Genomic DNA, 49,363 nt, shown 5'->3' on the forward strand with positions numbered 1-49,363 from the left:
CGAAGCGAACGAGTAATACCTATGGCGTCGGATAGTATGTATGGGCGCGTTCCGCCTCAAAACGAAGAGGCTGAACGTGCTGTTTTGGGAGCTATTCTTCTCAATGAGAAAGTACTGGTCGAAATAACCGATTTCTTGGGAAAGGATGATTTTTATCGGGTAGCTCACCAGAACCTGTTCGCCGCCATCGTTGCCTTTCGACAGGAGAGTTCAGAATCCCTTGACCTGATTACCCTCAGTTCCTATCTGAAGCGTAAGGATCAGGTTGAGGAGTGTGGTGGACTCTCCTATATTTCCACCCTCACCAGCGACGTTCCCACCATGACGAACGCTGCATATTACGCCAAGATTCTCAAAGCACTCAGCCAGCGAAGAAAGCTTCTGCTGTATGCTTCTCAACTCAAAGACAACGCCTATGATGAGTCGCAGGATATCCAAAAAGTCATTGACGAAGGGGAACAAGCGCTCTCCAAGCTGAGCAATGACACTGCAGGAAGCGATAATTATTTCAGTATCAAGGATTTGGTTACCAATGCCATTTCTGAGATTGAATTAAGAAGTACCTCTGGTATTAAGAATGGCTTTGAATCAGGGTATGCGCCCTTGGATTCCATCACCGGGGGTTTCAAGAAACAGGAATTCATCATTGTAGGAGCCAGACCTTCCATCGGTAAGACGGCCTTTGCCCTTTCCTTGACGCTGAACATGATCGTGAAGAAGAAATATCGGGTAGGCTTCTTTTCCTTGGAAATGAGTGCCGCCAGTCTGATGGAGCGTCTTCTTACCGGACACAGCAGGGTCGACTTCACCCACATTAGGAAAGCTACGCTTAAAAACAGTGAAATGAGCGCCATCATCGATGCGTCAAGTTCGTTGTACGATTCGGAATTGTATATTCAGGATACGCCGAATATGAAGCTGATGGAACTCAGGGCTCAGGCCCGAAGGATGAAACTTGAGCATGACATCCAGATCATATTCATAGACTATATCGGTTTGATTGATGCTGAAGCGGATGCCCGTGTGCCCCGTCATGAACAGATCTCGATCATCAGCCGTTCCCTGAAGCAACTTGCCCGTGAATTGGATGTTCCGGTGGTCTGTCTTTCCCAGGTCGGTCGACAGGCCGATGGGGTGGAACCGAAGTTGTCTGATCTTCGGGACAGTGGATCGATTGAACAGGACGCCGATGTCGTCATCCTGTTGCATCGTGATGTGACGAAGAACCGCACCGACGATGAAGAACAGCGTGAGAAGAACAACATCCAGGAAACGAAGATCATCATGGCGAAGAACCGAAATGGGGAAACGGGAATGTTCTCCCTTGCGTTCGTCAGCAACATCGTTCGATTTGAGGAAATGGAATTCAGCCATAAGTATGTGGCTGGAAACAATCCTAACGCCTGATCAAGAGAAAATGCCTGATATCGACCCAGCTCAGGGCGATGAAGAGTACTACGACACAGGCGATGCCGATCAATTGAAGTACATAGTATGTCTTGGGTCTGATCTGACGTTTGGTGATCCATTCACCCAACGCAATGGCCACCTGTCCTCCGTCGAAAGCGGGTAGGGGCACCAGATTTGCAATCGCAAGGGAAATGGATACCACTCCCATAAGATAGAGCAATGCGTATGCAGCGCTTTCTGGTGCATCCTCAAACCCCAGGGTGGTGATATCCCCGATCAACAATGCAGAACGTGCCATGCCGGTCACATTGCTGCGGATATCAGGTTGTGAACGAGAGAAGATGGCAGTGAGGGTAGCAAGGGTTTCTTTGATGATACGTCCGGTCTTTTGCCAGCCTGCAGCCAAACTGAATGGTTTCCCGGGGAGTTGTCGTGTCCTGGATTGGATGGCAAACCCAAATTCAGGTTGTCCTTGCTCATCAAGATACGGGCGAAAAACCACCACGTGGGTGCCATCCGCACGTTGAACAGTCAAGGATACCCTATCTGTTTTCGACTGGAGTGCCGAAAGGAGTTCCAGCTGGTTGGTAACCGATACGGAGCCAACCTTGATGATCCTGTCCCCTTCAGCCAAACCGTTATGTGCTTCCACCGAGGCGGGACGGACATTCCCCACAATCGTTGGCTGCAACACCGTCAAACCAAAGCGATACGCACCTTCCGACATTTTCTCCGCCCTGACCGTGAAGGTCAGCATCTTTTGATTTCTCTGGATCGTAATGTCTGCTTCACCCTGGGTCCGTTCCAAGAGTGCCTGTACCTGCTGCCAGTCTTCGATTGATATGCCGTCGATTTGTACAATCGTATCGCCTGAGCGTATCCCTGCTTCGTAGGCAGGGCTTGTCTGATTCCCGAAAAGCAGTGGATAGTCATTGACGGTAGCGACCATGGCGGAGTCGGAAAGGGTGGCAACTGGGAGGCTGGCTAACAGGGCATAGACAAGGATGGCAAATATAAGATTGGCGAGCGGACCTGCAAGGTAGGTGACCATTCTGCGGATTGGATGAACGGAAAAAAGCGAACCTTCCTCGGTATGGGTGAAGGTTCGTTGGTTGTGGATCAACGCTTGGCTCAGGTCGTCGGAACCCTTGAGACGGCAATATCCGCCCAAAGGAAGCCAGCTGATCCGATATTCGGTACCCTTGTACCTGCAAGACCAGAGTTTCGGTCCGATTCCGAAGGAAAAAACCTCCACCTCGATGCCCTGGAGGTTTGCCGCCACCAAATGACCCGCCTCATGTATTCCCACCACCAACGAGATGCTGACCAGACCAATGAGATATTTCAGCAGGATGGCGGCTACGGCATTCATAGCATGCTTCTTGCAAGGACCCTTGCCTGATGGTCGAGTTCAATGATTCTTGAAAAGCCTGTGATTTGGGCAGTCCAATCTCCATCAAGAACACGCTGCACGATTTCTATCATACGCACATAGGAGATGCGGTGTGAGAGGAAGGCTTCGACCGCCACTTCGTCTGCAGCGTTGAATGCCAAAGCACTGCTACCTCCGCGTTTAAGTATGGAGAACGCCAATTGCAGGAGGGGAAATCGAGTAAAGTCGGGTTTTTCGAATTGCAGGGTAAGCGATGAGAAATCCAAGGGACGAACCAAGGATGCAAATCCGGGTTGCAGCGCATTGATGATCGGAAGCGTCATGTCAGGTGTTCCCAGCTGAGCATACACAGCTCCATCGATGGTCCTGACCATCGAGTGAACGATTGATTGGGGATGGATTACCACCTCGATATGCTCAGCATCGAAGCCGAAAAGATGAGACGCCTCGATGACTTCCAAAGCCTTGTTGGCCAATGTGGCGCTGTCGATGGTAATTTTTCTGCCCATGTTCCAGGTAGGGTGTGCCAAAGCCTGTTCGACGGTAATCTCAGAGAAGCGGGATGCTTCCAGCGTCCTGAAGGGACCTCCGCTGGCGGTGATGATCAGCGAGTCGAGTGTAGCTCGGTCTCTGCCCTCAAGCAATGCAGATAATGCGGAATGTTCACTGTCGACGGGAATGATGGACCGCTTCATATGTTTAGCAACATCGAACAAATATGAGCCTGCGCATACGACACTTTCCTTGTTGGCAAGGGCAAGATCGAAACCGGACTGAAGCACAGCCAAAGAAGCTTCCAAACCTTGGAAGCCTGCAATGGCATTCAGGACGATATCAGCATCGAGGGAGGCAAGCATTTGCTTGAGACCCGAAGACAAGGAATATGTCCTGATCCCATCGACATCCTGCAACTTTGAGGATGTGAGACAGATCGCCTCAACACCGAATTCCATCCCCAGGGAAATCAATGCTCCACTATTGGTATGGGAAGAAAGCCCCACTACTTTCAACGGAAGCTGTCTACTTCTGATCGCCTGCAGCGCAGTGGTTCCTATGCTCCCGCTGCAGCCCAGGATGATTATCCTTTTCATGGTATTCCTAGAACAGGGAGAGCAACACCCAGAAAACTGGGGCTCCTGCCAACATGGAGTCTATGGAATCGAGTAATCCACCGCGACCGGGAACCAATGTTCCGCTGTCTTTTACCTGAGCGGATCGTTTGAATGCACTTTCGATCAAATCACCGATATTGGCTGCAACCGAAGTACCGAAACCAAGCAGGGCTGCCTGCCAGATATTGATGATTGCATCCACGCCGGGTACGAACATGCAGAATGCCACGGAAAGCAGTACGGTGCTCAGGATTCCTCCGAGAAACCCGGCTATGCTTTTATTCGGGCTTACCTTGACGATGCCTTTGTTGGTTCTTCCCAGCCACATACCGAAAATGAATGCAAATACATCATTGCTGAAGATCAAGAGGAAGAACAGCAAGAGGGTCTGTGTAGGCAGGGGAAGTGCGACCAGCCGTTGGATGAAGGTGAACAACAAGCCTGGATACAGGAGCAGCAGAGCCTCTCCTGCGATCCGGGTCAACGAATTGGAGAAGCCATCCCTTGACCCATATACCAATTCAGTGGAGAAAAATGCCAAGGCCATGAAGACGATGACCAAGTCCACCAAAGGGAGTTCAGGGAAACATGCAATTTCCATCCACTGGGCGAATGGCAACAACCCCACGAATACAACCGGAAGATGCGGTTTGACTCCCAGGGCCTTTCCATACAAATCCTTTACTTCTTTTGCCCCATAAATAGTGGTGAATACTGCAACCAAGGAAAGTGCAAAATAGGAATGAGCAGGAAGGAAGACTATGATGCAGAAGAGAGAGGGAAGGGTGATCACGGTCGTAAGGACCCTTTTCGTCATCGATGTCATTGAACCCCCCCGAATTTCCTTACCCTTTGGCGATACTCTTCACAAATCTGTTGGACGTCTGATGCATCCCAGTCAGGCCAGAGTTTTTCGTAAAAGGCAAGTTCAGCATAAGCGCTGTCCCACAAGAGAAAATTGCTTAAACGTTTCTCGTTCGCGCTTCTGACTATCATATCCACGCAGGGTATTTGAGGCAAGGGCATTGCTGAACAAAGCGCATCCTCTGAGATGCTCTTGCCGGGGTTTTGGGCGATGAAGTCATTCACCGCACGGCAAATTTCATCTCTTCCCCCATAATTGATCGCAAGAATTGCCGTAATGGTTGTATTGTTTCTGGTTGCGTCAACGGTTTGCTCAATGGCCTGCTGCACTTGCACCGGGAGTGCATCGATCTTCCCGCGTACCAAAATGCGAATACCGTATTTCTGATAGAATGCCAGTTCCCCATGGAGTTTGGATACCAACAAGTGCATCAAGTATGATACTTCCTGTTCGCTTCGTTTCCAATTCTCCGTAGAGAAGACGTAGAAGGTGATATACCCGATGCCCTGATCAGCCGCTTCCCGGATAACCCGTTTGAGGGCCTTCAGGCCCTCCAGGTGTCCGGCGGTTCTTGGCAGTGAACGCTTCTGCGCCCAACGGCCGTTCCCATCCATGATGATGCCGAGGTGAGTCGGGACAACGGGTGTATCTGCCATCCTAGATCTCCATGATTTCCTTCTCCTTTTCATCAGAAAGGGAGTTGATCTGGGCGATGTAGGAATCAGTCATTTTTTGGATCTTTGCTTCAGCATCCTTCAGCTCATCTTCACTGATGTCGCCGTTTTTCTGCAACTTCTTCAATTCATCCATAGCGTCGCGGCGAATGTTGCGCATGGCAACCCTGCTTTGTTCAGCATTTGCCTTTGCACTCTTCACCAGCTGTTTGCGCCGTTCCTCGTTCAATGGGGGAAAGTTCAGGCGGATGAGTTTGCCGTCGTTGTTCGGGTTCAATCCGAGATCACTTTTCAGGATGGCCTTTTCGATGGCGCTCAATACGGTTTTATCCCAAGGCTGGATGACGATCATCCTGGCTTCAGGGACACTAACCGTCGCTACTTGGTTGATCGGGGTTTCCGCACCATAGTATTCGACTCTGATCTTGTCCAGAAGGGAAGCTGAGGCTCTGCCGGTTCTCAGCGAGGCAAAGTCCTTGGAAAGACTCTCAAGGCTTTTCTGCATCTTGCTTTCACACGTATCAAGTACCTGTTGCATACATTTCTCCAATAAAACTACCGCTCACAGAAGTGAGCGGTGTGTATGAATCGATTGCGATTAGTTGCTGCAGGAAGCAGCGCCTGCACGCAGGAACGCATAATTGACGATCTCGAGCTTGGCTCCGACGGACTTTCCGATTTCCGCAGCCTTCTTCTCGACACTCATCGAGTCATCCTTTACGAACGGCTGCTTCAAGAAGCAGATTTCCGAAAGGTGCTTGTTGAGTTTTCCCTTCACAATTCCTTCCACAACCTTTGCGGGTTTCCCAAGATTGGCAGCCTGCACATTGAAAATCTCAGTCTGCTCCTTGATATAATCGGCATCGACAAAGGAGGTATCGAGATAGGAGGGCGTGAAGGCGGCGACGTGCAAAGCGCAATCGTTGGTGAATTCCTTGACGGTCTCCAGTGAGAAGATCTCGGGTTTGTCGGACTTGAACATTACCAGAACGGCAAGCGCTCCGTTGCCATGGATATAGCTGGAAGCATACTCATCGGCGGCGATGTCGAATACGACCAACTGCTTGAGGGACATGTTTTCCTTGATGATGGCGATCAGGTCATTGACCATTCCAACCAATTCATCATTGCTTTCGCGATATCCCTTCTCCAGGGCGACCGTGCAGATCGATTCGCCGAGGGCGATGAACTGCTCGTTGCTGGAAACAAAGTCAGTCTCACAGGTAAGTTCAACGAGTACAGCCTTGTCTTTCTGCACCTTCACAAACACCCGACCATTATCAGTTGCCCGATCCTGGCGTTTTGCGATGGCAGCAAGTCCCATCTCCTTGAGAATCTTCTCAGCGGCAGCGAAATCGCCGTCAGCCTGAGTGAGTGCTTTCTTGCAATCCATCATGCCTGCGCCGGTGATGTCACGCAGTTTTTTTACTACATCAGCGGTAATTGCCATGCTTATACTCCTTAGTCCTTGTACAGGGTCTCTTCGTCGACAAGAAGGTCTTCTTCTTCGGACTCTTCTTCAGCCTTCTTCTCATCCTTATCTTCGAACTTCGAGAAATCAGCGCCTTCATCGGTGGAGAAGACGATTTCTTCATCTTCCTCATCTTTCTTTTCGGGCTCTTCGGTCACGTCATCCTCGGAACCCAGGGTTTCGATGATCTGGATGCCCGCTTCGTTGTCCGCATCGACGACTGCGTTTGCAATAATCTCAACAAACAGACTGATGGCGCGGATGGCATCATCATTTCCCGGGATGGGGTAGGTAATATCGGAGGGATCGCAGTTGGTATCGACGACGGCGATGACAGGAATACCAAGGCGCTTGGCCTCGGCGACGGCAATGGCTTCTTTCTTGGTATCAATGATGAACAGAGCTCCAGGGAGATCCTTCATGTCCTTGATTCCACCAAGGTTTTTCTCAAGCTTGGTCTTCTGTTTGGTCAACAGGGATACTTCTTTCTTGGTCAGGGAATCGAATGTCCCATCGATTTCCATCTTCTCAATCTTCTTGAGCGTGGCGATGGACTTCTTGATGGTGGTGAAATTGGTCAGCATACCGCCAAGCCAACGGTTGTTGATGTACGGCATACCACAACGCTTCGCTTCAGCTTCGATGGCCTGCTGGGCTTGCTTCTTGGTACCGACGAACAATACCGTTTTTCCCTGTTTGACGACAGCACGTACTGCATCATAGGCTTCGACGATGCAAGCAGAGGTCTTCTGCAGGTCGATGATGTGAATTCCATTTCGCTGGCTGAAAATGAAACGGGCCATCTTGGGATTCCACCGCTTGGTCTGGTGGCCGAAATGCACGCCTGACTCAAGCAGGCTCTTCATGGTTACTACGGACATAATCCTCCTGTCTGACGACACTCCCATCCTGCTGGATGGATTATGGTGCGTCACCCTTCTACTATTACTCACCCTTTGGGTGGAGATTCCGATCGATTGCTCCGATCGGTAGCACATAGTATTTCAGAAAATGCAAAACGTGGCAAGTATACACACGCTCTTTCCCTGCTTAGGTAAAAAGCAAATCAGGCAGGAACAGGGAGAATGCGGGGACATAGGTAATGATCAGAAGGCATACCACCATGACGGCGAACATTCCGAGCATCGCCTTGCTGGTTTTCTCGATGCTTGTTTTCCCTACTGCACACCCCACAAACAAGGCGCTTCCCACTGGTGGGGTGCACAGTCCTACGGCCAGATTGAAGATGAGCATGATGCCGAAATGGATGGGGCTCATGCCGATGACCTCGTTGGTTACGATCGGAAGCAGGATCGGGGTCATGATCATGATCAGGGGAGCCATGTCCATGAAACAACCCAGCAACAGCAGCAAAAGGTTGATGATCATCAGCAAAATGTATTTGTTGTCGGTGATGGAAACCAGCGTACGAGTAATCAAATCCGGAATTCTCAGGTCGGTCATCATATAGCTGAAAGCCTTGGCGGTGGCGATTAGAGTCAGGACGATGGACAAGGTTTTCAACGTGTTCTTCAAGATACGGCCGAAATCACGCAACCGTGCGGAACGGAACACGAAGTAGGTCAGCAAAAAGGTATACAAACAGGCAATCGCAGCACTTTCGGTTGCCGTGAAGATGCCGACGGCCACACCGCCCATGATGATGACGATCGTCATCATCGGAAGAATCGCATTCAGCAGAATTTGTACGCACTTGCCGAATTCACAGGTGAAATAGGGGGTCTTGATGATGAGGAAGGTCTCCTTGCGTTTTGCGTACACCCAGCCTCCTTCCCGGTTTTTGTGGAATTGGATCCACCGTACCGGATCGTCTGATCCGATGCGCATGCCGCCGGGAAAATGGTAGTGGTTGCGCAAGGCGAAGCAGTACAGCAACAGGCTCAATCCCAAAAATACGCCGGGGATGGCCCCGCCGATGAACATCCTGGCAATGGAGACACCACCGCCTGCGGCCAGTGCGTAGATGACCATATTGTGGCTGGGAGGAATGAGCACTCCTTGACAGGACGTGACCACCGTCAACCCCACGGAGAATTCCGGGCTGTAACCCTGCTTTATCATCAAGGGTACCACGACAGAACCCAAGGAAGAAACATCCGCGACGGCCGACCCGCTGATCCCACCGAAAAACATTGAGTCGACGCAATTCACGTAGGCCAGGCCACCCTTGAAACGACCTACGGCCAAATTGGCCAAATCAATGATCTTATCCGAAACCTTGCCTGCCGCCATGATCTCCCCCATGAGGATGAAGAAGGGGATGGCCAGCAGGGAGAAGTTGTTCACCCCGTCGATCATCATTCGGATCATGACGGTGAAATTCGTCTGGTTGACGAAAGCAGAGCCCAAGGTGGAAAGCAGGAGCGCAAAGGTTACCGGAACCTTGAGAAAGAGGAGGGCGAAGAACCCGCCGAGCAGAATGACCGTCGAAAGCACTGCAGTATTCATTGCTGCGACTCCTTCGGTTGTACACCATGTTTCTGATCCTTGAGCAGTTGCTGATAATCAAGCTCCTGCTCGGAATACAAAAGATCATCCCGCTTGAGCACCCCGCTGAGAAACAGCAGGGAATCAAAAGTCATCACAAACCCTGCCAGAGGAGCCGGCAGGTATTGGATGAAGGTGGGCCAGCCGGTCATCGGCAGGGTACCCGGCAGACGGAACAACCGTTTTGTATACGCGCTTCCGAAGACCAGTAGGAAAACGGAACAGCAGAGAATACATACATCGGTGAAGTAGATGAGAAATGTACGAGCTTTTCCCCCTTCCTTGCATGCATTGAAGAGCAGGTTGACGGAAATATGCATATGGTCACGCACACCGATCGCACATGCGAGGAATGCAAAGAGCGTGACCAACAAACGGGGAACTTCCTCCGCCCAGCCGATGCCTGTATTGAATACATACCGAAGGATGACCGTAAGGATGACCAAGACCACCATGATTGCCAAGGCGGCTTGCGCAATCCACAAGATGATCATATGGATCCATCGATCGGTAACCCGCAGGTACGCACCGACCAATTCCGTTTTCTTGTGGTACCGGCGGCGGTCGACGACCAAGGCATGCCGTACCAGACAGGAATGCATTTTCGATGCGCGAGTTTGTTTGGTTACCTGCATAGATACCACGCTGACTGTTGCTTGTACACAAGGCGGGAGGAAGCCTTGTGGATAGGTTACTTATACTGTTTCCCGATTTCCCTGATCTGGGCGATGATGTCGGTGTAGGCCGAACCGAATTCATTGTACAAAGGTGCCATCTTGGTCTGGAACTCGGCGAATGCGGTGCTCGAAAGGTTGATGATGGTATTTCCGGCAGCTCGTACGATCTGTTCGGAAGCCGCTTCCTTCTTCGCCCATTCGGCTATTTCATATTCCTGGGTATCCTTTGCACATTGTCGGATGATTTTCATATCGCTCTGAGTGACCTTCTTCAAAGCCTCCACCGAAGCCAAGAGGATTTCGGGAACCCTGGTGTGCTGATCGAGGATATAGTATTTCGCAGCCTCATAATCACCCATATTCTGATACGTCGGCCAGTTGTTCTCCGCTCCATCGATGACTCCCTGCGCGATGGCGGAGTATACATCATTCGGGCCGATACCGGTTACTCCGGTCGCACCGAGCAACTCGACCATACGAACCATCATCTGGTTGTTCTGAAGACGGATCTTCAGGCCTTTCAAGTCAGCTACCTTATTCGCCGGTTTGGTCAGATAGAAGGAACGGGAGCCAGCGTCATAATAACAGAGGCCGATGAGTCCCGATCCTGAGTTTTCAATATCGGCGAGCATCTTTTGCCCGACCTCTCCATTCAGGACCGCCCACATATGCTTTGCATTGTTGTAGAGATAAGGCATCTGGATGGCATTCAAGGCCGGGACGTAGCTGGCCACCGGAGAGGCCGACACTCTTGCGAATGCAAGATCGCCTACCTGCAGGGCTTCGATTGCCGCAGTTTCCTGGCCATACAGCGTTCCGCCGGTATAGACTTCAATTTTTACCCTTCCTTGGGTCTTCTCCTCCACCAAATGCGAGAACTCATGGTCTGCAAGGGAGGTCGGGTACCCCTCCGCATGCACTTCAGACAATTTCAGGATCACGGGTTTTACTGCCGCCTCCGAAGTGGGCTGTGCAGCGAGAGACACGGAAACAAGCGTGAGCAACAACGTAATGAACAGAAGTTTTTTCATACTGGAGCCTCCATGTGTTGGAATAGATATACAGCTATATCATAGAATTACCTGTTGCAAGCCGCAACAAAAATACCCCAAAACCTTGGGAGGAAAGCGACGCGTATTTATACTAAACCGACATATGTGTTGCAGAATGAAAAAACATGTTGCGCTGTGCAACACAGAAGCGAGAAGTTGCTTAAGTTTGAGCCAGTTTCTCAAGCAATTGTCGGAGAGGAAGCCCTACAACGGTCGCCTCATCGCCTTCGATATGGTCGACGAGATTCCTTCCTTCACCCTGAATGCGGTACGATCCTGCGGCTCCTTCCCATTCCCCGGTATCCAGATAGGATTCAATCACGAATTTGCCAAGGGGCTTGAACACCACCAAAGCCTTGTCGGCACTGGAGTACACCTTGTCATCGAACCAGAGCGCCCATCCGGAGTGGACCTCCTGGGTCTTGCCGCTGAAGGATGCGAGTTGGGCATAGGCATGCAGACGGTCCCTGGGTTTTCCGATCAATGCCGATTCGAAGGAAATCAGGGTATCGCAACAGAGAACCGGCAATTCGTAGTGCCCATGGACACTGCGATACGCCATCAGTTTCCTGTATGCAAGCATGGCAACGGTTTTTGCCGGATCCAAGAGGGCGTGCGACTCATCGCAATTGGTCGGCCTGACGATTACTTCGACACCCTCTCGTTCCAGCAACGCCTTGCGGGCTATCGACTGGCTGGCCAGCACCACCTTGGGCAGGATCGCCGCTATATCAGCCAAGTTCAGCCTCCAATGCCTCGATTTCCAGACTCAAGGAGAGCCAGTTTTCCTCTTGTTCGGACAGCTGGAGGCTCAATGTGTCCTTTTTCTGAATCAAGGAGGTGATTTTGTCGGCGTCGCTGTAATTTTCCGGCAATGCCATCAATTGCTGCACTGCTTCAATTTCCGACTCCAGACTTTGATGTGCTTCGAGCAACTCTTCACTTTGGCGTTTCAGTGTATTCAGGCGATTTTTCCTCTTGTTCGACTCCTTGTAGGAGCGTGCGCCCACCGGCTTTTCCTCTTCGTATGCAGAAGGCTTCTCTCTGGCAGCAACCATTTCCTTTTGTTCCAGCTTATACGAGAAGTAGGAGTATCCTCCATCGAACAATTCAGGGGGATTGTCCTCGGTGAGGTAGAGGATCTTGGTGGCCAGATGCTCAATGAAATAGGAGTCATGGCTCACGAAAATGATGGTCCCGTCATAATGTTCCAATGCTTTGAGCAGCATCTGCTTGGCATTGATGTCCAGATGATTGGTGGGCTCGTCGAGGATCAACAGGTTCACAGGATGCAACAGGATCTTCAGGAGGGCAAGGCGGCTGCGCTCTCCTCCGCTGAGAACGGAAACCGATTTGAAAACATCGTCCCCTCCGAAGAGGAAGGACCCCAGGTAGTTGCGTAGTTTCGGCAGGTCATCGGTGGCGGCTATGCTTGCCACCTCTTCCAATACGGAATTGCTTGGGTTCAGCGTCTTTTCCGTGTCCTGGGCAAAGTAGCCGATGACCACTCCGTTTCCCAGCCTAACGACACCCTCGAACTCGGTATCCACCCCGCTGATGATCCTCAGCAAGGTGGATTTCCCCGCTCCATTCTTTCCGGTGACCGCCAGGTGATCGCGCTTACCGACCAACAGCGAAAAATCCTCGAATACAGCCTGTGTCCCGTAGTGTTTGGAGAGGTGTTCCAGCATCAGGACATCATTGGGACTATGTGGGGCGGGAGGGAAGGTGAAAGAAAGTTGCTTCAGATGGGAAGGCACCTGTACCAATTCAATTTTCTCCAACATCTTGATGCGACTTTGGACTTGTTTGCTCTTTGTCGCCTTGTACCGGAATTTCTCTATGAACTGTTCGGTTTTCTCCAATTGCTCCTGTTGCTGTTTGAAAGCCGCTTCCAATTGGGCGATTTCCTGTTCCCGCTGTTGCACATACTGGCTGTAGTTCCCGCTGTATCGTTTGAGTTTTCCTTGGAACAGCTCATAGACCTCGTTGACCGTCTCATCGAGGAAACCTTGGTCGTGGCTTACGATCATCAGCCCACCATCATAAATTTTCAAATAATTTTTCAACCAATACCGGGCTTCGATATCCAGATAGTTGGTCGGTTCGTCGAGCAGCATGATATGTGGATTCTCTACCAGGATTTTGGCCAAAGCGATACGCATCTGCCATCCGCCTGAAAATTCATTGCAGTTGCGGTACAAGTCCTGCTTGGAGAATCCAAGGCCGAACAGGACCTGTTCGATGACCTGGGTACGGGTGAAGAATCCGTCCTCAAGCAGGCTTTCCTGGATTTCATGAAGCCGGAGCAGCAAGGTTTCGGTCTTGTCCCCCGCTTGCACAAGCGCAAGTCGGTTCTCCAACTCGGATTGTTCCTGAAGCAGGGCGTCGAATCGGCTGAAGGCCTTTTCCACTTCAGCGAATACCGTTTCCTCGGCAAGTACGATGTCACTTTGTGGAAGATAGGAAATCCGCAGAGCCTTGGAGGTGGTCATCTCCAGATTGTCGGCCGACATCAAACCGCTGATTACCTTCAGCAACGTGGATTTGCCGCTTCCATTTCCTCCGGCCAAAGCGCTCCTGCTTTTTTCGGACAAGGTGAATGAGACATCCGACAGGATGTCCCGGTCGGCAAATGCAAGCTGTACACGCTGAACCTGTAAGGTGGCCACACTCTCTCCTAGTTGATCCACAACGGGTGTTGAAATGCCCGTAGTTTGACGGTATGATTACCTTAACACAAGCATGTGTTCGGTGACAATCCACCCCAAGTCAGGAGGTCTACAGTGCTTTGCCTTACTCTTACCGGATCAACCTTGGAGGAGAACCGGTCGTTGGTGGAACGCAACCGCAAATGGATCTCCCTTGCAGAACTGCGTCTCGATTACCTGCATCCCGATGAACAGAAGATTGCCTCTTCCTTTCCCTCGACGGTGGACGTTCCGGTCATCCTGACCTTGCGCAGAAAAAGCGACGGTGGCAAGTGTGAACTTGGGGAAAAACAGCGTTTGCAGCTGTTGTATGAGGCGAGCAAGGGTGATTTCGCCTATATTGACATTGAAGATGATGTGAAGAAAAGCGATTTGAAATTCAAGGATCCCCTGTTTGAGCAGAGGGTCGACTTGGAACATGCTTTGAAGCAGCGTCAGGTGAAGATCATCCGTTCCTATCACAATTTCGAGTGTGTTCCCGCCGATATCTACGGGCGTATCAGCAAACTCGCCGCCAAGGGGGATATCCCCAAGGTTGCCGTCACCCCGCAGAGCATGATGGATGTCATCACATTGTTCCGTGTCCAGCAGGAACTCTCGCAGGTGAAGGACAAGATTGTCATCGGTATGGGTGAGTTCGGAATTTGCACCCGGATTCTCTATAAGAAATGTGGAAGCCTGTTGAGTTTCTGTTCGGACGGCCAAGCTGCGCCCGGACATTTGAGCGCCCGCGTAATGAGCGAACTCTACCGGGCGGACCAACTTGACGAGCATACCCATATCTTCGGGATCATCGGCAATCCTGTCTATCATACCGCCAGTCCGAAAATCCACAATCCAGGGTTTGAGGCCATCCGGTACAATGCCGTCTATGTGCCGTTCCTTGTCGATTCCGTCCGGGCTTTCTTCAAGCTTGCGGAGATGCTGCAAATCCATGGCTTCTCCGTAACTGTTCCGCACAAGCGGAATGTGCAACCGTATCTGGGGCGCATCACGCGTGAGGTGAAACAGATCGGCTCCTGCAATACCGTCATCAGGATCCAGAATATGTGGAAGGGGATGAATACCGACTATTATGGATTCCTTGCCCCGATCAACGATGCCATCGCGAACCAGGAAATCAAGACAGCGTTGGTCATCGGAGCCGGTGGAGCCGCACGATCGGTGGTCTGGGCTTTGCACAACCATGGGGTGAAGGTCACCATCATCAACCGGAGCATCGAACATGCCCGTTCGCTCGCCCAGGAAACCATGAGTATCTACGATACCTTGGAGCATGCCCATCTCTACAACGGATCTGTTGATCTGGTGGTGCAGACCACCAATGTCGGTATGGGGGATCTGGAAGGAGTCGATCCCTCGCCTTCATTTGTCTTCAGCGGAAAGGAAATCGCCTATGAGTTGATCTACAACCCCAAGGAGACGGCGTTCCTCAAGAAGGCGAAGCAAGCAGGATGCTCGATCATAACGGGATCCCAGATGTTGATGGAGCAGGGAATGCTGCAATTCGAAGCTTTCACGGGATATCACTATCCCCATTGGATACAGGCTGATCTCTAGGAAAGGTGGAATCGAACCAGACGGATCAAAAAGATCTTGCTGATCGGCAGGATCTTCACTTCCATCGTCGGCATGACCGCAGCTTTGAGCAATGCTTCCTTCTGGGGAGTGTAGGCGACTTCCAATGCCTGAACGACCAGTTCCTGATCGGTCAATTGCAACTGTAACGCGATGTCCTTCTTTCCTACCGCCTGCCTTGCCAGGCTGACTTTTCCTTGGTAGTCGAAACCGCCGGCCTCGATGATCGGATTGATCACCTGGGCGACGATTTGCTCTTCGCTGAGAATCATTTTTGCATGATACCGATGCAAAAGATCCTGCCTTTGTGCGGAATTCAAAGATGCTCCCTCAATGGTGGACAACAAACGTCCATCCGGTTGCCTGCTAGCATGGTGCACCCATGTGGCAATTGTCGGCTTCCTGGCCAGGGAGCGAGAGAGACTCACCATCTCCTGGAAGAAGGGGTTTTCCACAGCCTTCTTCACCTCGATGGTCTCCCAGCTTTTGGTGGAGCCAACCAGCTGACCGGCGGAAAGCAGCGCCTGTCTCCACTGTTCTTCGGTCTGTCTGCGCATCAAGAAAATGGTGGGGGCAAGCGTCTTGATCCTGTGCTCGGATATTGAACTGAGATGTTCCACCAGATTGGCCGTCCGTTCATCACAACAAAGAACCAGTCCATCATAGACGGTGATATTCTGATACCGTTCGTTGAGCAGGGAGAGTTGCAGCAGCAGGGCTTTGCTCATCTTGATCGAGCTGTTTTGTTCCAGGTATTCCTTGATTTCGGCAAACGGCAAGTCATTGTCCAACGCGCTGAGGAAACTTTCCTTGGTGACATGGTAGCGTCGTTGGTGGTCGAAGACTTCCAAGGATGCAAACCGGTACAGGATATCGTCGGTTTTGCAGTATCCTTCGTAACTGATGGTTTGGTCGCTGTCCACCAACAAGGTGGTTCGCTGTTTCTGCGGGGCCATCCGATGCACGTACCAGATTTCATCCAAGGTCATCAAACCCCATGTAGTGAGTTTGGTGAAGAGCGTCGAGTCATACGGAATCCGATATTTGACCGAAAGCAACTTGAGTAAAAGTTTCAAGGCGGCAGTGTCGAAGCTGCAGGCCTGTTGGAGAAGCGAAAGCAATTCAGAGGCGAAGGCAAGCCCGTCCGCTCCTTTGCCCTGGGCGAGCAACAGGCACAGCAGTTGATGATCATCGAGTGTCAGTATTTGCTGTGCTTTCTTGAAATCGATGATGTGCTTGGACTCAGGACACAGGACGGATTGTTCGATCATGACTTCGGTCAATGCCTCGAACATGGTCTGCAGCTGTTGTTTGGGGAAGGAGGGGAACATATGCTGGTATTCGTCTTTCCAGGCAAGCTTGCCTTCATGCTGCACCAAGGAAAGATATGCTCTGACGAATTCCGTGGAACAATAGTCATGGTCCTTGGCTTCCTGCTCCGTCCTTCCCAACAAGGGTTTGAGTGAGCAAAGGCTGAGCAACTGTGTTTCGATGAGTGGGTTGAAGACCAGTTTTCCCTCATCATTGAGTAAAATCATTCGTTCCTGCAGGTTGGAAACCCGTCGTAAGAGATTGCCGTAACTATAGGATCCTTTCAACAAGTCGGTGATTTGCTCACTGGCCAGCTTGCCGGTGAGTGCAAGCAGACTGAGGATGACCAGATCAAGCTCGTCGAGCGCTGCAATCATTGCCTCCTGCACTGCCGGTTGGCAGAAGAACCTGCACAGCCTGTTGGTCAGCTGGGGCTTGTGGAACGGAGATTTCACCAAACCCAGGTAATTGCGTACCAAATAGAAGTAGTTGTCTTCCTGATATCGGCTCAGCAGTGTCTTGAACGTCTCTTGTGCTTGTTCTGTCAATTGCCCCATACCTCGATCTCATAGGAATACCCTTGCTCTGCAAGGAATTTTTGACGATTTGCCGCAAACTCCTCTTCATTTGAGTAGCGGGTGACCACCGAATAGAAAAAGCTCGAGCGATTTTTCGGTCTGAGGATGCGTCCCAACCTTTGGGCTTCCTCGCTTCGTGATCCGAACGTACCGGAAACCTGGATGGCAACCGATGCATCCGGCAGATCGATGGCGAAATTGGCCACCTTGCTGACAACCAGAATCCTGGTGTCCCCATCCTTGAATGATCGGTAGAGCTGTTCACGTTTGGCATTCGGCGTGCTGCCAGTTATGATAGGAAGACCAAAGGCATCGGCTATCAGCTTCAGTTGGTCAAGGTACTGGCCGATGATCAGGATGTAGTCATCCGGATGCCTTTGCACCAAATCCTTGACGACTTCCAGCTTCAATGGGTTCTCGCTGGCCATACGGTATTTCTCCCGTTTGGAAGCCAGTGCATACGGTATTTCCAACTCCTTGGGCAGGTCGATGCGGACTTCATGGCAGTAAGCTTCGGCGATGAAGCCTTGCTGCTGCAATTCGTTCCACGGGACATCGAACCGCTTCGGGCCCACCAAGCTGAACACCTCATCCTCCCGACCGTCCTCACGGACCAAGGTAGCAGTAAGGCCGACACGGTAGACGGCCTGCAGTTCGGCAGTCACCTTGAATACGGGAGCGGGAAGCATGTGCACCTCGTCATAGATGATCAAGCCCCAGCTCCCCTTGGTAAGCAATTCCAGATGGGGGAACGGACCTTCCTTGTCTGGTCGGTAGGTGAGGACCTGATAGGTGCAAACCGTCACTTCCTTGGGTTCTTTGCGTTCACCGGTGTATTCACCGACCTGGTTTTCCCCTAGGGTGGTCTTGTCCAGGATTTCTCCGATCCATTGATGAACTGCAGCCACATTGGTGGTTACCACCAATGTGTTGGTGGCGAGCCGGCTCATAATCTGCATGCCTACCACCGTTTTTCCCGAACCGCAGGGCAGTACGATGGTGCCGAATCCTGTCCCGGGCCCCATGTCTCCCAACAAAGCTTGGGCTGCCTGCATCTGATAGGGCCGTACGGAAAAATCCTTGCCTCCTACCGTTTTTGTCCGCATCCCTATGTCCAGGCGAGGGCCTGGTCGCAAGGCAATCCGGTCATCGACCGGATATCCGATCTTGATCAGCTGCAACTTGACTTCACCTCTGGCGTAGGTCTGAAGGAGGAAGGAATGCTTGTCCTTGACGACCAGAAGCGATGACAGGCTCTTGCGATGCATCAATTCCGTGCGTATTTTCTCACTGTCTACGGTTAGCAGATAGTACGCAGGATCATCACTTTCGCCCAGTTTCACCTTGCCCCATCTGCTGGCCATGTCCTGCACATAGAACAGAACGCTTTCAGGTACGGAATACCGGGACCAGGCGTGCAGTGTCTGGATGATGGAATCTACGCCGATTCCCGAGGACGCTGCATTCCAAAGGCTGATGGCGCTGATGGCGTAGGTGTGCATATGTTCCGGGCTCTTGATCAGCTCACAGAAGCGAACCAAGTCCGAACGGCAAGCCTCGCTTTGCGCATGATGGACGTCCAGAAGCAGTGTCTTGTCACTTTGTACGATCAACGGGGTGTCTTGCATCATGTTCTTCCAAAGGCGGTATAATAGAGGTCCAGCAAGGTGATGGCCGCCATGGCTTCCACAACAACGACCGCTCGAGCACAAATACAGGGATCATGTCGGCCCTCTATGACCAAGGTGGTTGTTTCGTTCGCCAGGGTTACGGTCTGTTGGGGACGTGCGATGGACGATGTCGGCTTGATCGCCGCCTGGAATACGATTTCCTGTCCAGAAGAGATTCCTCCGAGAATGCCGCCTGCATGGTTGGAGAGGAATCCCTCGCTGGTCCGTTGGTCATTGCACTGGCTCCCCCGCATGGTAGCTACGGCGAATCCGTCACCGAACTGGATGCCTTTCACGGCTCCAATACTCATCACCGCATGGCTCAGTAATGCCTGCAGTTTTCCGAAGACCGGTTCCCCCAGTCCTGCAGGAACCCCGTTGATACGGCATTCGATGATTCCCCCGATACTGTCCTTTTCCTGACGGACCTGCTCGATCAAATCGATCATCTGTCCTGCAGCCTCACGATCGGGGCAATGCATGACATTGTCCGTTTCCTCCCAATTCCGTTTCACAGCGACCACATTTCCGACTTGGACGGTTCCTGCACTGATCGAGATCCCCCGTTTGGCAAGAAGCTGTTTCGCCAAGGCCCCTGCGGCGACGCGGGCGCTGGTCTCCCGTCCGGAGGAACGGCCTCCGCCACGAATGTCACGCACCCCGTATTTCTTGTAGAATGTCCAGTCGGCATGACCCGGACGGAACACCTGGGCAAGATGCGAATAGTCGGCCGAACGCTGGTTTGTGGAGTAGAGGATCATGGCAATCGGAGTGCCGGTAGTTTTTCCTTCGTAGAGCCCGGAAAGTATGGAGAGTTTGTCAATCTCGTTGCGCTGTGTGCCGGTCGGATTCCCACCCGGGCGTCGACGGTCCATTTCCTTTTGCAATGCATCCACATCGACTTCAAATCCGCTTTCCACACCATCGATGATCACCCCCAAGGCTTCACCGTGCGATTCGCCGAATGTGGTAATGGTAAATGCGCTGCCAAAACTGTTGTGTCCCATCTCAAACCTCACTTTTCAGCTTGTCGACAAGGAACCTTGCCGTATCCCGAACATCAGGATAATTGGGCAATCGTACCAGAAAATCGCAGATGTTTCTATACCGCTCATCTCTTTTTGCATACAGGGCAAGGAAGGAATGCTGTGGATCCTTCGGGTCCAAAAACGGTGGAATGCCACCACGCAGGATCCGCTCGAGGAGCACTTCGGGTTCAACGGCCAAATACACCACGCTCCCTCGTTGCTTGGCCAGTGCGAGCAACTCATCATTGTCGCTGGCTCCTCCGCCGAGACTGATGATGCACCGATCTGGATGGGATTCATACAATGATTGCAACGCCTTTACTTCCTCTGACTGGAAAGCCTTTTGTCCTTTTTCCTGGTAAAACGTCCGAATGGAGGGATACCCGACCAAATTCTCCAGCACCAGATCATCAAGGTCAAACCATGGCAGGCCGAGTTCTTGGGCGACGAGTCTGCCCAACGTCGATTTGCCGCTGTGCTTGATACCACAGAAAAACACGTAGGTATGCATATTCATCGTTGATCGAACAAATCAGTCCAGGCAGGGCTGTATGCGTTCAGGCGGACGACGGTTGCAGGTTGCCTGTTGTAGTATTGTTTTCTCCGTTTTGCCTTCCGGGCTTGGATCATCGCTTCCTGCTCCATCTGGTATCTGGCTTCATGCAGATTCTTGCGTACCTGTTCCTCATAGTGGTTCACCCTGATGGTCTTTTTCAATGCGAAGTGGAAGGTGACTATCATGGCGTACCAGAACAGGGAGAGCAGCAGTGGTTGGAGGTCGAGGAACGTATACGATGCTTTGATGAATTGGGATGCACTGGCTACCCGATAGAGGGTGAGGCCGTTCGGCCAAAGGATGAACAACGTCAACAACAAAGGCACAATCCAATACAACCCTTGTCGGGAAAAGAGGAACCTCAGGCAGGCTGTAAAGGCGAGAAAATTCAACAACAAACAAACCAAAGGCAGTGCATATATCTCTACCATGAAACCTCCGCTATCCAAAAGGTCTTTTCCTATGATACCATAGGGCAACTATTTGGGGAATAACCATGAATTTGCAAAATCAGATCTCCGAAGCAATTTTGAAAAACAGGGCCATACCGAAGCAAGAGGATGTTCGTGGTCCCTACTATCGTGACACCACTGCGATCATCCATTCCTCGGCTTTCCGCAGGCTCAAGCATAAGACCCAGGTTTTCTTCGCCCCGAGCAACGACCATATCTGTACACGCATGGAACACTGTCTGCATGTCGCCTCGATCGCTTCCACCATCTGCCGAGGATTGGGCTTGGATAGTGAGCTGGCCTGGGCGATCGGCATGGGGCATGATCTTGGGCATACCCCGTTCGGCCACACCGGCGAGAAGATTCTCTCGGCAAAGATGCAGCATGCAGGGTTTCCTCCGTTCGAGCACGAAATCAACAGCCTCAGAGTGGTGGATTTCCTGACCGATCAGGGGAAAGGGATGAACTTGACCTATGCAGTACGCGACGGAATCATCTGCCACAACGGCGAACATTTGGTCAAATCGATCCAACCTACGTTCACCGAGCGCAATCTTTCCGACATCACGACGAAGAAGGGCTTGCTTCCCGCAACCTATGAGGCTGCGGTGGTCCGTTTCAGCGATACCATCGCCTATCTGGGAAGGGATTTTGAGGATGCCTGCCGGTTGGGACTTGCCAAGAAGGAAGACCTGCCTGATGATGTCGCGAAGAACCTGGGGACGCGCAACGCCCAGATCATCGATACCTTGGTCGTGGATGTGATCAACCACTCCTCGAAGGCTGAGGGCATTTCCTTCAGTGACGAGGTGTTTCCTGCCGTCCAGACGATGATTGCCTTCAATTACCAGTCCATATACAAGAGTCCCCTGCTCGAGGGGTATGAGCGATACTTCACCCGGCTCTTCACCTTGATTCTCGATTACCTGAACTATCTGCTCGACTCCTATGGATTCGACGAGCACCTGTATGCCCAGGAGAAGAATATGCTTGCCATGGGGTTTTACCAGCATCTGATGGATATGCAACAGGCATATCTGGTCCATGACGGGAATCTGGATCGTCTGGTGTTCGATTACGTAGCAGGTATGAGTGACAATTTCTGTCTGGATTGCGCCAACGAGATTCTCAAGCCGGAACATCTGAACGATACCATCGAGCAATCGTTGACCGGCAAGTGGTTTGACGCCCGTTAGCCCAATTCTTTCCCGAGTTTCTGGATTTCCGCTATGAATTGCCCCAGGTCGTTGAAGGCTTTGTATACGGCGGCAAAGCGAACATATGCGACCAGATCAACATGTTTGAGCTGTTTCAATGCCTCGTCGCCGATATCCGAGGATGCAATTTCCCGTTTGCTTCCCGCTTTGAGCATGATCGCATCCTCAATGTTCTGCAACAGTGTATCGATCTGGTTCTCGCTTACCTTGAGTTTCTCGGTACAGGAGCGGATGCCTCTTCCCAATTTGTTCAGGTCGAACGGCTCCCTCCTTCCGTCACGCTTGATGACCATCAAAGGCTTGTCCTCAATTCGTTCATAACTGGTGAAGCGATAGCCGCACGACAAGCACTCGCGCCGTCTTCTGATGGTCGAGCCGCTTGCGTTCTGCCGGGATTCCAAGACCTTGTCATCCATTGATGTACAGTGGGGACATCGCATGCAGACACCTCCTGATGGGTAAAGTATACAAAACACATGGTAGATTTACAAGAAAATAGTGGCTTTATGCTGTATAATTACATGAAATCCTATATCTGATGCGCTATATGTAGAATTTCTGAGGGCTAGTGGAGGGTAGTCATGTCGTTGACAGGGAGTGTCGACTATACGTATCATCTGTACGATTCTTCACTTTTCTGCCTCATTTTGTTGCTATTCATTTCAAATTGTGATAATAATAACATACCGGAGGACAGATATGGCAGAGTCGGTGAGCAGCTGTGTGAAACGTATCGTAGACAAATCCCCCTTCATCCATGAGATGCTGATCAATGGAATCGTATCGTTCAGCAATTATGCTTCCTCCATTGAAGGGGAAGTCGAGCATCTCTACGGCAAGGAAGTCAAGCAGAGCGCCATCGTCATGGCCTTGCGTCGATATGCGGAGGAATTGAAGAAAGGGAGTCTGAAAAAACAGACCGGCAAGGTCGAATACGGCATTGTCATGAAAACCAATATCTTCGATGTGAATCTGGTCAGACGGGATAGTTTCATCAGCAAATTGGGCGTTCTGTATGGACACATCTCGACCGAGAAAGGGGATTTTCTGAATATCACCCTCGGCAGCCATGAAGTCTCGCTTGCCGTCAGCGAGAAATACCGCAGTCTGGTCAGCGAATTGGCGAAAGGCGAGGAAGTCTTGAACCAGATGGATGATTTGGTGGCGCTCTCCTTGGTCTTCACCGGGGATTTCCTGCAGACACCGGGCATCGTTTACGAGGCGGTCCGTCACCTTGCCTGGGAACAAATCAACGTCATTGAGATCGTTTCCACCATGAATGAGCTCACCTTCGTCATCAAACGCGAGGACTCCATGAAAGCCTTCGATGTACTGCAGGGATTTCTGGGTGCAAGCTGAATGTCTGTTGGTTGTGGGTGACCGGGACCAAGGGAAGACCACCACGCTCAAATCCCTGCTTGCCTCCGATCGATTCCGGATGCAGCGCACGTGCGGGGTGCTTGCCCTTGCAAATTCCGAAAAAACTTGGTATAGACTCTTGGATTTGTCTTCGGGGCAACAAAGATTGGCTATGTCGATGCAACCCTTTGGTGGAGCTACGACCACCTTCGGTCGGTTCCATCTTGATGAGTCGGCTTTCCTTTGGATGAACGATCGGATCATCTCACACCTTGATGTGTGTACGCTTGCGGTCTTTGATGAGATCGGGAAATTGGAATGGGAAGGACGAGGATTGGCTCCCGCGTTTGCCAAGGCGTTGGAAAAGAACCAGCTTACCATTCTTGCTGCAGTTCGTACCCAATTTGTCGATGCAATCATCGATCGGTTTTCCCTGGACGTATCCAAACTTGAACGAATCGGTGTTGAACAGAGAGGAAATGCACTATGAATGAATTGTTTTGGCTGGGAATGCTGGCCTTGAATTTTGTCTTGATCATGCTCGCATTCAGACTCTGGGGAAAACTGGGTCTGTATATCTGGATTCCCATCAGTGTCATTGTGGCGAATATTCAGGTCACGAAGAATGTCCAATTGTTCGGGCTTGAGGCCACGCTGGGCAACATCGTCTATGCAACCGGTTTCCTGGCAACCGACATCCTGTCCGAATTGTACGGGAAAAAGGAATCATTGCGGGCGGTTGCCATTGGGTTCTTCAGTCTCGTGGCAATGACCGTCTTGATGCAGATGTCCTTGGTCTTCATCCCAGCGGAATCGGATCTCGCCGACCCCTCACTTCATCAGATCTTCGGTCTTATGCCGCGTATCGCCCTCGCTTCCCTCATCGCTTACTTGATCAGCAATGTCCATGATATCTGGGCGTTTGAATTCTGGAAACAGAAAAAACCCGGGAAGAACACGCTTTGGCTTCGGAACAACCTCAGCACATTCGTCAGCCAGCTCATCGACACTTTGGTGTTCACCCTTATTGCCTTTTTCGGGGTGTATCCCACCAATGTCCTGATTCAGATCATCATCAGTACCTATCTCCTGAAGTGGGTGGTGGCTATTTTCGATACTCCGTTCATGTATCTGGCCCGCCACTGGTATGACAAGGATATCGTGCCTACTCCTTCCATGTAGGGGGGAGCACCTGCGATAGGGCGTTGATGCACTCTTTTGTTCCCGCATAGAAGGAAGGTGAAAAGGGCTTTCGCTGCTGCAACATTGCGTCGGTATATTCGAACTTCGTCCCATCGACATACTCGATGTCCATCCCTGCTGAAAGCAGGACTGCATGGGCCGCCGCGATATCCCAGACGAAGCAGCTTTGGTTGACGCATCCTTGGATGTGCTCGTACAAGACGGGACTGAGCATATGCAGGATGGAAGAACCGAAAATGCGTACCTTCCCGGGAAAACGGGAAAAGTCCATCAAACGCTGTCCGCTTGAACCCATCGTGATCTGATGGGGGAAGGTTTTGTCGCCGGTTACCGTGAAGCGCTTGTCATTGACCAGCAGTTCCCCCCCCGGATCCAGTCGAATAAACAGCTCTTCCTCACCGATTCCCCAGCGCGGAGCGCTGATCATCGCGCCCACCGGTCTGCGTTCCCTGTCCAGAATCCCAAGGGCTACCGCCCAGGAAGGAAGACCTTGAGAGTAGACATCGGTACCATCTATCGGATCAAGCACGAATGTGCAGGGGGAATCGGGATTGAAAGCGGTCAGGGTTTCTTCACTGATGATATTCGCCTCAGGGAACAAGGTGGTGACCAGGTCCAGGATTGAGCGGGATATGGACAGATCTGTCTCGGTGATCACCGTTCCGTCATTCTTGTAGGAACGATGGATCTTTTGTTGTTGCGCCTTGGCGAGAAGTCCTGCCTCACGGACCGCCTGAGAAACTGTATCGAGTGCTTTTGGGTCAAGTGATAATTCCATTCTCTTGCATAACCTTCCTGCTCATGATAGGGTAATGGCGCCTATGCAAACGCCAATTTCAACCCTTGTCCAATCGTATATCAAAAGTAGCAGCGCGTACAAGGCGTTCACGACAACACAAACAAAGCTCTTCGTACAGGGTCTGGAAGGGTATCCATTGGTTGCATTCATCCGTCTGCTTGCGCGACGGCAGAAGGGAAGGGTGTGGGTCATCTGCCCTACCGAAGACAGTACGAAATCCTTGTTGAAGGATTGTGCACTGGATGGTGAAGGCAAGCAGGGCATGCAGACACCGCTTTCCCTACAGAATGAAATCAGGACCATCTATCTTCCCGGCAATGGGAGAAAGCTGTATTCACCCTTCAGTGCCGACAATGTGGAATACGAGCAACTCAACCGGCTTTCCTCCATCGATGAGATGACACATGGCTTGGTGATCACCCACCTACGCCCCTTTGTGGCTCCGGTGGTCAGCCCGGAGACCTTGAAGCGTTCCTCCTTGAGGATCCGCAAAGGCTCCGCCTTCGATACGGGCAGATTTGCCGAACAGCTGGGAAAAGCCGGCTACCTCAATACCGTCTCCACCTCAACGATGGGAGAATTCTCCTTGCGAGGGGAAGTCATGGATATTTTCCCCTTCGAAAGTGAATTTCCATACCGTATATATGCGGATTGGGACACGGTTGGGAAAATCAGCACCTTCAACCCGATCACCCAAGAGACCATCGCTTTGGTTGATTCCTTGAAATTGTCCTTGTTCGATGCTACCTCCTCTATGGAGAGTACTTCGATCGGGACCTACCTGCATGAGGATGATCTCTTTTTCTTTGTCGGGGATCAGCGGCTTGCAACCAGTTTCCATAGTCTGCAGTCAGAGGCCCGTTCGTTGTATCGGCACGCATTCCTGGATAATCGGGATGCTCCAAAACCCGAGCAGTTGTTGTTCGATTTCACCGAATTCCAAACCAAGGCGAAACATTCGGTTACTGTGGTGGATATTGCAGGTCAGCACGACCAGGCCTACAGTTTCGACATCGAGGGGCCCCATTCCTATTTCGGAAATTTTACCCTGCTCAAGGAAGAATTGAAAAGTCTTTCCAAGCAGGGGTGGAACGTTACCGTTTTTACCGAGAACCAGCTGCAGAAGCAGCGCCTGATGCAAATGCTCAAGGAATTTCCCTTCCTCAGTTGGGAGAACCGTGAATTGAGCGGAGGATTCTCGATTCCTTCACAGAAAATCATAGCCATATGCGAACACGAGATTTTCGGGCGTCGCCGACAGGTGGTGAAGACATTGCAGCACACCCAGTCGACGCCTCTCGATTCATTCGTCGACTTGAATGAAGGCGATTACGTGGTGCACGTGAACTATGGGGTGGGGCAGTTTGTCAAGATCGATCGGGTATCCAGTTTCGATCGCGAACGGGATTTCATCAAAATCGCCTATGCTGATGATGAGATGCTGTATGTTCCCATCGAACAGGCGAATTTGGTCCAACGGTACATCGGCAGTGACCACACCGCCCCCAGGAAGGACAAACTTGGTGGACAGGGCTGGGAAAACAAGAAGAAGAAAGCCCGCAAGAATGCCGAGGACCTGGCAAAGCATCTGATCGAGCTGTATGCGAAACGCAAGAACAGCGTAGGGTTTGCGTTTCCGAAGGATACCGATTGGCAATTGCAATTCGAGGCTTCGTTCCCCTTTGACGAGACTGCCGACCAGTTGGCCTGCATCGATGACATCAAGGCGGATATGGAACGTCCCATGGTCATGGACAGGCTGGTATGCGGCGATGTAGGCTATGGGAAGACCGAAATCGCGTTCCGTGCAGCGTTCAAGGCAGTGATGGGCGGTAAACAGGTCGCCTTTCTCGCACCGACCACCATCCTGGCTGAGCAACACTTTCAGAATTTTCTCAAGCGTTTGGGAAGTTTTCCGGTACGATGTGCCCAGCTTTCGCGCATCGTACCCAAAAAAGAGCAGAAGCAGATCCTCCTTGGTGTTGCCGAAGGCAAGGTGGATGTATTGTTCGGCACGCATCGTATCCTCCAAAAGGACATCATCTATCGTGACCTGGGACTTCTCATTGTTGATGAGGAGCAACGATTCGGGGTGAAGGACAAGGAACGGATCAAGACGCTCAGAACCAGCATCGACTCTCTTTCCCTCAGTGCTACCCCGATTCCCCGCACCTTGTACATGTCGTTGCTCAAGATCCGCGACATGTCGCTTTTAGCCACTCCCCCCATCGCGCGCCGTCCAATCGAGACCCACATTGCAGAATACGACGAGCAGACAATCGTCAAGGCCATCCGCGAGGAAATCGATCGTAACGGGCAGGTGTTCTTTCTGCACAACCGCATCGAAAGTCTGGATGATGTGGTCAGACAGCTCTCCCATCTTTTGCCGGATATCATAATAGAAAGTGCCCATGGGCAGATGGACAGCAACCAACTGGAGGACACGATGCGTCGTTTTATCCATGAGGGTATCCAGGTCCTTGTATCGACCACCATCATTGAGAACGGCATCGACATTCCCAACGTCAATACGATCATCATCGATCGTTCCGATCTGTATGGGCTCAGCCAGCTCTATCAGTTACGGGGAAGAGTAGGACGAAACGACCGCCAAGCTTATGCGTATCTATTTTATCCACAGGGAAGTGCCTTGAGCGAAGTCGCGGTCAAACGCCTGAAGATCATCAGCGAACATACCGAATTGGGCAGTGGATTCAAGGTCGCAATGAAGGATATGGAGATCCGCGGGACCGGGAATTTGCTGGGCAGGGAACAGAGTGGCCAACTTTCAACCGTTGGTTTGGATATGTACATCCGCATACTCGATGAGGCGATCAGGGATCTGCAGCAGACCGGGCAGAAGGAAGAGGAGAAGGAGGTGTTCCTGGAACTGGATTACACCGGCTTCATTCCCGATTCCTACATCAAGGCTCCCTCGGTCAAATTCGATATCTATCGCAAGATTTCTTCCATCGTCAACGAGGAGCAGTTGCAATCGCTTTCCAGCGAATTGGCGGACCGTTTCGGACCGCTTCCCGAGGAAGTGGCGAATCTGCTGTATATTGCGGAGATCAAGATTATCTGCCGCAAGCTTTCCATCATCCATCTCACCGATCGGAAGAAGGTGGTGACCATCGAGTTCGGAAAGGTCGCCGACCTGAATGTGAACAAAGTCATGAACCTCATCAGTCTGAGCAACAAGAATGTTTGGTTGGACATGCGGCGTATGAACATCATGTACATGAAAATGGATGCGGTTTCCCTCAAGGACAAGGCCTTGTTCCTGATGGAGAAGCTGCAACGACTGTTGTAGGAGAATGCATGCAGGAAAACCAGGATTCGATTTTCCAGGATATCCCCGAGTTGCAGCGGGTGGAGAGCAGAAAGGAAGGCACGAGACGGGAAATCAAGAGTTATGTACTTCGGACTTCGTACATACGGACATTCCAGGTCGAGGCGGTCAAACGGTACTATCCCCTCTACGGGATTCCGTTTGAATCCAGGCCCTTGGATTTTTCGAAGGTGTTTGGCAACGACAACCCCGTCATCATTGAAATTGGCTTCGGCATGGGAACAGCAACCGAGCGGATAGCCCGTGAACGCAGCCAATACAACTATCTATGCCTTGAGGTTTTTCTTTCCGGATTCGCCAAGTTGTTGGATGCGGTTGGACGCAACGCTTTGGCAAATGTCCGGCTCATGCGTTTTGATGCGGTCGAAGTGCTCAGGAACATGATTCTTGACGGTTCCGTCGCCGGTTTTCATATCTTTTTCCCGGATCCCTGGCCGAAAAAGCGACAGCAGAAACGCAGGCTCATCCAGCCTGATTTCGCCCGCTTGCTTGCACAAAAGCTGGCTGAAGGCGGCTATATCTACTGCGTGACCGACTGGGAGGAGTATGCCTACCAGATGCTTGACGTATTCGCCGACACCCCCGGTCTGGTTAATCCATTCGGGGGATTCTGTCCTCCTGTAACCTGGCGTGATACCACCAAATTTGAGCAGAAAGGCCTTGCGAAGGCACATCCGATCAATGAAGTATGGGTGGAGAAGCGCTGAAAGGAGGGAAGGGAGCCTGCCGCCGCAAGCTCCCTTCCAAGGTTCTACAAATTCACTCTCAAGCAATAAGACATGCTTGTGTTGAATGATCGACCAAATCCTACTGCTCCTGCTCTTCCTTCAGCGTTTCCTTGTAGGCTTTGATCACTTCGTCGGCCAATTTGCCGCTCAACGGCTCATAATGGTCGAACTCCATCTCGAAACTTCCTGTTCCACTGGTCATCGACTTCAAATCAATGGCATAGTTGAGCAGTTCGGATTGGGGTACCAAGGCTTTCACCAACTGCAGGTGTCCCATATCCTCCTGGCCGAGAACCCTTCCCCGTTTTCCCGATAGGTCGGAAAGGATGTCGCCAAGATAATCGTTCTCTATATATACACTAAGAAGCATGATCGGTTCAAGTAGCACGGTCCCTGCTTTTTCCAGGGCAAGTTTCATGGCTCCCTTTGCAGCAAGCTTGAAGGCCATTTCACTGGAATCGACGGGATGCTCCTTGCCATCGATGAGGGTGACACCGATGTCCATCATCGGATATCCGGCCAAGAAGCCTTCCTCCATCTGCTCATGCAACCCTTTTTCGATACCGGGGATATACCCCTTGCTGACCGAACCGCCTTTGATAGCATTGGTGAACGAATAATATTCTCCCCGTTCCAGTGGTTCCAGTTCGATGAGCACACGGGCGTATTGGCCGTGTCCACCGCTCTGCTTTTTGTGGGAGTATTCGGCTATGCCGCTTTTCTTGCTGATGGTCTCCCGATAAGCGACACGGGGAAGCTTGGTGTTGATATGCACCTTTTGCTTGTCCTTCACCTTATCCAGGATCATATTCAGATGCAGTTCGCCCATTCCGGCCACTACATTTTCCTTCGTTTCTTCATTGTACTTGATTTGGAAGGTCAAATCCTCCTCGGTGACCTTGTGCAACGCCTCATTCATCTTGACTTCACTCTTCTTGTCATCGGTGGAAATGGCGAGGCTGTAGATCGGGTGGGGGAACGCAAGCGGTTTGAACTTGAGTTTCTGGTCGCTTCCTTCGACCAAGGTGGAATTGGTGAAGGCGATATTGCTCTTGGCCAACACCCCGATGTCACCGGCACTCAGGCTATCGGTCTCGACAAGCTTCTTGCCGACCATCCGGTAGACCTTTCCCGGTCGTTCCTTCTTGGCAACGTCCGGGTTGTACAGTTCCGTATCCCCCTTTATGGTTCCTCTGAGCACCTTGATGAAACTCAGTTTCCCGCTGAATTGGTCGATGGTGGTTTTGAACACCACAGCGGCTGCAGCGCCTTCGCCCGTAATGGTGAACTCCTTGTCCGAACCATCGCCTGCCTTCGCCCAATCCAGTTTGCCGATTGGTTTGGGGAAGTTGTTGCGGATGAAGTTGAGCAGACTGACGATGCCGCTTCCTTGTACGGCTGCCCCACAAAAAACAGGGACGACACGGTTTTGGTCCATGCCTTCACGAAGACCCCGTCGGATTTCATCGCTCTCCAATGTCCCGGCCTCGAAATATTTCTCGATCAGGTCATCAGCACCTTCAGCTGCATTTTCGATCAAAGCATTGCGGTATTCTTCTTCAAAAGCAACCATATCCGAAGGGATGTCGGTAACCGTTTCCTTCCCTCCATTTCCGGATAGGTAGGCCTTGTTTTCAATCAGATTGATGACTCCCTTGAAATCCTTCCCACTTCCCATGGGAATGACCACTGGGACGAAAGTGACCTTGAAGGTCTCTTTCAGGTTTTCCAAGACTTTGGTATAATCAGCACGGTCACGATCCATCTTGTTGATGAAAACGGCCCGTGGTTTGTTTCGTTCGTCAAGATGACGCCAGAGCTTGATCGTTTCGATCTGTGCTCCATCGCGTCCATCGACTACCATGAGGGCTGATTCGCAGGAGCGAAATCCGCAAATGGTCTCACCGATAAACCCTGCGGTTCCCGGAGTGTCGATGATATTCACCGTCTTGCCTTCCCAAGGAAGGGAAGCGAGGGAGGCATGGATGGAAATCTTGTGTGCGATTTCCTCCTCGGTATAGTCGCTCGTAGTCTTTCCACTCTCAATAGTCTCTGCCCGGGAAATCACATTGGAAGCGAACAACAACTGTTCAACCAGTGTGGTTTTCCCGGTTTCGTTGTGGCCGATGATGGCAACATTCCTCAAGTCAGTGCTGACAACGCTCATATTTCCTCCTTCGATCACCGTTACGTTTGGTCATGTGGTGATCCAGAACGCATGCATGTATCGTACGCCCCAGAATGTTATATGTCAAAAGAATTCTTCGCAGACAAGAAAAAGGCAGACGCCATACAAACGGCATCTGCCTATAATAGGAAGAGATAATTCGGTGAAGCGTCGCTAGCGCGTAAGACTGACGTTCACATCAATGATATGACCGATATCCTGCTTCAACTTGTAGGCGAATTGGTCCATCACGGTCACATCGTTGGGAAGTTTGTCGCCGTCTTCACAAAAAAAGGTCCAGCAGGGGACATCCAATGCAGCACTGATTTTTTCGATGGTAGCAAAGGAAGGTGCCTTCCGCGAGGTCTCGATTTCGGTGACGAACGAAGTGGAAACCCCAATCTTTTCAGCAAGCTGGGCTTGAGTCAGGGAAAGCTTGCGTCTACGCTCCTTGAGATTTCTCGCGAAAATGTCCTGCAAATTGTAAGTTCTAGCCATGTTGTACTCCTCTTTAGATATTGCAATGCCATAGACTCAGATCGTGAAGAATGGGCATGTCCTCCATTAGTCTAGTTTATCCATACACTTCAATACATATTAGGCATGGAAATGTAGATTTCGCAAGGTTTAAGGGCGTTGAAATTAATAATTTCAATACTATCAGCGCATTTTTTGCTCGTAATGGTCAAATTCCATGGAAAATGTTCCCCTCCCTTGGGTTGCTGAACGGAGAGCCGTCGAGTATCCGAACAATTGCGCCAATGGTGCCTGGGCATGGATTTGCTCGCTGGTGGGGCGACTTTCGATGCTATGTACCAATCCTTGTCGGCTGGTGATGGAAGAGATCGCTTCTCCGACATATTGAGAAGGAACGATGACCGTCAGTTTCATCACCGGTTCCATCAATACAGGGTTGGCAAGCCGGGCTACTTTGTCAAAGCAGGTGGCAGCGCAGGCTTCGAAGGCAAAGGTGGATGCGGTCAGTTCCTGAAAGGTGATGCTGGTCACTTCCACTTCAACATCGCAGACTTCATAGCCAAACTGGATGCCGCCTTTGAGGGCATTGGTGATACCCTGTTCGATTGCCTCATAATATTCGTCAGCCATGCCACGGACCTTTGCACTGCAGATATAGTGGTTGCCGCTACCGCTGGGACGCGGTTTGACGGTAATGCCGAGCCCTGCTGCATGTTCCTTGCCCGCCAGCATTTTGGAGAAGCTTTCGCTTCCGCTCGCACTCTGGGTAACCGATTCCCGATAGGTGACCTGCGGTTTGCCGACCCTTGCCTGGATCTTCATTTCCTTGGTCAGTCGGGTGACCAAAACGTCAAGATGCAGTTCGCCCATCCCGCTGATCACCAACTGACCGGTTTCCTCATCGTCCTTGTAGGTGAAGGTGGGGTCTTCCTGGGCCAATACCGACAGTGCGCCGCGCAATTTATCCCCATCGCTGAGGGTGTTGGGTTCGATGGCAATCGAAATGACCGGAATGGGAAAGTGCATCTGCTCTAGGAGAACCTGTGCGCCTTCGCTTCCCACCGTATCGCCGGTCCGGCCTTCCTTAAAGCCGATGATCACCCCGATATCGCCGGCTTCCAGTTCGCTGATCTCTTCCTGGCGGTTTGCATGCATCCTGATGATGCGGTTCACCCGCTCCCGTTTCTTCTTGGAAATGTTCATCAAGGAAGTTCCCTTGCGGATCGTCCCATTGTATACCCGCACGAAATTCATGGGGCCTGCTTCTCGGTCGACCTGGATCTTGAAGATCAAAGCCAACGGCGGCTTATCCTTGGAATAGGGGACTTCGACCTGTTTTTCCGTCTTCACATGCATGCCGATGATCGGGGGTACTTCGCTCGGTGAAGGCAGATAGTCGACGATACCATCCAAGAGTGACTGCACCCCGATGTCCTTCAAGGAAGAACCGACGAAAATGGGCAAAGCCAACCTCTCGATGGTAGCCTTCTTCAAGGTTTTCTTGATCAAGTCGATGCCGATCGGTTCTCCGTCGAAGTATAATTCGGTGATTTCATCACTGAATGAGGATACACTGTCGATCAGACGATCATACCACAGTTCAGTGGTCGCTTGCATCTCCTCCGGGATTTCCTGTTCGACCACCGTCTTTCCCTGATCCTCAGCTGCGAATACCAGATACTTTTTGGTCAACAGGTTGATGATCCCGCTGAATTGGGATTCCGAACCGACCGGTAGGAAAAGCGGAATGGGATTAGCCCCGAGTTTTACCTTCAATTCGTTGACCGCTTCCTCAAAATTGGCTCCGAGGCGGTCCATTTTGTTGATGAACGCGATGCGCGGCACTTTGTAGGTGTCAGCCTGCCTCCAGACTGTCTCGGTCTGCGGTTCGACGCCGCCCACGGCACAGACAACCATCACCGCACCATCGAGTACGCGCAAGGACCGTTCCACCTCAGCGGTGAAATCCACATGGCCCGGAGTATCGATGATGTTGATTTGATGCTCTTTCCAGTAACAGGTGGTTGCAGCACTTGCGATGGTGATCCCCCGATCCTGTTCCTGCTCAAGGAAGTCCATCGTGGCTTCGCCATTGTCAACCTCACCGATACGATGGTTTTCCCCAGTGTAAAAAAGGATTCGTTCGGTCGTAGTGGTTTTCCCTGCATCGATATGTGCCATAATGCCGATATTTCGTGTCATCTGTTCGTTCATGCTCTCAATCCTTCAACCAATCTGTGCAACGATAGCATACATGCATCGGATAATCAACGAGCTGGACGGAAGAGCAAAAGCCGCAGGGAGTTCAAAACGGCAAGAATCGTGACTCCGGTATCGGCGAGCACCGCGATCCACATCGAGGCTAATCCGAGTGCCCCAAGAGCTAAGGCCAGTACTTTGATCGTCAGGGCAAAGGTGATATTCTGCCGAACGATCTTCGCGGTTCGTTTGCTGATATGCAGCAGGTTCGCCACTTCATTCAGATCGTCACGCATCACTACGATGTCTGCGCTTTCCATGGCCGCATCGCTCGCCTTGCTTCCCATCGAAATGCCCACCTTGCTGGCAGCCAGGCTGGGTGCGTCATTCATCCCGTCGCCGATGTAGGCAAGGTTTGGGTGTTGTTTGGAGAGACCAATCAGTGCAGCCTGTTTCTCATGGGGCAGCAAAGACGCCTGGTAGGAATCCAGACCAAGATTTCTGCTGATGCGCGCCGCGTTCGCCTCGGTATCCCCACTTATCATCACCATATGCTTGATACCCATATCCCGCATCCGCTTTAGCGCATTGCCAGCTTCAGGTCGCTCGTTGTCCTCAAGGATGAAGGATGCCTGGTGGATTCCATTCACGGCGAGGAGAATGGTCGCCTCATTGCCCGGTTTCTGGAGTATTGGGATTCCCAATTCGTTGAACAACGTAGCATTTCCTGCGGCAACAGCTTTTCCGTCGACATCGCCAACCAATCCTTTCCCGGCACGTTCCTCAACCAAGGAGACGGCAAACGGCGTTTCGATGCCGTTGAATGCCTTGGCCAGCGGATGGTTGCTCTGCCGTTCCAGACTCGCAGCCAATTGAGTCAGGTAGGATTCATCCAGCGTACTGGAAGGAAGTCGCAACACCTTTGCCAACGTGAACGTTCCTGTGGTGAGGGTCCCTGTCTTATCAAACACAAAGGTGTCCGCTTTTTGCAATGCCTCCAGATAATTCCCGCCCTTGATGAGGATCCCGCGGGAAGCACTTTTGCCGATTCCTGCAAAATAGGACAGCGGGACGCTGATGACCAGGGCGCAGGGACAACTGATGACCAAAAATACCAAGGCTCGATAGATCCATGTCCCCCAATCGCCGAGAATCAAGGAAGGTATGATCGCCAAGGCCAGACCCAAGCCGACCACGACAGGGGTGTAGTATCGGGCGAAGGTGGTGATGAACCGTTCGGTTGGAGCCTTTTGCGAGGCGGACTCCTCAACCAGCTTGAGGATTTTTGCCGCAGTACTCTGCTCGTACGGTTTGCTAACCTCGATATCAAGCGGCCCACTGAGGTTTACACTGGCGCTGAGTACCGCTTCACCCTCTTGGACCAGACGTGGCGCCGATTCTCCGGTAAGGCTTTGCATATCAAGATTTGCACTGCCTTTGACAACCTTGCCGTCCAAGGGGATTTTCTCACCCGCCAGGACCCGGATGATCGATCCCACTGCAACCGATTGGGATGCGACCAACTCGGTCTTGTTTTCCTTGACCATACGCGCTTGGTCAACCTTCATATCGAGTGTCTCAAGGATGGAACGACGGCTCTTGTTTACTGCCGCATTCTGGAAGAATTCCCCGATCAGGTAAAACAGCATGACTGCCGAAGCCTCGGCGAGGTCCCCCAACGCCACAGCGCCCAATGTCGCAACAGTCATCAAAAAGTATTCATCAAACAGCTTGCCGTGCAGGATATTGCGGCCTGCTTTGAGCAACACATCGTATCCTGCGATGAGGTAGCTGGCCAGCGAAAGCCAGGGAAAATCAAAAACCATGGCCGACGCGAAGGCGGCCAGGGATACGAGGATACGGATGAATCGTGGTTGGAGAACCAGCGGAACCTGTTTGTCCAGGTTTTGTTGCGCAACCTGTAAGGACGGTTCGACGGCCTTCGCCGTTTGTATCAAGTCAGCATAGAATTCCGGACTTTCCTGCTTTTGTGTTCGGATATGGATCTTTTTTGTGGCGAAGTCAACTCTGACCGAGGAAACGCGGCTGTTTTCTGCAAGTTTCTGCTCAATGGTATTTGCACAGACCGGACAGTCGACTCCCTTGAAGGACCAGATTTGTTCCAAGGTCCCACTTTCCGGTGACAAGGTAAGTTCGGGCTCCGCTTGCTTCGCTGTTTGTTCCAGAAGATCCCAGAAATGAGTATCCTTTGGTGCATCGGTATGTACGGTCAGGCGTTTGGTAACCAGATTGATGGATGCCTTCTGCACCCCTTGCTGTTTCTGCAGAGCTTGTTCCACATTCGCTGCACAAGAAGCACAGTCCAGGTTGTCAACGCACCAACTCTTTGTATGGTCCATAGGATCCTCCTAATAAATCAATATATGATTGTATATTCATATATTAAAATATAGGATTTCCTTTGTCAATCGCTTTTGAAAAATTACACTTCCCAGGTTGCTTCTATGACTTGTGCCTTGATCTGTCGTTCATAAATGCCGGATTGTCCGGAAACCAAATAGGAGATGGCGCACACGATGAACAATGGGGTGGGGTTGCAGTATCCGTAGAGCTCGAGCCCAAGGACGAAGCAAGCCAACGGGAGCTTGGTGGCGCCGCTGAGCATGCCGATGGCACCGAGCATGGAAAGAGCGGATACCGGAAGCATCGTCAGCGGAGCGAGCAACAGGGCTGTGCATGAACCGATGACCATGATGGGGATGACTTCTCCCCCGGCAAATCCGGCTCCGATCGTCAATGCAGTGAGCAGCAGTTTTAACATGGGTGCAAACCGGCTTATTTGCCCGCTTTCTGCATCAAGCAACAACTCGATGGAAAGACCGTTGTAGGGAAATCCCCCTTCAAATTCGTTGATGAGAAGAGACACACCGAGCAACAGGCTCCCAGAAACACCCGCCTTCACATAGGGGTTGGTCGTCAGAGTGGCGAGCCCTTGCTTGGTCAGGTGGATGATGTAACAGAAGAACCGACTTGCAGTTCCAAACAGGATGCCCAACACCACCAGGACCAACAATGTATTGAGGTCGAGCGGAAAAGCAACCGGACGGCTGGGGGCGAAGGTACGGATTCCCATAGCCTGGCTTACTTGGTTCGCCGTAAAGGAGGCGATGATGCAGGGCAGCAAGGCATCGGTCCTGTTGACCCTCGGGTTGGAAAACTGCATACCGAACAACGTGCCGGCGATCGGAGCGTTGAACAGGGCGCCGAAAGCCGCTCCTGCCCCGCTGATCAGATAAATGCCTGTTTGTTTGATCGGTTCCTTATACCCGAACACCTTGCTTTCCAGTCTGCCCAGATAACTGCCGATCGATGCACCGATTTGAACCCCGACACCCTCTTTCCCTCCTGATGCTCCGACCAAATGGGTGATGAAGGTGTTGGCAAGCAACAGAGGTGCCATTTTAGTGGAAATGTGTTGGGAATGCTGGATTCGATCCTGTTCATACCGGATGGTGGTGGGGTGGGCGATATCCAGGATACCCTGATTGATCAAATCGATTACCTGATTCCCTCCCTCCTTGAGGTAGGGCCCCAACTTCTGGTAGCCAAAAGCTGTCAAAAGCGCTCCCAAGGGGATAGCGTACAAAAGGATCGGGTGAAGTGTTCTGATCGAACTGGCTACACGTACCAGGTTCGAAAGCAAAACGATTGCAGGACCTACGGCAAGACCAAGAATCATTGAGCGTACCGTCCAGATTGCCATCGGATGATCGGTACGTTGTACCATGTTGTGCATACGCCCAAGTATATGTTTTTCACCTTTTTATGAAAACCGCCTATACCCCATTCACCCGGGTTTTCCTTGACAACTTTGGAGGCTTGGCCCACACTGCTGTAGGTACATTCGAGGAGGAACTTGCATGCTTGAAGCGTTGAAGGAAGAAGTCTACCAAGCAAATATGCTTTTGGAAACCTACCGCCTGATTACCTTTACCTGGGGAAATGTAGGTGCAGTCGATGCCAATCGGGAATTGATGGTCATCAAGCCGTCTGGAGTTCCGTATGCCGAGCTGACGCCGGATTCCATGGTGGTCGTCGAACTCTCCACCGGCAGACGGGTGGAAGGTTCTTTCAACCCATCTTCCGACACCCCGACCCATCGGTATCTGTTCAATCATATGGAACATGTCAATGCGGTGGTGCACACCCACAGCCGGTGGGCCACCATCTTCGCCCAAGCCGGAAGGGGTATTCCTGCATTGGGGACGACTCATGCCGATTACTTCTACGGCGAGATTCCCTGCACTCGTGCGATGACCAAGGCGGAAGTACTCCAGGAGTATGAGGAAGAGACGGGGAAGGTAATCGTCGAATGTTTCTCTACGAAGGATCCTCTTGCCGTTCCCGCAGTTCTGGTCAACAGTCACGGTCCGTTCTGCTGGGCGAAGACGGCGCACAAAGCAGTGGAAAACGCAGTGGTTTTGGAAGAGGTGGCTATGATGGCCTACCATACAGTACTGCTGGGATCAAGTGATCATACGGTGATGGATCAGCATCTGCTGGACAAACATTATTTGCGCAAGCACGGCAAGGATGCCTATTACGGCCAGCATTGAAAAGGAGTCGAGGATGGAAAACATCGCGCAGGTTCGATTGGGATTGATTGCGGTAAGCAGAAGTTGTTTCCCCGCTTCCCTTTCCGAAAAACGTCGCAAGGCGGTTGAAAAGGCGTATTCGGGAACATTGTATGCCTGTCCGGTCATCGTGGAAACTGAACTGGACATGCAGCGTGCGATACAGGATGTGAAGGATCAGGGTGTCAACGCCTTGGTGGTGTTGCTGGGCAATTTTGGTCCGGAAACCGCAGAAACACTCTTGGTCAAACAATTCGGAGGCCCGGCCATGGTGGTCGCCTCTGCTGAGGGTGACGGCGACCTGGTTGACGGCAGGGGTGATGCATTCTGCGGCCTGCTCAACTGTTCATACAATCTGTCTTTGCGCTCCATCCCCTGTTATATGCCGGAGTATCCGGTGGGCGATGCACGGGAAATTGCGGCAATGATCGATGAATTCATTCCCATCGCCCGTGCCGTCCTCTCCCTAAGGCAGCTGAAGATCATCAGCTTCGGTCCCAGACCCCAGGATTTTTTGGCGTGCAATGCTCCCATCCAAGGATTGTTTGACCTTGGAGTGGAAATTGAGGAAAACAGTGAGCTCGATCTTTTGGCTGCCTACCACGCGCACGCGGATGATCAGCGAATTCCCGCCCTCGTCAAGGAGATGTCCGAGCAAGTCGGAAGTACTGTGTATGCGGGAGTGCTCCCGCGATTGGCCCAATATGAAATCACTTTGCTCGACTGGGCAAAGGAACATGCAGGAAGCCGCTCCTTCGTTGCTTTCGCCAATAAATGCTGGCCTGCCTTCCAAACCGAGTTCAAGTTCGTGCCATGCTACGTGAACAGCCGTCTTACCGCCCGGGGAATACCGGTCAGCTGTGAAGTGGACATCTATGGTGCACTCAGTGAATACTTGGGAATCTGCGTTTCCGAGCATCCGGTGACTTTGTTGGACATCAACAACACCGTCCCCTCCACCTTGTATGAACAGTATATCCGTACCAAACGTTCCTACCGCAACGATGATCTGTTCATGGGGTTCCATTGCGGGAATACCGATTGTTCCCTCCTGAAAAATCCCCATATGGGATACCAGTTGATCATGAAGCGAGATTTGGAACCCGATCCAGCAGAGCCGGACATCACCCGGGGTACGATGGAGGGAGACTTGGTTGCGGGCCCGATTACGATGTTCCGTCTGCAATCCACATCCAGGGGGGAGCTCAAGGCCTATGTGGCGGAAGGGGAGGTGCTGGATGTTCCTACCCATAGCTTTGGAAGCATCGGGGTGATCGGTGTCGAGGAAATGGCCCGGTTCTACCGATATGTCCTGTTGGCCAAGGCCTATCCCCATCATACCGCCGTAGCGTTTCGTCATGTCGGAAAAGCATTGTTTTCCCTATTCTCTTATCTCGGTATCGAAGACATCAGCTATAATCAGAAAGCATCCCAAATCTATGCCAACGAGAATCCGTTCAAGCATTGATGCCAGATAGTCGGGGCCCCCAAAAGGGGGCCCGCTTGTTCTTAGGTCCAGTCATCAAGCAATTGCTTGATATCACTCAAATCCTCGGCATCGCTCGGCTTGATGGGTTTGAAAACCTTTTCCTTTTGCAAGGCGTAGGTGAGTACCATCACCGCCTCCTGCCGGTCACTCATCTTGTCCAGTGTAACCGGCGAGTAGAAGGGTTTGCTCTTCCCCCCATCCTTGCCTTCGTAATATCGGTATTTTTCCAGATTGGAGGAAGCTTGGTTCCAGTCTTGCTCCATTTTCTTCAATTCCTTGCTGCGTTTCGAGGCATTCCAGTTTCTGGCATACAATTCCTCAGCCAGTTTCTTGTAATGTCCTGGTTTGAATTGGTCGGAACGCAAGGTATCCATGGCCATACGCATATAGCTTACCGCCCAGTCCTTGTTCCCGAAGGAGATGAAGCCGCCGGGAAGTTCATCGTACAAGCTCGACAATACGTACCACGTATCGGTGGAGTCGAGTGTGTTGAAGGAGTTGACGATCTGCGTCAGGTCCTCAAGCATTCCCTTGGCCTTCCCCAACGCATTGAGCGGGCCTTTTGTTTGGCCCCAACGACCGATGTTGGATGCTTTCCACTGATATCCCATCGCCATCGGGTATTTCTCAATCGATTGGAGGGCATAGGCTTCTCCCTGCTCATACATGGCGAATTTCCCGGCTTTGTCATCGTCCTTCAGATCATCACCGAGTCCCACCATGACCCGGGCAAGCCGCCAGAGCACTTGTGCTTCCTCCTCTGCTGTGGAAGCTGTCTTCAGCTGTTTCTGCAACTCGGTTTGCGTTTGGGCGAATGCATCCTGCTCATACAAGGCATCCGCTTTCTCCAAATTGATGGCACCAAAGAGCAGACTACCTGATATGAGTACTGCCAAACCAAACGATACGCGTTTTGTATTCATGAAACCTCCTCCTAGGAAAACAGTCGTTTGATCAATCTCAGTTTGCCCCTGAACGGAGCATAGCGCACTTTCATTTCAAGCCATGTTCGGCTTTCAAGGATACTTTTCGTATGGCTGAACGTCTCGAATCCTTTGTGGGCATGGTATGAGCCCATACCGCTGTTGCTCACTCCTCCGAAGGGAAGATGGGGGTTGGAGAGCTGCATGACCGTATCGTTGATGCAGCCTCCTCCGTAGATCAGCGAAGTGACCACCCGGTTCTGGTGGTCCTTGTTGTTGCTGAACAAATAGAGGGCAAGTGGATGTTCCCTTTGGGCAACGAAGGAAAACGCTTGGTCAAACGTATCATAGGTGAGTACCGGCAAAATCGGGCCGAAAATCTCGTCGGTCATCAGAGCAGAGTCGGGTTTCACGTCGGTGATGATCGTCGGGGCTATCTGCAGAGTCTTGGGTTCTATCTGTCCGCCGTACAAAAGATTCCCATCCTCAAAGAGGGAAAGCAGCCGGTTGAAGTGCTTTTGGTTGATGATGTGCGGCAAATCAGGTGAATGCAATGGATCGGATCCATACATCTTGGAGATGGCCCGCTTCAATTCCTCTACCAAAGGTTCAAAGGCTGTCTTTTCGACGAGAAGGTAATCGGGGGCTACGCAAGTCTGCCCTGCGTTCAGACATTTGCCCCAGATGATTCTTCGTGCCGCCAAGGCCAGGTTGCAATCCGCTTCCACGATGACCGGGCTTTTACCGCCGAGTTCGAGGGTGATCGGGGTCAAGGTCTGCGCTGCGCTCTGCATGACCACTTTGCCCACCGAAGGACTCCCGGTGAAAAAGATATGGTCGAACCGATAGGAGAGCAGCTGTTGGTTCATTTCGCTTCCACCTTGGAAGGTGGCTATATAGTGGCTTGGAAACAACTTGAGTAACAATTCCTCGATTGCTGCGGATGTATGCGTACTATAGCGTGAAGGTTTGACGATGACGCAGTTTCCTGCCGCCATCGCGCTGATCATCGGGGCTAGGGTCAGCTGCAACGGATAGTTCCAAGGACTCATGACCAGCACGACGCCCAACGGTTGGGCGATGGTGTACGATTTGGAAGGGAAGGAGAGTAGCGAGGAGCGAACCCGTTTCTTGGCTGTCCAACGGTCGAGATGCTTGAGGTGGTTGTCGATCTCTGCATAGACGACGCCAAGTTCGGTGGCCCATCCTTCGAAATCCGACTTCCCCAAATCTTCATACAGTGCAGCAAGCAGCTGTTTCTCGTTTGCTTCCAAGCCTTTGCGGAGTGTTCTCAGCTGTTCTTTGCGCCAGTCTACCTGCCCCGTGGTGCCGGTAGCAAAGAACGCACGCATCTCACTGATGCAGAGTTCCACCTCATGCATATACGCCCCCTCCCTTTCGGCCAGTATGCCATCGGCCTGACCGGTTGTCAAAACTTACCGGTCAGAAACCCTTGATAATTTCCTCGGTAAGATGAGTCAGGATGGCTCTGGCCAGTTTGATCGAGCTCTGTACATCCTCAAGGCTGCTCACTCCCCAATGGGTGTGTGCATAGCGAACCGGTATGCCGATTACGATGGTCGGTATCCCTTGTTCGGAAAGATGCAGGGCCGATGCATTGGTCGCTCCTCCATTGCGTACCCCGAGCTGGATGGGAATCTGGTAGGTCCGTGCCATCTCGATCGCAAATCGCTGGAACCGCGGGTTGGTGATCATCTTGGAGTCTATGAACCGGAGCATCGGGCCTTTGCCGATGATCGTTTGCTGCTGATATGCGGGCAGGAATGTGTCATCAGCAGGGCTTCCTTCAAAGCAGATCGCCACATCGGGTTTGACCGAACGTGCGGTAAGCTGTGCTCCACGGCACCCCACTTCCTCCTGACTGGAGAATCCTGCTACCAGATTTACCCCAAGCTTTTCCTCTTTGAGATCTTCCAGGACATCGAGAATCGTGGAACAACCCAGCCTGCAGTCGAAAGCCTTGCCGAAGAGCAGCCTCGTGTTCTCATTATAAATACACGTTGCCTCGGGTACGATGGGGGCTCCGACCTGTACACCCATCAGATGGGCTTCGTCGATGGTTGCCGCCCCGATGTCGATGTAGAGTGAGCTGATATCCGGAGCACTCTTTCGTTCAGCTTCACTTTGATAGTGAGGGGGTTTTGAGCCTACGATACCCGGTATCATCGTACCATTTGTGGTTTGCACCCGGACCAAATGTGAAGGGATATTGCTGGCCACCCAGCCACCGATCGGGATAAATTCCAGCATACCGTCGCCCCGTATGCATTTGACCATGAATCCGACTTCATCGGTATGGGCATCAAGCAGAACCGTGGGCTTGCCTTTTTCGTTGGCATGCATAACGAGATACAGATTGCGCAGTGAATCTTCGGTGAACGTTCCAAGATGTCGGCCTTCCTCACGGATGATGCCGACGACTTCATCCTCGAAGCCAGAAATTCCGTTTGCATCACAGATTTTTTGTATTCTTTGCAGTGTGTTCATACAAAACTCCTCATTCGGCCTCTCATTATCCACAGATTGCATTGCTTGTACACCCTCAAGCTATACGCTTGGAGCAGGTTGGAAGATTGACATGAGGCGTCTGCATATGGTATTCGGTGGAAAGGCGATGGAGTTCGCCTGCGGACTGGGCTTCAGTCCCGAACCGCCCCTCCGGCTGATGACTCCTGACAATCGTACGCACGAGGAGGGGAATATGCGCGACATCATCTTGATACTCATCGGCGGTGGATTGGGTTCCGTCAGCCGGTATGTACTTTCCACCAGTGCAACACGGATATGGGGAGATTCCTTTCCCTGGGGGACCTTGCTGGTCAATCTGGCTGGTTGCTTCGTCATCGGTTTCGTCTTCGGGCTTGCCGATCGTTCCTTGGTATCCCGAACATTCCGCATCGTGTTGATCACCGGCTTTCTGGGAGGGTTCACCACCTTCTCCTCCTTTTCCCTTGAATCGGTGCGTCTGATGATGGATAGGGAATTCGCCAGAGCCTTCATGAATCTGGGAATGAATGTGCTGTTGGGCATGCTGCTCACATTCGGCGGGCTGTACGCTGCATCGAAGCTTTGAAAGGGGGAATAGGATGATTGCCTATGCATCGATCAAAATCTATACCAATGAGACTGCGCAATATGAAGGGCAGCCGTTGTCCACTGCAATCATTGGCGTTGTGCGTTCACTCAGGTTGGCGGCAAGAACATTGGTGACTCGTTCGTTTGCGGGAAGTTATGAGAATGGGGAACTGGCAACGAACCGATTGGTGAATGCCTCGTACGATCTTCCTTTGGTTATAGAGATCGTTCTGCCACAGGCGGAGACCCAAACGATACTTGACGTTCTCAACCCGATGGTTGCGGATGGGCTGGTTACCATCGAGCCGCTGCAGCTGGTAGCTGCCCGTACTCCTTCGCGGGTTCTGCTTCCCAATTGGCTGGTCAAGGATGTCATGACAATGCATCCGAAGACTGGGGAAATCGGGATGCCGTTGGCTGATGCCGTCAAACTTTTACAGGATACTGCTTTGAAATGCCTTCCTGTGGTTTCCCCGCAGAATATACCGGTAGGAATTGTAACTCAACAGGATCTGATCAAGCGGGCTGGAATGCCGATCCGTCTTTCCCTGCTGAAGGATCTCAGCCGTGTTGAACAGGTTGCATGGGCGTCACACGTGGCAACGCTTGGATTGCAGGATGTCATGACCAGGTCTCCGATCACCGTCGACCGGGACGCAACGCTCGACTTTGCAATCAAGCTGATGGTGCAGCATGATCTGAAACGACTTCTGGTGACCGGCAGTGATGGCGAACTTGTCGGCATGCTTTCCCGAATTGATGTATTCAAGGTGCTTTCTCCTGCCTTCATGGTGAAGCGTGCTGATCAAGATGTCGACTTGTCCAAAGGTGGTGTGATGCAGCAAGTGAGCGAACTGCAACAGCGCGACCGACTCTCTGTTTCGGAAGATGAGTGCATCGAAACAGCCATCGAGTTATTGGCGAACGAAGAGGTTCAGCGTGCAGCCGTGGTGGATGAACAGCTCCATTTGGTCGGGGTAATCACGGATGCACGCTTGTTGTCGGCGATAGACAGAATTGATTCGAAGGGAATCTTTTCCTTCAAGCGGAAGGAGATACCGAGGGTATCCGACATCATGATCAAGGAATTGGTCCGGGTGACGGAGGGAGATTCTCTTTCGACGGTACTGGATTTGATGATTCAAAATGGACTGAAGCGCATTCCTGTAGTGGATGCCCAAGGCAGGTTTACCGGGATGATCAGGCGGGACTCGCTCTTGTTGGCTTTGTCAAAACACCTTTGAAAACAAGGGAGCTGCAATCCGGAGGCTTGTGGGTGTGGGTACAAGGCCTGGGGATTGCAGCCCGGAAGAAGGGTACATCACAAGGATGGCAGGTAGCTGATCGGGAGATATGATGCTATCAATGATCCATCCTTTATCTTCTTTGTATACCTGACTCTAGCAGAAGTCAAGATATGTTGTTCAGTTTACAATGAACACATGTCCGGAGGAGCAGGGGCATGACCGTGGGTACAAAAAAGGGAACCTACACGAGGTAGGCTCCCTATGCTCACATCTCCTAGGGGAATTGAACCCCTGTTGACGGGATGAAAACCCGTTGTCCTAACCACTAGACGAAGGAGACATTTGGTTGCGCTTTGTAAAAAACAGAGGCAATCTGAGCCGCACAGGATTCGGACCTGTGACCCACGCCTTAAAAGGGCGTTGCTCTACCAACTGAGCTAGCGGCCCCTGCAACGTAAAGGACTATAGCAGAGAGAAAGAAAGGGTGTCAACTACTTGCCGGAAAAAATGCATCAGTGATAATGTCGGTCTTTGGGTAGTTGGTACAATATGTTTGCTTGTTTCATAATTTCTTGTGTTACCACACCTTCTTGTGAGAATGCCGCAATAACCTTCGCGAGTTTGCAACAGAGTATGGCCCGCCTGAGACTTGTGTGGGTTTCTGTGACGGTGCGTCGGTACAGCGCGAGCAAGCGCTTGGGCTCCTCATCGGTCCACGTCCGCTGCAATGAGCGGACCGATGCAATCCGATCGATACCGAGCGGCTCGCTGGCAAGTGTGCTGATCAGTAGATTTTCCGGTTCCAAGGCGATGGCAATGGCGAAACGATCGAGCAGGGGCGAGCCGAGGGTGGACCAGAACCGGTCGATTTGTTGTTCGGAACATCGGCAGACTGCTTCTGTGCTTCCCAATTTCGCACACGGACATGCATTGGTTGCCGCAGCGACAAGGGTACGGACCGGATATCCCAAAACCTCTTGGGTGTCGAGCAGGCGGGCAAGATAGGTACGGCTTCCCGGTCGTTGCGATGAAAGCTCGTCCACGAGCAAGGCGCCTCCGTGCGCACGTGCCATCCAAGGGGGAGTGCCCTGTTCGAAATCCTTGGGTCTTTGCATCGGATCCATGCGCAATGCGCACGCGCTTTTACTATGTTTTCCCAGAATTCCTTGCAACTGTTCCGCCTCGATTCCGACCGGAGGAGGCAACAGCTCTTCAATACGACCAAGCAGCAACGATTTTCCCGAGCCGGGCGGACCATAGAATAAGATGGGAAGGTTTCCTGCAACCGCATACACCAAAGCCTGTTTCGCCCGGTGTAAGCCGATGATCCCACGAAAGGGATCATTTGGCGTTTCCGGTGAAGCTTCTTTCCGGTATGGGTCCGGCTTGCCTTGGTGTTCCCATGCAAACCGGCACAACCTTGAGAGTGCCTGCTGGATCGTGGTGCAGTAGCTGAGTTGTGCGGAAACGGAGGATTCTGTGGCAAAATTCCCCAGGATGAGTGACAGACGATGTTGTTTGCATAAGGAAGCAAAGGCGTAGGTCGAGGTGCAGGGAAGCAGGGAGCCTTCGAGGGAAAGAGTCCCGGCCACCAAAACCGCATGATCGCAGAGAGTGAGGATCCCTTTCTCCGACGAAAGCAGAAGGAGCAGGAGTCCTGCGACCACCTGCTGTACCGAAGCCCATGCCGGAATCTGTACCAGCATAGGAGGAAGTATTGGCAGGTGCAGGCGAAGCAGTTTCTTGAGTATTGTCTGCTTTGCCGGCGAAAGTCCGAGGATGGTGAAGGGTTTCTTGCTGGGAACCGCCTCGATGGGGATCAATCGTACGGAAAATCCTTCTTGTTGGTATCCATAGATATGCATACCCTCCTAGGAACGCTTCTGATTGTACTGCTTCAGCATTCGCTCCAAGTTTCGGTACTGCAGACGGTAGGCGACCACCAGCAGCAGCGAAGCGCTTATCCATGCCGTGGGACTTGAGAGACAAATGCCTACATACCCCCAGACCGAGGGAAGGGTGAAGGCGACCAAGGACCTGAACACCAGCTCCTGGATGGAGGAGAGCATGGGGATCGCTCCCGATCCAAGACCTTGGCTGGTGTTGCGGAACACAAAGATCAGACCCAAGGGAAAGAAGAAGTACGATACGATGCCCAGATATTGGATGGTCTGGGCGATGACCAGTTGTTCCTGTTCGTCGATGAACAGGGTTGCCATCCGGCGGGCGAACACAAAGACCAGCAGAAAGCCGAGCAAACTGAAACCCAAGGCCAGGAGCACGGCAGCTCGTATTCCTTGTTTGACCCGTTCCAGTTTTCCTGCACCCAGGTTTTGTGCACTGTAGGTTGCCATGGCGAGTCCCAGGGTTACCAATGGCTGGGTTACCAATTGTTCGATCTTGGTACCTACCGAATACGCTGCGACGCTGTCGCTTCCTAGGCCGTTGATAACCGCTTGGACGACCATGACCCCGATCGCACAGACGGAGAATTGCAGGGCGCTGGGGAGGCCGATACGCAGCAACCTGCCGATCATCGGCCAATCGGACGTCCAGTCCGATTTACTCAGATGCAGGATGGGATATCGTTTGTAGATGTACCACAAGCACAGCAGGGCAGAGATTGCCTGGCTGATCACCGTCGCCAAGGCAACGCCGATGACCCCGAGTTGGAGTTGGATGACGGCCATCAAATCACCGGCAATGTTCAAAATCGAGGCAATGAACAAAAAATAGAGAGGGGAACGGCTGTCGCCGAGGGCACGCAGGATGGATGAGAGCAGATTATAATAGATAGTGGCCACGATTCCTGCATAGATGATCAAAAGGTAGTGCTTGGCATCCTTGAGTATGTCGCGGGGGGTATGCATCAACCTAAGCAGAGGCTCAGCCGATACCATGGCGAGGGTGGATACCGCCAAAGAGAGGAAAAACGCCACCAGAATGCTCATTGCCACCGCTTTACGCATGCTGTTCGGATCTTTTGCCCCAAATTTCTGGCTGATGATGACCGAAAAGCCTGCAGTGAGCCCTACCACGAATCCCAGCACCAGAAATGTCATCGCCCCGGTGGCACCTACGGCAGCAAGGGCCTGTACTCCCACAAACCTTCCTACGACGAAGGTATCAACCATCGAATAGAATTGTTGGAATAGATTGCCGCCGAGAATCGGCAACATAAAGAAAAAAATCAGACGGCCGGGTTTGCCCTGACTCATATCCAGTTCCATGGTCACTCTCCTCGTCAAGGCATCCTATCGCGCTTGCTTTGGTTGGACAAGTAAGGAGGAGGCAACGGGTTTTTAAGAAAGTAGGTAAATTTCAGAGAATTTTTGCGATACCTACTGGACAGTGAGGGGGAAAGGGCGTATAGTCACGTCTTGTTCGGCCTTGGGAACAGGCGGTGGAGAACGTGAGGGAAAAGCCCTGGGGGGCTTGACCGGGACGGGGGAAATCGGGTATGTTG

Annotated in this window: 42 protein-coding genes, 2 tRNA genes and 1 riboswitch (1 of these 45 running past the window's edge); of the genes, 13 read left to right on the forward strand and 31 right to left on the reverse strand. The window is 51.8% G+C overall.

Annotated elements, in window-relative coordinates; all coding sequences use genetic code 11:
* Together rplI and dnaB are read left to right on the forward strand one after the other, a co-directional pair.
* Nucleotides 1-16 carry the 3' portion of a 50S ribosomal protein L9 gene (gene rplI / locus AB7C91_RS05410; protein WP_332447504.1) on the forward strand. The gene continues 578 nt to the left of window position 1, outside the view, so 16 of the gene's 594 nt are visible here — the last part of the coding sequence; its start codon lies off the left edge, out of view; its stop codon occupies nt 14-16.
* 20 nt (nt 17-36) lie between these two features.
* Complete coding sequence (gene dnaB / locus AB7C91_RS05415) at nt 37-1,407, forward strand: replicative DNA helicase (RefSeq protein ID WP_428589765.1); 1,371 nt, start codon at nt 37-39, stop codon at nt 1,405-1,407.
* Here dnaB and rseP read toward each other — a convergent pair.
* The 12 genes from rseP to AB7C91_RS05475 all read right to left on the reverse strand — a co-directional run bounded on the left by rseP (nt 1,397) and on the right by AB7C91_RS05475 (nt 13,834).
* The gene (gene rseP, locus AB7C91_RS05420; RefSeq protein ID WP_428589716.1) at nt 1,397-2,782 is read right to left on the reverse strand and encodes an RIP metalloprotease RseP; all 1,386 of its coding nucleotides are present in this window, start codon (nt 2,780-2,782) and stop codon (nt 1,397-1,399) included. The two genes, dnaB and rseP, sit on opposite strands and share 11 nt — an antisense overlap.
* Complete coding sequence (dxr, locus tag AB7C91_RS05425) at nt 2,779-3,894, reverse strand: 1-deoxy-D-xylulose-5-phosphate reductoisomerase (protein ID WP_332447501.1); 1,116 nt, start codon at nt 3,892-3,894, stop codon at nt 2,779-2,781. The genes rseP and dxr overlap by 4 nt, the downstream gene beginning before the upstream one ends.
* A 7-nt stretch (nt 3,895-3,901) precedes the next feature.
* Entirely contained in the window at nt 3,902-4,741 is an 840-nt protein-coding gene (locus AB7C91_RS05430) for a phosphatidate cytidylyltransferase (RefSeq protein WP_428589719.1), read from the reverse strand.
* Complete coding sequence (gene uppS, locus AB7C91_RS05435; RefSeq protein WP_332447499.1) at nt 4,738-5,436, reverse strand: polyprenyl diphosphate synthase; 699 nt, start codon at nt 5,434-5,436, stop codon at nt 4,738-4,740. Before uppS ends, AB7C91_RS05430 begins: the two co-directional genes overlap by 4 nt.
* A 1-nt stretch (nt 5,437) precedes the next feature.
* Complete coding sequence (frr, locus tag AB7C91_RS05440) at nt 5,438-5,992, reverse strand: ribosome recycling factor (RefSeq protein ID WP_332447498.1); 555 nt, start codon at nt 5,990-5,992, stop codon at nt 5,438-5,440.
* A gap of 60 nt (nt 5,993-6,052) precedes the next feature.
* Entirely contained in the window at nt 6,053-6,904 is an 852-nt protein-coding gene (tsf, locus tag AB7C91_RS05445; protein ID WP_332447497.1) for a translation elongation factor Ts, read from the reverse strand.
* An 11-nt stretch (nt 6,905-6,915) separates the two neighbouring features.
* On the reverse strand, nt 6,916-7,806 hold the full coding sequence (rpsB, locus tag AB7C91_RS05450) for a 30S ribosomal protein S2 (RefSeq protein WP_332447496.1): 891 nt from the start codon (nt 7,804-7,806) through the stop codon (nt 6,916-6,918).
* A 169-nt stretch (nt 7,807-7,975) separates the two neighbouring features.
* Entirely contained in the window at nt 7,976-9,394 is a 1,419-nt protein-coding gene (locus tag AB7C91_RS05455; protein ID WP_332447495.1) for a TRAP transporter large permease, read from the reverse strand.
* Entirely contained in the window at nt 9,391-10,068 is a 678-nt protein-coding gene (locus tag AB7C91_RS05460; protein WP_332447494.1) for a TRAP transporter small permease, read from the reverse strand. Before AB7C91_RS05460 ends, AB7C91_RS05455 begins: the two co-directional genes overlap by 4 nt.
* A 56-nt stretch (nt 10,069-10,124) precedes the next feature.
* Nucleotides 10,125-11,141, reverse strand: a complete 1,017-nt coding sequence (locus AB7C91_RS05465; RefSeq protein WP_332447493.1) for a TRAP transporter substrate-binding protein — start codon at nt 11,139-11,141, stop codon at nt 10,125-10,127.
* A 181-nt stretch (nt 11,142-11,322) separates the two neighbouring features.
* Nucleotides 11,323-11,901 carry a Maf family protein gene (locus AB7C91_RS05470; RefSeq protein ID WP_332447492.1) on the reverse strand — a complete coding sequence of 193 codons (579 nt, stop codon included), beginning with the start codon at nt 11,899-11,901 and terminating at the stop codon, nt 11,323-11,325.
* Complete coding sequence (locus tag AB7C91_RS05475; protein WP_428589727.1) at nt 11,894-13,834, reverse strand: ABC-F family ATP-binding cassette domain-containing protein; 1,941 nt, start codon at nt 13,832-13,834, stop codon at nt 11,894-11,896. The genes AB7C91_RS05470 and AB7C91_RS05475 overlap by 8 nt, the downstream gene beginning before the upstream one ends.
* Before the next feature lie 114 nt (nt 13,835-13,948).
* Here AB7C91_RS05475 and AB7C91_RS05480 point away from each other — a divergent pair, with 114 nt between their 5' ends.
* Nucleotides 13,949-15,433, forward strand: a complete 1,485-nt coding sequence (locus AB7C91_RS05480) for a type I 3-dehydroquinate dehydratase (RefSeq protein ID WP_332447490.1) — start codon at nt 13,949-13,951, stop codon at nt 15,431-15,433.
* On the opposite strand, the gene AB7C91_RS05485 is transcribed toward AB7C91_RS05480, so the two are convergent.
* Genes AB7C91_RS05485 through AB7C91_RS05505 form a run of 5 tightly spaced genes read right to left on the reverse strand, consistent with a single transcriptional unit; the run spans nt 15,430 to nt 21,025 of the window.
* Nucleotides 15,430-17,319: a hypothetical protein gene (locus tag AB7C91_RS05485; RefSeq protein ID WP_332447489.1), complete on the reverse strand. Its 1,890-nt coding sequence runs from the start codon at nt 17,317-17,319 to the stop codon at nt 15,430-15,432. The two genes, AB7C91_RS05480 and AB7C91_RS05485, sit on opposite strands and share 4 nt — an antisense overlap.
* The gene (locus tag AB7C91_RS05490; RefSeq protein ID WP_332447488.1) at nt 17,307-18,968 is read right to left on the reverse strand and encodes a DNA repair helicase XPB; all 1,662 of its coding nucleotides are present in this window, start codon (nt 18,966-18,968) and stop codon (nt 17,307-17,309) included. Before AB7C91_RS05490 ends, AB7C91_RS05485 begins: the two co-directional genes overlap by 13 nt.
* A complete protein-coding gene (gene aroC / locus AB7C91_RS05495) occupies nt 18,968-20,017 on the reverse strand; it encodes a chorismate synthase (protein ID WP_428589731.1) in 1,050 nt (349 codons plus the stop codon). Before aroC ends, AB7C91_RS05490 begins: the two co-directional genes overlap by 1 nt.
* A 1-nt stretch (nt 20,018) precedes the next feature.
* Entirely contained in the window at nt 20,019-20,549 is a 531-nt protein-coding gene (locus AB7C91_RS05500) for a shikimate kinase (protein ID WP_332447486.1), read from the reverse strand.
* 2 nt (nt 20,550-20,551) lie between these two features.
* Nucleotides 20,552-21,025: a hypothetical protein gene (locus tag AB7C91_RS05505; protein WP_428589734.1), complete on the reverse strand. Its 474-nt coding sequence runs from the start codon at nt 21,023-21,025 to the stop codon at nt 20,552-20,554.
* 65 nt (nt 21,026-21,090) lie between these two features.
* On the opposite strand from AB7C91_RS05505, the gene AB7C91_RS05510 reads away from it, so the two are divergent.
* Nucleotides 21,091-22,242 (forward strand): deoxyguanosinetriphosphate triphosphohydrolase family protein, encoded by a 1,152-nt coding sequence (locus tag AB7C91_RS05510; RefSeq protein WP_332447484.1) that lies wholly within the window; start codon nt 21,091-21,093, stop codon nt 22,240-22,242.
* Here the strand turns inward: AB7C91_RS05510 and nrdR are convergent.
* Entirely contained in the window at nt 22,239-22,703 is a 465-nt protein-coding gene (nrdR, locus tag AB7C91_RS05515; protein WP_332447483.1) for a transcriptional regulator NrdR, read from the reverse strand. The two genes, AB7C91_RS05510 and nrdR, sit on opposite strands and share 4 nt — an antisense overlap.
* Before the next feature lie 259 nt (nt 22,704-22,962).
* Between nrdR and AB7C91_RS05520 the strand changes: the two genes are divergently transcribed.
* The 3 genes from AB7C91_RS05520 to AB7C91_RS05530 are packed head-to-tail and all read left to right on the forward strand — an operon-like array spanning nt 22,963 to nt 24,804.
* Nucleotides 22,963-23,622: a DUF7523 family protein gene (locus AB7C91_RS05520; protein ID WP_332447482.1), complete on the forward strand. Its 660-nt coding sequence runs from the start codon at nt 22,963-22,965 to the stop codon at nt 23,620-23,622.
* A complete protein-coding gene (locus AB7C91_RS05525) occupies nt 23,612-24,112 on the forward strand; it encodes a nucleoside-triphosphatase (protein WP_332447481.1) in 501 nt (166 codons plus the stop codon). Before AB7C91_RS05520 ends, AB7C91_RS05525 begins: the two co-directional genes overlap by 11 nt.
* A complete protein-coding gene (locus AB7C91_RS05530; protein ID WP_332447480.1) occupies nt 24,109-24,804 on the forward strand; it encodes a queuosine precursor transporter in 696 nt (231 codons plus the stop codon). Before AB7C91_RS05525 ends, AB7C91_RS05530 begins: the two co-directional genes overlap by 4 nt.
* Here AB7C91_RS05530 and AB7C91_RS05535 read toward each other — a convergent pair.
* The gene (locus AB7C91_RS05535) at nt 24,788-25,603 is read right to left on the reverse strand and encodes an inositol monophosphatase family protein (protein WP_332447479.1); all 816 of its coding nucleotides are present in this window, start codon (nt 25,601-25,603) and stop codon (nt 24,788-24,790) included. The genes AB7C91_RS05530 and AB7C91_RS05535 overlap by 17 nt on opposite strands.
* 43 nt (nt 25,604-25,646) lie before the next feature.
* Between AB7C91_RS05535 and mfd the strand changes: the two genes are divergently transcribed.
* Nucleotides 25,647-28,937, forward strand: coding sequence for a transcription-repair coupling factor (gene mfd / locus AB7C91_RS05540; RefSeq protein WP_428589739.1), 3,291 nt, complete (start codon nt 25,647-25,649; stop codon nt 28,935-28,937).
* Nucleotides 28,938-28,945: 8 nt separating this feature from the next.
* A complete protein-coding gene (trmB, locus tag AB7C91_RS05545; protein WP_332446268.1) occupies nt 28,946-29,683 on the forward strand; it encodes a tRNA (guanosine(46)-N7)-methyltransferase TrmB in 738 nt (245 codons plus the stop codon).
* A gap of 100 nt (nt 29,684-29,783) precedes the next feature.
* Here trmB and fusA (AB7C91_RS05550) read toward each other — a convergent pair whose 3' ends face one another.
* From fusA (AB7C91_RS05550) to AB7C91_RS05570, 5 genes are all read right to left on the reverse strand, one after another.
* The gene (gene fusA, locus AB7C91_RS05550; RefSeq protein ID WP_332446269.1) at nt 29,784-31,871 is read right to left on the reverse strand and encodes an elongation factor G; all 2,088 of its coding nucleotides are present in this window, start codon (nt 31,869-31,871) and stop codon (nt 29,784-29,786) included.
* 174 nt (nt 31,872-32,045) lie between these two features.
* Complete coding sequence (locus AB7C91_RS05555; RefSeq protein WP_332446270.1) at nt 32,046-32,369, reverse strand: helix-turn-helix transcriptional regulator; 324 nt, start codon at nt 32,367-32,369, stop codon at nt 32,046-32,048.
* A gap of 162 nt (nt 32,370-32,531) precedes the next feature.
* Nucleotides 32,532-34,562 (reverse strand): elongation factor G, encoded by a 2,031-nt coding sequence (gene fusA, locus AB7C91_RS05560; protein WP_428589743.1) that lies wholly within the window; start codon nt 34,560-34,562, stop codon nt 32,532-32,534.
* Nucleotides 34,563-34,615: 53 nt separating this feature from the next.
* Complete coding sequence (locus AB7C91_RS05565; RefSeq protein WP_428589746.1) at nt 34,616-36,907, reverse strand: heavy metal translocating P-type ATPase; 2,292 nt, start codon at nt 36,905-36,907, stop codon at nt 34,616-34,618.
* An 83-nt stretch (nt 36,908-36,990) separates the two neighbouring features.
* Nucleotides 36,991-38,304 carry a chloride channel protein gene (locus tag AB7C91_RS05570; RefSeq protein WP_332446273.1) on the reverse strand — a complete coding sequence of 438 codons (1,314 nt, stop codon included), beginning with the start codon at nt 38,302-38,304 and terminating at the stop codon, nt 36,991-36,993.
* 124 nt (nt 38,305-38,428) lie between these two features.
* On the opposite strand from AB7C91_RS05570, the gene AB7C91_RS05575 reads away from it, so the two are divergent.
* Entirely contained in the window at nt 38,429-39,124 is a 696-nt protein-coding gene (locus AB7C91_RS05575) for an L-ribulose-5-phosphate 4-epimerase (protein ID WP_332446274.1), read from the forward strand.
* 13 nt (nt 39,125-39,137) lie between these two features.
* Complete coding sequence (locus AB7C91_RS05580; protein ID WP_428589750.1) at nt 39,138-40,610, forward strand: L-fucose/L-arabinose isomerase family protein; 1,473 nt, start codon at nt 39,138-39,140, stop codon at nt 40,608-40,610.
* A 41-nt stretch (nt 40,611-40,651) separates the two neighbouring features.
* On the opposite strand, the gene AB7C91_RS05585 is transcribed toward AB7C91_RS05580, so the two are convergent.
* From AB7C91_RS05585 to AB7C91_RS05595, 3 genes are all read right to left on the reverse strand, one after another.
* Nucleotides 40,652-41,554 (reverse strand): hypothetical protein, encoded by a 903-nt coding sequence (locus tag AB7C91_RS05585; protein WP_332446276.1) that lies wholly within the window; start codon nt 41,552-41,554, stop codon nt 40,652-40,654.
* 11 nt (nt 41,555-41,565) lie between these two features.
* Nucleotides 41,566-42,936, reverse strand: a complete 1,371-nt coding sequence (locus tag AB7C91_RS05590) for an aldehyde dehydrogenase (protein WP_428589753.1) — start codon at nt 42,934-42,936, stop codon at nt 41,566-41,568.
* 61 nt (nt 42,937-42,997) lie between these two features.
* Entirely contained in the window at nt 42,998-44,062 is a 1,065-nt protein-coding gene (locus AB7C91_RS05595) for a M42 family peptidase (protein WP_332446278.1), read from the reverse strand.
* A 114-nt stretch (nt 44,063-44,176) separates the two neighbouring features.
* Nucleotides 44,177-44,257: riboswitch (Fluoride riboswitch) on the forward strand.
* Between the two features lie 19 nt (nt 44,258-44,276).
* On the opposite strand from AB7C91_RS05595, the gene crcB reads away from it, so the two are divergent.
* Nucleotides 44,277-44,648: a fluoride efflux transporter CrcB gene (crcB, locus tag AB7C91_RS05600; RefSeq protein WP_332446279.1), complete on the forward strand. Its 372-nt coding sequence runs from the start codon at nt 44,277-44,279 to the stop codon at nt 44,646-44,648.
* 13 nt (nt 44,649-44,661) lie between these two features.
* Nucleotides 44,662-45,894 (forward strand): DUF190 domain-containing protein, encoded by a 1,233-nt coding sequence (locus AB7C91_RS05605; RefSeq protein WP_428589756.1) that lies wholly within the window; start codon nt 44,662-44,664, stop codon nt 45,892-45,894.
* A gap of 271 nt (nt 45,895-46,165) precedes the next feature.
* Here the strand turns inward: AB7C91_RS05605 and AB7C91_RS05610 are convergent.
* From AB7C91_RS05610 to AB7C91_RS05625, 4 genes are all read right to left on the reverse strand, one after another.
* A tRNA-Glu gene (locus tag AB7C91_RS05610) sits at nt 46,166-46,237 on the reverse strand.
* Between the two features lie 34 nt (nt 46,238-46,271).
* Nucleotides 46,272-46,344, reverse strand: a tRNA-Lys gene (locus tag AB7C91_RS05615).
* A 65-nt stretch (nt 46,345-46,409) separates the two neighbouring features.
* Entirely contained in the window at nt 46,410-47,762 is a 1,353-nt protein-coding gene (locus AB7C91_RS05620) for an ATP-binding protein (RefSeq protein ID WP_332446281.1), read from the reverse strand.
* A gap of 6 nt (nt 47,763-47,768) precedes the next feature.
* Nucleotides 47,769-49,127, reverse strand: coding sequence for an MATE family efflux transporter (locus tag AB7C91_RS05625; RefSeq protein ID WP_428589759.1), 1,359 nt, complete (start codon nt 49,125-49,127; stop codon nt 47,769-47,771).
* Nucleotides 49,128-49,363: the final 236 nt, after the last annotated feature.

The sequence above is a fragment of the Sphaerochaeta sp. genome, from assembly GCF_050256055.1.
Classification (GTDB): Bacteria; Spirochaetota; Spirochaetia; order Sphaerochaetales; family Sphaerochaetaceae; genus Sphaerochaeta.

Coding starts and splice junctions, on each gene's coding strand:
- AB7C91_RS05590 (WP_428589753.1), bottom strand. CDS start 42,936: ATGCATGAGGTGGAACTCTGCATCAGTGAGATGCGTGCGTTCTTTGCT.
- nrdR (WP_332447483.1), bottom strand. CDS start 22,703: ATGCGATGTCCCCACTGTACATCAATGGATGACAAGGTCTTGGAATCC.
- AB7C91_RS05485 (WP_332447489.1), bottom strand. CDS start 17,319: ATGGGGCAATTGACAGAACAAGCACAAGAGACGTTCAAGACACTGCTG.
- AB7C91_RS05555 (WP_332446270.1), bottom strand. CDS start 32,369: ATGGCTAGAACTTACAATTTGCAGGACATTTTCGCGAGAAATCTCAAG.
- frr (WP_332447498.1), bottom strand. CDS start 5,992: ATGCAACAGGTACTTGATACGTGTGAAAGCAAGATGCAGAAAAGCCTT.
- AB7C91_RS05595 (WP_332446278.1), bottom strand. CDS start 44,062: ATGAACACACTGCAAAGAATACAAAAAATCTGTGATGCAAACGGAATT.
- AB7C91_RS05565 (WP_428589746.1), bottom strand. CDS start 36,907: ATGGACCATACAAAGAGTTGGTGCGTTGACAACCTGGACTGTGCTTCT.
- fusA (WP_332446269.1), bottom strand. CDS start 31,871: ATGAGCGTTGTCAGCACTGACTTGAGGAATGTTGCCATCATCGGCCAC.
- AB7C91_RS05570 (WP_332446273.1), bottom strand. CDS start 38,304: ATGCACAACATGGTACAACGTACCGATCATCCGATGGCAATCTGGACG.
- AB7C91_RS05505 (WP_428589734.1), bottom strand. CDS start 21,025: ATGGTAGAGATATATGCACTGCCTTTGGTTTGTTTGTTGTTGAATTTT.
- AB7C91_RS05520 (WP_332447482.1), top strand. CDS start 22,963: ATGGCAGAGTCGGTGAGCAGCTGTGTGAAACGTATCGTAGACAAATCC.
- AB7C91_RS05620 (WP_332446281.1), bottom strand. CDS start 47,762: ATGCATATCTATGGATACCAACAAGAAGGATTTTCCGTACGATTGATC.
- AB7C91_RS05455 (WP_332447495.1), bottom strand. CDS start 9,394: ATGAATACTGCAGTGCTTTCGACGGTCATTCTGCTCGGCGGGTTCTTC.
- trmB (WP_332446268.1), top strand. CDS start 28,946: ATGCAGGAAAACCAGGATTCGATTTTCCAGGATATCCCCGAGTTGCAG.
- dnaB (WP_428589765.1), top strand. CDS start 37: ATGTATGGGCGCGTTCCGCCTCAAAACGAAGAGGCTGAACGTGCTGTT.
- AB7C91_RS05500 (WP_332447486.1), bottom strand. CDS start 20,549: ATGCATACCTACGTGTTTTTCTGTGGTATCAAGCACAGCGGCAAATCG.
- AB7C91_RS05465 (WP_332447493.1), bottom strand. CDS start 11,141: ATGAAAAAACTTCTGTTCATTACGTTGTTGCTCACGCTTGTTTCCGTG.
- AB7C91_RS05490 (WP_332447488.1), bottom strand. CDS start 18,968: ATGCAAGACACCCCGTTGATCGTACAAAGTGACAAGACACTGCTTCTG.
- uppS (WP_332447499.1), bottom strand. CDS start 5,436: ATGGCAGATACACCCGTTGTCCCGACTCACCTCGGCATCATCATGGAT.
- fusA (WP_428589743.1), bottom strand. CDS start 34,562: ATGAACGAACAGATGACACGAAATATCGGCATTATGGCACATATCGAT.
- crcB (WP_332446279.1), top strand. CDS start 44,277: ATGCGCGACATCATCTTGATACTCATCGGCGGTGGATTGGGTTCCGTC.
- AB7C91_RS05460 (WP_332447494.1), bottom strand. CDS start 10,068: ATGCAGGTAACCAAACAAACTCGCGCATCGAAAATGCATTCCTGTCTG.
- aroC (WP_428589731.1), bottom strand. CDS start 20,017: ATGGGACACAACAGTTTTGGCAGCGCATTTACCATTACCACATTCGGC.
- tsf (WP_332447497.1), bottom strand. CDS start 6,904: ATGGCAATTACCGCTGATGTAGTAAAAAAACTGCGTGACATCACCGGC.
- AB7C91_RS05510 (WP_332447484.1), top strand. CDS start 21,091: ATGAATTTGCAAAATCAGATCTCCGAAGCAATTTTGAAAAACAGGGCC.
- AB7C91_RS05580 (WP_428589750.1), top strand. CDS start 39,138: ATGGAAAACATCGCGCAGGTTCGATTGGGATTGATTGCGGTAAGCAGA.
- AB7C91_RS05535 (WP_332447479.1), bottom strand. CDS start 25,603: ATGGAATTATCACTTGACCCAAAAGCACTCGATACAGTTTCTCAGGCG.
- AB7C91_RS05625 (WP_428589759.1), bottom strand. CDS start 49,127: ATGGAACTGGATATGAGTCAGGGCAAACCCGGCCGTCTGATTTTTTTC.
- rpsB (WP_332447496.1), bottom strand. CDS start 7,806: ATGTCCGTAGTAACCATGAAGAGCCTGCTTGAGTCAGGCGTGCATTTC.
- AB7C91_RS05575 (WP_332446274.1), top strand. CDS start 38,429: ATGCTTGAAGCGTTGAAGGAAGAAGTCTACCAAGCAAATATGCTTTTG.
- AB7C91_RS05605 (WP_428589756.1), top strand. CDS start 44,662: ATGATTGCCTATGCATCGATCAAAATCTATACCAATGAGACTGCGCAA.
- mfd (WP_428589739.1), top strand. CDS start 25,647: ATGCAAACGCCAATTTCAACCCTTGTCCAATCGTATATCAAAAGTAGC.
- AB7C91_RS05430 (WP_428589719.1), bottom strand. CDS start 4,741: ATGACATCGATGACGAAAAGGGTCCTTACGACCGTGATCACCCTTCCC.
- dxr (WP_332447501.1), bottom strand. CDS start 3,894: ATGAAAAGGATAATCATCCTGGGCTGCAGCGGGAGCATAGGAACCACT.
- AB7C91_RS05585 (WP_332446276.1), bottom strand. CDS start 41,554: ATGAATACAAAACGCGTATCGTTTGGTTTGGCAGTACTCATATCAGGT.
- rseP (WP_428589716.1), bottom strand. CDS start 2,782: ATGAATGCCGTAGCCGCCATCCTGCTGAAATATCTCATTGGTCTGGTC.
- AB7C91_RS05530 (WP_332447480.1), top strand. CDS start 24,109: ATGAATGAATTGTTTTGGCTGGGAATGCTGGCCTTGAATTTTGTCTTG.